Here is a 57671-nt window from a genome sequence, read left to right as displayed (position 1 = left end):
CTAAATATGTGCTTCAGAAGAAAAAACCACGGATTGTGGTTTTGGAAATGGGAGATTACTCAGGCAAGGGTTGCAGATTGGGACATGTTGCTACTGAATTAATGCATAATGTGGTTGCTAAAACCGGAACATTTGAAGTAGTGGAGCGTTCACGTGCTAATCAATTAGCAAGGGAACTTGGTTATCAAGAGGAGCATGGAGTTGATTGGGAAAAAATAGAAGAGAGATATTTTAGTTTAGGTAAGGATATTGATTATGCTATTGTAGGTGCAGTAAATGAAGTTTTAGTTAGTCAGAATCAAAAACCAGGCTATTATACTAAGGAAGGCATATATATTCCTCCTGAATGTAGTGTAAGGGCAGAGGTTACTTTAAATTTTAGAGTAATAGATTTTTCTACTGGCCGTGTTGTTAAAAGTTTTAGTGTAAAGGGAAGTGAGACAGATATTGCACGTCAAAATTGCCGTTTTAGTTGTGGATTAGCACAAAAAGCACTTTCACAAGCAATTAATAGATATGTTCCTGTCCATTTAATAGAGGCTATTCCTATCTATGGCTATATTCGTAAAATCATGACACATTCTTCTGGGGCAAAAAAAATAGCCTATATTACTTTAGGTAGGGCTGATGGAATTGTACCTGGCGATGAAGTAGAAATTATTGAGCACCTTATAGAGATAGATCCTGTAACCAATCGTCAAATAGATTCTTATATACAGATAGGTAAAGGAAAAGTCGTTCAAGAAGGGCTTACAGATAATGAGGCTATAATCCTTGTTACAGATAAAAATGTTATGAGTCGTCTTAAAATAGGTCAAATGGTTAGACTTACAGCTGCTCAGGCTAAGAAAAAAGCTCAACAAGAAGAAGTAAAAGATGTACTTAAAGATTTTTGGAAATCTATTACAAGATAAGGGGGTAAAAAATGGTTAAGAAAATAGGGATAGTATGGTTAATTTTGTTTTTGATTGTTGCTTGTGCAAAGCTTAAGCCAGTGCCTATTTCTATTGAAGATAATCCACCCCATCATTATCTACAAGGGATGGAGGCAATTGAAAGAGGTGATTTAGATGAAGCAGAAAGGCGGTTTGATCGTGCTCTTTATCTTGATAAAGATTATAGTCCTGCTTTAGCAGGTAAAGCTTTGGTCTTAGCAATTAAGGCTGGTAAACAAGGTGAGAAAGAACATATGGCTATAGATATGAAAAAAGCGATTGATTTTCTTAAAAAAGCAAGAAAGAAAGCTAATGGTGATAGTCAAAAATTCATTTATCATGTAACAGCTATCCGTGTTTATACAGAAGGGCATCCAAAGGATTGGTTAGGAGAAGCTAAAGATCATTATGAATATGCCCTTAAACTTAAAAAAGTAAATGAGGCAGATTTACCTTATTATCAAACTACTTCTGCAATGCATTATTTTATGGGAATAGCTTATTATCGTGCCTATGAATTTCGCAAAGCAGAAGAGACTTTAGCAAAGGTAATTTCTAGTAAACCTGGTAAATGGCATGATAAGGCAGATAATTTGTATAAAAAAGTTCAAAAGATTGTTAGGGCATGTGGTCAATATACATTAACCGATGTAGCCAAAAAGATTGCTGTAAAAGAGCAGGTAACAAGAGGTGATGTAGCTGCTCTTTTGATAGATGAGCTTCATTTAGACCGCTTTTTAGCAGGTCGTATTCCTGTAAAATCCAAATTACCAAAAGCAGATTTTATTCCAGCTGATGCTTTAGGTCATCCATTTGAAAATGAGATTGTTACAGTAATTAAATGGAATGTAAGAGGTTTACAAGCAAAATATGATTCAACTACACAAGCATATTTATTTAAACCGCAAGAGCCAATTAAACGTAAGGAATTGGCTTTTATCCTTGAAGATTTGTTGATTAAACTGACTGGTGATGAAAATTTAGCTACAGCTTATTTTGGTACAGAAAAATCACCTTTTCCTGATGTGCCTGTAAATGTAGCCTGGTTTAATGCAGTGATGAATGTAACTACAAGAGGGCTTATGGAGCCAGAGCTTTCAGGTGAATTCAGACCAGATGATTATGTAGATGGGGCAGAGTTGATTTTGGCATTAATGAAATTGAGAAATGTCATGAATATATATTAGGAGGGGGAAAATGAAGAAAATTTTTGGTCTTTTAGCGGGTATTCTAGTTTGTTTAATGGTTATTCAGGTTTTTGCTCAGCAAGGTTGGCAATCAGTAACTGACCCTGTAAAGGTCTTTAGCGAAGGGTATATTCAAGTAATTGGGACTTCTGAAGAAGGGCAGAGTCGTTATCGGGCAATTAGAGCAGCAACAGTAGTAGCTCAGAGAGATTTGCTTGAGGTTTTGCAAGGACTTAGTCTTTATGGCACTACTACAGTAAGAGATGGTATGTTGCAAAGTGATGTCATTCGTACAACAGTAGAAGGTTTCTTAAAAGGTGCTGTTAAATGCGGTGAAAAATATGATCCTAATCGGGGTTATGCTGAAGTTTGTTTAAGACTTTATATTAGAGGGAAAGGGGGTCTTTATGATATCATTTTGCCTTTGATGAGAGATGAAAAACTTTTGCCTCCTCCTGCTCCTTCTTATCAACCAAAGTTGATTCCTGAAGCGGAGAAATCAGTTGTTCCTGAAACACCTGAAGTTGCAAAACCTTCAGAGATTACCCACCCACATGATGGTCTTATTGTGGATGTAAGAGAATATAATTTTAGACCAGCCTTAATTAATCGTATACTTACGGATAAAAATGAAATAATTTTTGACCCTTCAAAGATTGTCAGTTCTGTTTTGGTAGAAAGGGGTTGTGGTGGTTTTACAAATGATGAGGCTAAAGCAAAGGCATTGCTTCAGACTTGGGGTTCTAATAATCCAATGGTTGTAAAGGCAAAAGGTGTAATAAAGATGACAGATGTAAAAGTAGGTTCTGATGATGCAGCAGCTATATTTACACATAATCAAAAGACCAATTTCCTTGCTCAGGCAAAAGTAGTATTTGTATTAAAATAAAAATAAAGGGGCGATTTTCGCCCCTTTTTTAAAAATATGATTCGTAGATTTCTTTTTCTCTATTTTTTAATCTTTCTATTTGTTTCTTTCTCTGCTGTTTCTTCAAAGGAATTTAAAATAAAAACTTTATTAAATATTCCTGAGTTGCAATTTAAAGGAGAATTCAATTTTCATCTTATTTCTACTAAGCCTTTGATTTGGGAGATTGAAAGCCCTTTATGTGAAATAGAAACAAGTAGTTTATTAATTTATTTGCAAAAAATTGGATATTTACCAAAAGAATTTAATTTATCAGTTAAAGGCAAAGCTATTTTAAAACAGATTTTTCTTAAAGCAGAAAACAATAATTATCTTTTGAATATAAAAGAAAGTATTTTCCCATCTTTATATAGTCTTTATCCTATTGCTATTAAGGACATTCAAATTAATATTATTGGAAATAATATTAATTGGAAAATAGGAATCTTAAATTTAGGTTCATCTTTATTTACTAATTTAACAGGTAATTATATTAAAACAAACATAAATGTAAATTGTGAAAAGATTATTTTGGATTTGGCTTCAATTTCTAAAGCATTTTTTAATTTTAATCCTCAGTATAAAAAGAAAATTTTAGATGAATTAAATTTTTATAAGGATTTAGAGCTAAAAGGAGAAATATTATTGACAAATCTAAATATCAATTTGATTCAAGAAGAAAATAAATTTCTTTTAAATACCTCTAAAGCAAATATAAAGACAATCAAGCCTTTAAATATCTTTCTCTTACCTAATTTGCCAAAAGCTTTACCTTCAAATTTTGTTATTTCTATACCAGAAATGACATTTTTGTGGCAGAATAAAATTGCATCAATAAAATCAAACAATATAGGAATAAATGCTTCTAATTTTATATACACTTTAAATGATGAATTTATTAATCTCAATGGAGGCATAGTTTTTCAAGACATTCAGACAAATTTTTCTAAAAATAAATATTTTGCTAAATTTAATTTTAAAGCCAAACCAATAAATATTGCTTGGCGTAAAAAGATATTTAATATTGAAAAATTAAATGGCTATATTTCTTATTCACCTGAAAAAATAGAAATATCAAATCTAGAAAGCAATATAGCTGTTCCACCAAAAGGATTTATAAAATTAAAAACAGATTTTGATTGGCCACTTTCATTTAAACCAGCACAGATAGATCTTTTGGTTAAAGATATTGATTTTTCATCTATTTTTTTAAAAGAAATAGATTTAAAAAAACTTCCTGATAAAGAGCTGATTGCTCATTACAATTTGGGAATAACAAATTTGCTCATAAATGGTAAATCTCGTCTTGATCAAAGAGAAAATAAAATAATTGTTATTTCACCTTTAGTTAAATTAAAAGAAAAAAAGAAAAAAACAGTTTCTTCAAAAGTTGAATCTAAACCAAAACCATTTGATTTTTCTTGGAGTAAAAAAGTTTCAAAAATATCACCACAATGGCATTTAGAATTTGACCAAATTGTATATGAAGATTATCCTCCTATTGAATCTCTAAAAATAGATGCTATGTTTGATTCAAATAATCAATTGGCTCTTAATACAAGATTTTGTAATGTAAATTTAAATCTTGGATGTGAATTTACTGATAATTTCCTCAATTGCTTTAGCGAAGCAAAGGTTAGTTCTGTGAATTTAGAACATCTTTTAGGATGTTTTATTCATGAAGCACCTATTTATGTTACAGGAAAAACAGGTTTCCAATTAACTATAAGTGCGCAAGGGAAGACAGATAAAGAATTTATAGACAATGCTAAAATAGATGGGTTATTAAATATTGAAGCAGGTCAAATTATGAAACTTTCTAATTTACATAAATCATTAGGATTTATTTTAGATATTATGAGAATAATCAAGTTAAATCCTGCCAAACTTGAAGATACTTTACCTTTTGATAATGTTATTTGTGTAATTAAAGGTACACCAAAAATTATTAATTTTAAAAATATACGCTTTATCTCACCTTTGATGCGTTTCTTTGCTGAAGGAAGTTTTAATGTGGATAAAAAAATTTTTTCTTTGAAAGGTAAAGTAGAAAAAGGTATTTTTAAGAAAAATTTTTTTATTCAAAAAAATTTAAAGGAATGAGCTATGGTAAAAAGAGGAATTTTTATCTTTATCTTAATTTTATTGCCTATTATTGCTTTAGCTCAAGAAGATACACTTTCTGCAGAAAGATTAGCACAATGGAACATTAATTATGCTAGTTATTTGATAGATGTAGGTAAATATTTAGAAGCACTTGATGCATATAACACAGCCTATGAAGTAACAACCTATCGTCAAACAAAACTAAGGGCTCTTTTATATAAAGCAAATTTACTAGCTACTTTTTTAGATGCCGAAGAAGAGGCATTAAATATTTATGAGAAGATCATAAAAGAATATCCTGAAGGGGAAGAGATTGCCCTTTATCGTAAAGGGCTTTTACTTTTTGAGACAAGGAGATTTAAAGATGCTGTAATGACATTAGAATTATATCTTAAAAAATATCCTCAAGGGCGATTTAGATTTCAAACAGAGGTGCTTTTAGAAAAAGCAAAAAAAGCCATTGCTCCACCAATACCAAAGATAAAAAGACCAGAAGTAAGAGTATTGATTCACCGTAAAGCAAAAGAAGTAAAAATAAGAGGTAAAAATTTATCTATTAATAATCATCCCTTTTTAAAAAATGAAATTATATGTTATTTAAAAAATGGAAAAATATATATTAAAAACACAAACTTTTTTTCAAAATCTATAAATATTAATGCTGAAACTCCATTAGAAGTAATAGTTAAAGGAAAAAGGAAAAAATTAAGAGGACGAATTTTTATTAAAATAAAAGAAAATAATTTAATGGTTTTAAACATTGTTGATATAGAAAGTTATTTATTAAGTGTTGTACCATCTGAATCTTGGTCTTCATGGCCGTTAGAGACATTAAAGGCACAAGCAGTGGCAGCTCGAACATATGCCCTTTATCAAGTACTTCACCGCAAAAACTGGGATTATGATTTAGTGGATTATGAAGGGGATCAAGCATATGGAGGAGTAGATAGGGAAACAGATAGGACTACACAAGCAGTAAGAGAGACAGAGGGTCTTGTTTTAGTGGAGAAAGGAAGGCCTATTTTGGCTATGTATACTGCTAATAGTGGAGGTTATACTGCTTCAGCAAAAAGCATATTTAAATTATATAAATCTTACCTTATTGCTCATCCTGATCCACCTAGTCTTAAAGGGAAAATGGCTTATTGGGAAAAGGAATTCAAAGTAGATCAAGTGGAAAATGCATTGAGAAGGATTGGTTTGAAAATAAAGGGACTAAGAGATATTGTTCCAGTAGAAAAAGGCCCTTCAGGGAGGATCATAAAAATAAAAATTATTGCTGATAAAGGTAATGGCATCTTTCGCACTCGTACTACTTTAAGAAGGGCTTTAAAGTTACCAGAAATTCTTTTTTCTATTAAAAAATTTGGTAATACATTTATTTTTGAAGGACATGGTTGGGGTCATGGTGTAGGTTATTCTCAATGGGGTGCTGCAGAATTGGGTAAAGAAGGGAAATCATTTAAAGAAATTCTTCTTTTTTATTATCCTAATACCTTATTAAAAAAGTTATGGTAAATTATTCTTCTAATGTATTTTTTACAATTTTAAGTAATTCAGATAATGAATATGGTTTTTGAATATATCTATATCCTTGAATAACTTCCCAATCTATTTTTTCATTACTATAGCCACTTGCAAATACAATTTTAATTTTTGGTTTTAATCTAAAACATCTTTCTGCTAGTTCAAGTCCATTTCCATCTGGTAATACAACATCACTAAAAATAAGAGCAAAATTTTTTCTATTTTTTTCAAAAATATCAAATGCCTCTTTCGCATTTCTTGCAGTAAAAACTATATAGCCATTTTCAGAAAGTCCTTTTTTAGCAAATTCTCTTACAGATTCATCATCCTCTACTAACAAAATCCATTCACCCTTCCCCTTTAAAGAGCTTAATGAAGTTATAGTTTTTTCTTCTTCTATTGGACCTATAAAAACTGCTGGTAAATATATTTTGAAAGTTGTTCCTTTTCCTTTTAAGGTTTCTACTTCAATCCATCCCTCATGTTGCTTGACAATACCATAGACTACTGCTAGTCCCAATCCTGTGCCTATTCCAGGCTCCTTAGTAGTAAAGAAAGGTTCAAAAATATGTGCTAATGTGTTTTTATCCATTCCAATCCCTTGATCTTTAACAGAAAGGCAAATGAAATTTCCAATCCTAGCTTCAGTATGAGTTTTTACATATTCTTTATCTATATGAACATTTTCAGTTTTTATCAAAATTTCTCCTCCTTTTGGCATTGCATCTCTTGCATTAACAACCAAATTCATAATTACTTGTTCAATACTTCCGGCATCTGCCTTAACAGTCCAAAGTGAATCTGCAAGTTCAGTCTTTAAAGTAATATCTTCACCTATAAGACGGTTTAACATTTTCATCATATCTTTAATTATTGTATTTATACAAATTGGTCTTAACTCCATGGGTTGTTTACGACTGAAAAGAAGCAATTGGCGCGTTAAATTGGCTGCCCGCATAGCATTTCGTTGAATCTCTTTTATATGATAATAAACAGGATGATCCTCTTTGAGTTTAATTAAAGCAAGTTCTGCAAATCCTTGAATACTTGTAAGCAGATTATTAAAATCATGAGCTATTCCTCCTGCTAACCTTCCTATAGCTTCCATCTTTTGAGCTTGAATAAGTTGTTCTTGTGTAGCTTTTAGCTCTTCATAAGCCTTTTGAGTTTCTTTAAATAATCTGGCGTTCTCAAGTGTAGTTGAAACATAGCCTACAAATGTATCAGCCAAAGCACGTTGTTCTGGTGAAAATGCATCTATTTGTTTTGAAAGAAAAATATATACACCAAAAAGATGTTCACGATATACAAGAGGTACAATATAAGCTGAACCATTTTCTAAAAATTCTAAGCTAGGCTCTTTGCTTATATTTGGTACATAAATAGATCTTCTTGTAGAGGCTACAAGTCCAAGTAATCCTGCCCTTGGTTCTACAGGAAGTGGTTGCATTTCTTTTAAATGATTTATTACTTTATCGGGAATACCTATTCCAGCAAGTAATTCAAGACTATTTTCATTTTCTTTATACCAAAATAAAGCCCCCATTTCAGCACCAGTAGTTTCACAGGCAGAAACCAATATTTGTTCAGCTAATTGTTTTTCATGACTAACTTGTGTAAAATTGAATGTTACTTTAGCAAGAGCTTCCATATTTTCAGCTCGTCTTGTTGCTTCTTCATATAAACGGGCATTTTGTACAGATATAGCTGCCTGTCCAGCCATAGTAACAAAAAAATCCAAATCTTCATGAGAGAATTTTTTAGGTTCTACAGTGAATAAATGAAGTACACCAATAGCTTTGTCCTGAACAACTAAAGGCACTCCTACATAAGAAGAAAGATTATATTTTCGCGCAATATCTCGGTGGTTTTGTACACGTGGATCAGATTTAATATCATAAATGATTACAGGTTTCTTCTCAATACCTAATTGGGCTAATAGACTTTCTGATAGACGAAATGCCTCTCCTTCTATATTTACATCACCAGGTAAATGTAATCGTGCTAATATAGTTCGTTTTCTCTCCCAATCAATTAAACTTATTCCTACAGCATCAACCCAAATATGAGGGCTGACTTTACGTAAGACAATTTCAATTATTCCTTCCATAGAAAGATTAGCTGAAATGGCACTATCAATCTCCCTTAATGTAGTTAAACGGGCAAGCCTTTCTTGTGCTATGCGATATAAATTTGCCTGTTCTAACATTAAAGTGAATCTATTTGCTAATGCAGAAAGAATATTGATTTGTTCCTTTAAAAATGCCTCAGGTTTTTCAGAGGCAAGGATAAGAATACCAAAGAAACCTTGTTCTGACCTAAGAGGAACGGTTGCCCAGCTTTTTACTCTTTCTTTTTTAAGTGCCACTTCAAGCTTTGAAGAGGGATCAGGTATATTATTCCATCCCACAGTAATTTCATTAAGTGAAGTAACATCCTCAATAGCTAAATCACCTGCCCAGGCTGTGAAAACTTCAGAAAAGCCAAATTGTTTTCGTATAACCAAACGATCATTTTCCTTAATACTTACTCCAGCCTTTTCTGCTCCTGTGAGATTCATAAGTTCTTTAAGTCCAATTTCAAGCCTTTTGTCTAAATCAAGGGTACGGAGCATAGCATCTATAACTCGCTCATAGGCAGCTAATTCTTTCATTTGTTGTTCAAGCATGGATTCTTTAACACGTCCATGATTTTCAAGCCCTTTTATTTTCAAATGTAATGCTTCTTCAGCTTCTTTCCTTAATGTAATATCTTGCCCTTGCCCAATTGTAGCTATTAAAGTTTCGCCATCTGAAGCATAGACTTTAGCAAAATTCCATAAAAGAATACGTTCTTTTCCATTTTTGCATAAAATGGGAATTTCTATTCCATCTTCATACTGATTTTTTAAAGCATGTTCAATTTTTTTAAGAGATTTGTCTTTAGCATTTTGACCAAATAAAATTGTAAATGGTTTACCTATTACTTCATCGGTTTGATAACCAGTGAGACGTTCAAAGGCAGTATTAAAAAGAGTTATTTTCCCATCTTTATCCCAAACCACAATAGGAGCATTAGCACAATGTATTAAATTATTTAAATAGTCTTGTGTTTCTTTTAATTTTTTTTCTGAATGTAATGCATTTTCTCTTAAAAGACCTACTATTAATCCTATAGTAACAAACATAACAAACCTAATAGCATCTGATAGAAATGGAGTGTTTAAATTAGAAAAGAAATGAAAAACCATTAATAAAATACCTAAACATACACCTATCCAAATACCTTTTCTTCCCCACCAAAATGCGGCTAACACTATAGGTATATAAAAAATATGGGAAAAAATAAAATCAGTATGTGATAAAAAATAAAAATAATAGGTTATACCTCCACATAGAAGTAGGAGGATAGTTAAGATTATTTTTTTGTACATATACCCCCCTTATTTTTGGATTTAGTGTTTCATTGGTACAAAAAGTACATCAGTGATATATTGTTTTATAATTTTACCCTTTTTTTTATGCAAGACTAATAATTTTTGTGCCCATCCCTCTCCTACTGGAATGACCATGCGTCCCCCTTCTTTTAATTGTTCAATTAAAGGTTGAGGTATCTTTTCAGGGCTACATGTGACAATGATTCCATCAAAAGGAGCTGCTTCAGGCCATCCAAAATATCCATCTCCGCATCTTACAAATACATTTTTATAACCAAGTATTTTTAGTCTTTTTTCTGCTAATTTTGCCAATTCAGGTATAATTTCAATAGTATATACTTTATCTACTAATTCTGCTAAAATAGCTGCTTGATATCCACTGCCTGTACCAATTTCAAGTATTTTGTCTGTTGGTTTTGGGCAAAGTAGTTCTGTCATCAATGCTACAATATAAGGTTGAGAGATAGTTTGACCATGTCCTATAGGTAATGGACGATCTTCATAAGCAAATTTTTGCAAAAAAGGAGGTAAAAATTTATGCCTTTCAACTTTTTCCATAACTTTTAGAATTCTTTTATTTTTTATTCCCCTAGCCTTAATTTGTTTTTCCACCATTTCTTTTCGTAACTTTGCAAAATCATTATTTTGAGCAGAACAAAAAGAAGATAAAAAAATGAGAATAAATAGCAAAAATATTCTCCAATAAAGCATTAATACTAATATGGCTGTGACAAAATGATATGTCAAGCGTTTACAAAAATATACCTTTATTCTATTCTAAATATATTATGCGAAAAACAAGACCAATTTTTTTAGGAAAAATGCAAATAGGTGGAGGTGCTCCTATAAGGGTGCAATCTATGACAACCACTCATCCAATAGATATAGAAAAGACATTAAGGCAGATTAAAAAACTTGAGGAAGTAGGATGTGAGATAATTCGTATTGCCGTGCCTGATAAAAAGGCAGTAGAGGCTATACCTTTAATAAAAAAACAAATTAATATTCCCCTTATTGCAGATATTCATTTTGATTATAAATTAGCTATAGAATCTATAAAAAAGGGAGCAGATGGTATTAGAATTAATCCTGGTAATATTGGAGGAGAAAAAAAATTAAAAAAAGTTATAGATATAGCCAAAGAATATCAAGTAGCTGTGCGTATTGGGGTTAATAGTGGTTCTTTAGAAAAGGATATTTTAAAGAAATATAAAAGCCCTACCCCAGAGGCTATGGTTGCAAGTGCTTTAAGAAGCATTTCTTTTTTAGAAAAATGGGGATTTTATAATTTTAAAGTTTCTCTTAAATCCTCAAATGTGCTTCATACTATTTCTGCTTATCGATTGTTAGCAGAAAAAGTAGACTATCCATTTCATATTGGTGTAACAGAAGCAGGACCTCCTTTGCGCAGTGCTGTCAAATCAGCTATTGCTTTAGGTATCCTTTTAATGGAAGGTATTGGAGAAACTATTAGGGTTTCTGTAACTGGTGATCCAGTAATTGAAGTCCAGATTGCTTATGAAATTTTACGTAGTTTGGGTTTAAGAAAATATGGGATTGACTTAATCAGTTGTCCTACCTGTGGAAGGTGTGAGATTGATTTAATAAGTCTTGTTTCTGAAGTAGAAAGACAACTTTCTTGGGTGAAAGAACCTATTAAAGTGGCAGTAATGGGTTGTGTTGTCAATGGGCCTGGTGAGGCAAAAGAGGCAGATATTGGCATTGCTGGAGGAAAAGGTGTAGGTATTCTTTTTAAAAAAGGTAAAGTGATTAAAAAAATAAAAGAAGAATTATTGATAACAACATTAGTGGATGAGATCAAAAAGATGTTGAAGCATTAAGGAGGGTCTATGCGTTTTTCTGAAATATTTTTGCCTACCTTAAAAGAATCTCCAAGTGAAGCAGAGATTGCTAGTCATCGATTGATGCTTAGAGCAGGTATGATTCGGAAATTGACTTCAGGCATTTATTCTTATTTACCTTTTGGTTTGCGTGCCATTCGTAAAATAGAAAATATTGTGCGTGAAGAGATGAATCGAATTGGTGCTCAAGAGCTTTTATTACCATTGGTGCAACCTGCTGAGCTATGGCAGGAGACAGGTCGTTGGGAAAGATATGGAAAGGAGCTTTTGCGTTTTAAAGACAGACATAATCGCAATTTTTGTCTTGGTCCAACACATGAAGAAGTAATTACGGATCTAGTTCGTCATGAAGTACGTTCTTATCGAGATTTACCTCTAAATCTTTATCAAATTCAAATAAAATTTAGGGATGAAATTCGCCCTAGATTTGGCATTATACGTGGAAGAGAATTTATTATGAAAGATGGCTATAGCTTTGATGTGGATGATGCCAGTGCTGAAAAGACTTATTGGCAAATGTATGAAACTTATAATCGAATCTTTTCTCGCTGTGGTTTAGTGTTTCGGGCAGTAGAGGCTGAAACAGGTGCTATTGGTGGGAGCTTTTCTCATGAATACATGGTATTAGCAGATGTGGGTGAAGATGCTATTGTTTTTTGTAAAAAATGCAAATTTGCAGCAAATGTGGAAAAAGCTGAAGTAGTTATAAATGATACTTTATCCTCTGAAACACCAAAACCTAAAGAGGAAGTATTTACTCCAGGCAAACATACAGTAAAAGAGGTAACAGCCTTTCTTGGTGTTCCTCCAAAAAAATTGGTTAAGACCATTATTTATCTTGCAGATAATAAACCAATAGCTGTGCTTGTACGTGGTGACCATGAAGTTAATGAGATTAAACTTAGCCATTTAATTGGTTGCAATGAACTTACTTTAGCACCACCAGAAATAATAAAAGAATTAACTGGAGCAGAAGTAGGATTTGCAGGTCCAATAGGGCTTAACATACCTATCTTGGCTGATCAGAGTATAAAAGGAATGGTTAATTTTGTTACTGGTGCAAATAAAACAGATTATCATTTTATCAATGTAAATTTAGATGACTTTCCTATAACTCAATTTGCTGACCTTCGTTTTATCACACCATCTGATAAATGCCCTCGCTGCGGTGGTGAATTAGAGTTTAAAAGGGGTATAGAAGTAGGTCATATTTTTAAATTAGGTACAAAATATAGCGAGGCTTTAAGGGCTACATATCTAGATGCAAAAGGAAAAGAAAGATATATTGTAATGGGATGTTATGGAATAGGAATTGGTCGCACTTTAGCCGCAGCTATTGAACAAAATCATGACAAAGATGGTATTATTTTCCCTCTTCCATTAGCTCCTTTTCAGATTTATCTTTTACCAGTAGATGTGAAAAAAACAGAAATAAGAGAAATAGCTGAAAAACTTTATAAAAGGCTTTCTGTTTCTTGGGAAGTGATTTATGATGATAGGGAAGAAAGAGCAGGAGTAAAATTTAAAGATGCTGATTTGATTGGTATTCCTTTAAGGATTACTATTGGGCAGGCATTGAAAAAAGGAAAGGTAGAGATAAGAATAAGAAAGACAAAGGAAACAATTTTTATTTCTTTATCAGAAATAGAGGAAAAGATTGAAAAACTAATAAAAAGTCTATGATTAGAATAGAAAACATTATTGACCAAATATTAAGTTATAATCCCAAAGCAGACATTGCTTTAATAAGAAAAGCTTATATTTATTCAGCCAAGGTTCATAAAGGACAAACACGTCTTTCAGGTGAACCATATCTCTCTCATCCTTTAGCAGTAGCAGCTATTTTAGCTAAGATGCGTTTAGATGTTGTTACTGTTGCTTGTGGGCTTTTACATGATACGGTTGAAGATACTGAAGCAACTATAGATGATATTAGAGAACAATTTGGAGATGAAATTGCACTTATTATTGATGGGCTAACAAAGTTAAGCAAACTTACTTTTTCTTCTAGAGAAGAAAGACAAGCAGAAAATATTCGCAAGATGATACTTGCTATGGCTCAAGATATTCGAGTTATTTTAGTAAAACTTGCTGATCGTTTACACAATCTTCGTACTTTAGGTTATATGACACCTGAAAAACAACATTTAATTGCTCAAGAAACACTTGAAATTTATGCCCCTTTAGCAGCACGTCTAGGTATAGGATGGTTAAAAACAGAATTAGAAGACCTTTCTCTTTATTATCTTGAACCACAAGTATATCAGCAGATTGCTCAAGGTATTGCTCGTAGAAAAAGTGAAGAAAAAAAATATATTCAGGAAATAAAATCTATTTTAGAAAAAAAACTTGAGGAATTTGGGATAAAAGGTCGAGTAGAGGGAAGACATAAAAGCATTTATAGCATTTATCTCAAAATGAAAAGGCAACAAATTGATTTAAATCAAATTTATGATTTGGTTGCTTTTAGGATTATTGTTACAACCGTAAAAGAATGTTATGAAGCATTAGGTATGGTACATTCTCTTTGGAAACCTATTCCTGGCAGATTTAAGGATTATATTGCTATGCCTAAACCCAATATGTATCAAAGTCTTCATACTACTGTAATTGGCCCTTATGGTGGACGTATTGAAATCCAAATTCGTACAGAAGAGATGCATCGGATTGCAGAAGAAGGTATTGCTGCTCATTGGCGGTACAAAGAAGGAAATAAAGCAGATGAAAAAGAAATAGAACGTTTTGCTTGGTTAAGGCAAATCCTTGAATGGCAAAGGGAATTAAAAGATCCCAGGGAGTTTTTACGAGCAATAAAAACTGATTTATTTCCAAATGAAATTTATGTTTTTACTCCAAAAGGGGACATAAAGGTATTGCCAGTTGGTGCAACAGCAGTTGATTTTGCTTATTGTATTCATACAGAAGTAGGTCATCACTGTGTTGGAGCTAAAGTAAATGGTCGACTTGTTCCTCTTCGTTATAGACTTAATACTGGAGATGTTGTAGAAATTATTACTTCACCTAAACAACATCCTAGAAAAGACTGGTTGAAATTTGTAAAAACACCACGAGCTAGAAGTCGTATTAATCATTATTTACGTACCTTAGAACGAGAGCAGGGATTGATTTTAGGGAAAGAAATGTGTGAAAAGGCATTTAAAAAAGCTGGTCTTGATTTTCAGACTTGTTATAATAGTCCTGAATTTACCAAGATAGCTAAACAGCTTTCTTTTAAAACACCTGAAGATCTCCTTCTTGCAATTAGTTATGGAAAGGTTTCTTTAAAACAAGTAATCAACCGTTTTCTTCCTGCTCCATCTAAAAAAGAGCAACAAAAAGAAACTGCCTCAACAGATAAAAAATCTCCTTTAGGAATAAAAGTTAAAGGAGTAGAAGATATTTTAATAAAAATAGCAAGATGTTGTTCTCCTATACCAGGAGATGAAATTATAGGTTATATTACTAGAGGTCATGGTATAACTGTTCATCGCAAAGATTGTCCTAATCTTTGGCAAATTGATCCAGAACGCTTAGTAGAAGTTGTATGGGAGGAGAAAATTAATGAAGTATATCCTGTAAGAATTCAAATATGGTGTCAAGATAGAGTAGGCATTCTTGCAGAAATTACTGCTGCTATTGCAAAAGCAGAAGCAAATATTGTAGCTTCTGAGACAAAAAGCACTTTGGATCACAGAGCTATATGTTCTTTTGTTATAGAAGTGAAAAATAATGCTCATCTCCAAGAAATAATTAGTGCACTTCAAGCCATTGATGCTGTTGAGGAAGTAAAGCGTTTGGGAGTTTAAAATACTCTAACACCTGGCTTTATCACTTTTCCTGCTTTAAGACATTTGGTGCAAACTCTGATACGTTTTACCCTACCATTTACTATTGCTCTTACTTTTTGCAAATTAGGAAGCCATCTTCTTTTTGTTCTATTATTAGCATGACTAACTTTATGTCCTACTGAAGGTTGTTTTCCACAGATTTCACATCTTCTACTCATCATTTTCCTCCTTTTTAAATTCACCTGGTTGTACACCAATAACCTTATATCCATTCTTCAATAACATAGCCGTAGTTACTCCTATACCTCTTACAAGACCTTCTTTAGTATGAATAAAATTTACTCCACAAGATGGACTTCTTTCTTTTAAATAACAAATTTTTACTTTAAACAACTCTGCCATTTCTAAGGTTTTTTTTGCTCCTTTTAAAAAATTAAAAGTCACATCCTGTCCTATTTCATTGATTACTCTTGCCTTTAATTTTAGTACATCTGCACCTGTTCCACCAACAATTATTGCTGGTTGTCTAGGTGTAGAAAGATCTCCCAATTGTTCTGGACAGACAGGCAAAAATGGTTTGTTTTTTAACATTTCTAAAAGTTCAGGACAAATAGCATTACTACCATCATATCGGCATTTTAAACCTATTAAACAAGCACTAACCAAAATCATACAAACTCCACTATTGATTCATTTTCCTTTCTTTCTAAAATTTCACCAATAATATAAGGTGTTTCTTTTAATCCTCTGAGTCTGTCCATAACTTCATCACAATATTTTGCATTTACTACTAAAATGAGTCCAATACCACAATTAAAAGTACGTATCATTTCTTCTTCTTTTATTTTACCTGTTTGTTGAATAATTTGAAAGATAGGTGGTATCTTCCAACTTCCTTTTTTAATAACAGCTTTACAGCCCTTTGGTAAAATACGACTTAAATTTTCTGGTATTCCTCCACCAGTGATATGTGCCATACCAGCAATGCGAAAATCTTTTAATATATTCAAAATTGCTGGCACATAAATTCGAGTGGGTTTTAATAATTCCTCACCCAATGTACATTGGCAACTTTCTAGATATTTATCTAATGGCCATTTTAATTGCTCAAAAAAGAGCTTACGGACCAAAGAATAACCATTACTATGTAGACCAGAGGAAGCCAATCCTATAATCTGATGACCAACAGAGATTTCTGATCCATCTATAATCTTTCCTCTATCTACTATGCCAATAACAAAACCAGCTAAGTCATATTCACCTGGTTTATAAAAATCAGGCATTTCTGCCATTTCTCCTCCAACGATTGCGCAATCAGCTTGAGCACATCCTTCAACAATGCCTTCCATTATTTGTTCAATTTTTTCTGGAGATAAATGACCAGTAGCAATGTAGTCTAAGAAAAACAGAGGTGTAGCACCATGAACAATGATATCATTAACACACATGGCTACCAAATCAATGCCAACAGTATTATGCTTATCAAGCATAAAGGCAATTTTTAACTTTGTTCCTACACCATCTGTTGAAGATACTAAAACAGGATCCTTATATCTTTCTTTATCAAATGCAAAAAAAGCAGCAAAATGACCTATGTCAGAAAGAACGCTGGTTCTATGTGTTTTTCTTACCAATTTTTTTATGCGATTTATTGCTTCACTAGCCCTTTTTAGACTAACTCCTGCTTTCTCGTAGGTGAGTTCTTCCTCCATAATCACCCTCAATCAACTTTATTGCTTCTTTTAAATTTATTTTACCTGTATAAAGGGCTCGCCCAACAATTATTCCTGCTAGCCCTTTTTTTTGCAGATGTAAAAGCCTTTTTATATCTTCAATAGATGATATGCCTCCTGCTACATACACAGGAATATCTAATTCTTTTAAGAATGATTTTAAACCTTCAAGGTTTACACCTGTTTCCATTCCATCTCTTAAAATATCAGTGTAATTTATACCTGCTATACCTAATTCTTGAGCTTTTTTTGCTAAATCAAATGGACTTTCTTTTGTAACCTTTTTCCAACCTTCAATAGCAATTTTTCCATCTTTAACATCTATGGCTAAAAGGATATGTCCAGCAAATTCTTGACAGATTTTTTTAAAATTTTCTTCATCTTTTAATGCCAAAGTACCTATAATAACCCAACTTATTCCAGCATCTAAGTAAGCTTTAATATCTTCTTTGCTACGAATACCACCACCTACTTGTATAGGAATAGAAACTGCTTTAGCAATTTTTTTAATTATTTCATAATGAATTGGATGTTTCAAAAATGCTCCATCCAAATCAATTACATGAAGTCTTTTTGCTCCTTGTTTTTCCCAATATTTAGCAATTTCTATAGGATTTTCATGAAAAATAGTTTCTGTCCCTTCTTCACCACGGCGCAATCTTACACACTTCCCATCCTTTAAATCAATTGCTGGGATAATGATCATCTATAACACTCCTTTTGAAGAGGGAATGATGTCAGGATGAAATAAGCTTACTGCCTCCTTTAATGCACGGGCAAATGCCTTAAAAATAGCTTCTATACAATGATGTTTGTTTTCACCATAAAGCAGATGAATATGCAAATTCATTTTAGCCTCATTACTCATAGCACGAAAAAATTCCTTTACTAACTCCAAATCAAATTGTCCTACTTGTCCACTAAGTGATTTTCCTTTATAAAAAAAGAAAGGGCGACCAGAAAGGTCAATAAAAACCTGTGCTAGGGCTTCATCCATAGGTATTGCAGCTTGTCCAAAACGATTAATCCCCTTTTTATCTCCTAAAGCTTTTTTTAAAGCTATACCTAAACAAAGACCTAAATCTTCAGTAGTATGATGAGCATCTACTTCTAAATCACCTTTTACTTCAAGATTTAAATCAAAAAAACCATGTGTGCAAAAAAGAGTAAGCATGTGATCAAGGAAGGCAATACCTGTTGTACCTTTTAGATTTCCTTTACCATCTATATTTAAAAAAAGAGAAATTTTTGTCTCTTTTGTTTCCCGCTTCACCTCAGCCGTTCTCATATTTTCTCCAAAAAGAAAAAATGGTGGAGATGAGGGGAATTGAACCCCTGACCTCCTGCATGCGAGGCAGGCGCTCTCCCAACTGAGCTACATCCCCACCCCCATTTTTATAGCATTTCTTTTTTTTGTGTCAAGCTACAAACTATTTTCTTGACAATCTTTTGAAATAACTTTATTCAAAGGTAAGATGCACGAAGATTTTTAGACTTATCAGATCACGATATAAGGCAAATTTTGTTGAAAGCCAGGGTTCCTAACTATAAGAATATTTCATCCATCCATATATATCATAATCACAGGAAAACTCGTGATAATTTGAAATAGACTTCTCCTCTCCACCCCTCACCACATACACCAAACATCCCACAATAGCAATAATTACACCAACGATACCGAAAATGAGCGTCGGAGTTTCAAACATTTCCGTTCTTCCTTATACCCTACTTTCTTTATGCCTTTGAGAAAGCTTTTTTATGTTTTTTTCTCCGTACCACACGAGCCAGACAAAGAAACAAGCAAGAATGATTATTTCTACTATGTCTTTAACCATTATATTTACCCCGCAGTTTTTCCAAACTTTCAATTACTGCCTTTTACTTTAAGCCATAATACAAAGTGTCAAAAAAGTCGAGAAGATGTATGTCACTTAAGGATATCTATAAACCATCTAAGGTACATTACTATTCCAATTATCAAAGTAGATGAAGGTTTAAGAGAATTATTATGCATAGAGAGAATTCCTCAAGTGATGCCTTTTATAGCTGGTTAAGACGGATGGGCGAAGGAGAAGGATTAAAGGGTTTAGGGTAGCCAAAAACTTGGAGTTTATAAAATACTGTGAAAGGCAAATCCCTAAAGGCAAAAGGATAGGATATTTAAGGGCAGATGCGGCATCATATCAAGCAGAGATATTTAATTATTGTGAACAAAAGAGGATAAAATATGCCATAGGTGCTCATATAGATAGAGCAGTCAAAGAAGCGATTTTGTCTATAAAAGAAGATGGATGGAGACCATACGAAAATAGACATATTGCCGAGACACTACATTGTGTGGAAAAGACAAAGAGAGCATTTAGGCTAATTGTGGTAAGAAGACCATATCAGCAAAGGCTATTTGGTGAAAACAAATTGATTTAAAGGAAAGATATAAAGTGATAGCAACAAACCTTGATTTTGAGCCAGAGCAAGTAGTCAAATGGTATGATGCTAGGTAGTTTTGTTATATTGAAAAAACAGTGCAATTATTTTTTCTAAGGCAGAAGAGTGTCTTAAGTGGGTCTTAAAGGAGCATTTTTTGCCTAATTTAAGGGAATTGTTATAAAACATTTACTTCGTAGGGGATAATTCTGGTGTTCTTTCTTAATTTTTTTCATTTCTTTATTAAAAATATCCTTCTCTAAAATTCAATCGCGGATTTTGGACATTTATTCATTTATGCTATTTTAATATATGCTTTATCGATTTTTTAAATTATTTTATGGCCCATTAGCTTTTTTATATCGACCTTTAATCTCTCTTATTTTTGGTAAAAAGTGGATTATTTGGCAAATTAATGCTTTAAAATTTGCTCCTAAAGGACTTAGTTTAGAGATAGGAACCGCAGGTTGGCTATCAAAAATAGATGTTGCTATAGATTTGTCTTTTTCTATGTTGAAATATGCTAAGAAAAGCAAGACATATTTTATTCAGGCTAAGGCAGAAGCATTGCCTTTTAAAGAAAATAGTTTTTCATTAATATTTTCTGGTTTTCCTACAGCTTTTATTTTCAAATCAGAATTTTGGGATGAGATAAAACGGGTATTAAAAAAAGAAGGTAAATTTATTTGTTTACCTTGGGTAAAAATGCCCTACGGCAGTTTATATTACTATATACAAAAAATTATTTATGGTAAGGAAGAATTTGATTTTACTCCTCTTATTTCTCTTGCAAAAAAAAGAGGGTTTAAAGTGGAGATAAATGCAATTACTGATTCATTTAAAAATACTATTTATGTTCTTGTTGCCCATCTTTTTACTAACTCTTCTAATTCTTCTTCTTTTAAGACTTCCTCTATCCAGATTTCTAAAAATCTGCTCCTTAAGGAAGGAGAAAGTACATTTCTTGAAGCATGAATTTTAGGTGGATTTATAGCTAAAAATAACCTAAAATTAGGATGGGCTCTGTGAATCTTTCCCTCTTCATCAATAATATAGCCAAAATCAATTAATGTATTCAAATACTCAGAAAGGGGATTTAAATTTGCTTCATCGATTAACAACCAACTTCCCTCTTCAATTGCTCTAAAAAGCAATCCTTTTTTATAATACCATTTTCCTGTTTTATCCTGCATATATCCACCTAGAAGTTCCTCCAATCCTGTATCTGAAGAAAGGTTTACATAAAAAAGATTGGTTTTCTTTTCTCTTGCAAGATAACGAATAAGTGTAGTTTTTCCAGAAGCAGGCATACCAACCAATAAAACAGGCTCAGCTTGAATTATTGCTGAAACAATTTGAGAAAGAAGAACTTTTTGTGAATATGTAGGAATAATTTCTGCCTCTTTTTTAGGAATAAATTCATCTCCATTTGTTACTTGAATCTTTTCAATTTTTAAATCAAGATTTTCTTTTTGTTCTTCTATAATTTCTTTTAATTTTAATCCTTTTGCTCTAAAGCCAAAATGGGCATCTAAAGAAGCAATAAGTGCATCTCTTTCTGTTTTATTTCTTATCCTAGCCAAATAAACAATATAGAGCTCAAGGAATAAATCTTTAAGAGAATTTAAGTCTTTATTTTTTAATCTTTTTCCAAGTCTTAAAATATCTCTTAAAGAATAAATATAAGGGTCTTTTTCTTCTTTACCAATTAAACGGGCTTGGGATTGTTTCTCTACAGTTTTATGAAATCTAGCTATTAAAAGGGAAAGAGATGCTGGGATTTGAAATAAACTGCTCAATATTTCAGCAATCTCTGATTCAGAGAGTTCTTTTTGATAATAAATCTTCCAACGAGATAAGAATACTTCTGAAAGGCGCTGTCTTTGACTATAGCTTTCTGGATTGGCTGTAGCAAAAAGACGAAAATCAGGATGAGGTATGATTTCTTTTTGCTGTCCATTTTCAGAATAAAAGAATTTACCAGTAGTAAGATAGTCATTTAATATTTCTATTACATCTGAGGAAGCAAGATTTATTTCCTCAAGAACAAGCCATTTTCCCTCTTTAACTGCCTTTAAAATGATACCATCTTGCCAAATGAATTTTCCTTCTTTATCTGGCTTTATACCTCCAATAAGTTCAAATTTAGAAGAATATGGATTTAAAGTATAAGAAATGTGTTCATAACCTAAAAGATTTGCAAGCCATTTAATAAGAAAACTTTTACCAGTAGAAGTTGGACCTAATAACAGAACAGGATGGTTTAAAAGATAGCCTAAAGAAATGGTTTTTAATATTTCAAAAGAACTTTCAGTAAATACACAGACAGGGAGTGGAAAGGAATTTTTCCTTTCTAATTCAAGACAACCTATTCTTACTTTTTCTTGAGTTATTTCTATTTCTGAAGAAAGACTTCCTTTTAAAGGAGAAGAAAGTTTTTGCTCTAAAAGCAATTCTATTTTAGCTAATGCTATATCAAGCTTTTCTTTTTTATCTTTAACTATATTTTTAATAACATTTCCTAAAACTTTTGATACTGCTTGAATTATATCTATATCTTTTGCTTCAATCATTCTTTCAAGCTCTCTTAAATATTGCCTTTCCCCTTGTGCAATAAGATGGGCATAAGTATTCACAAGAACAGTAGCTGCAGCCTTTTTTGTATACCACTCCCCACTTAGCATCTCTTCTAAATCTTCCAAATATTCTTTATGTCCTTTTAAAATTAAACTAGAATAAACACTAGCTAAGGAAGAGGCTGCGGCTATACGGATATAAAGGTCTTCATGAAATAACATATTTTCTAATTTTTCTAATTGAGGAATCCTTCCATCTTCAATAAGCTTTATATAAACTGTAGCCAAAGAAGATATAGTTACAATATTTACGTAAAAATCATCTCCTTCAAGCATCCTTTCAAGTTTTGGCAAATATTGCATTTCACCTTTTTGTATAAGAAAGGAATAAATATTTGCTAAAGAGATAGAAACAACTCTAGCAAGTAACCAATTTTCTTTATAAAGCATTTTTTCCAATCTTTTCAGACCACTCTTATCACCTTTCTCAATAAACTTCAAATATACATTAGCTATGGCTTCAGCAGCTGCTTTGCGTACCGAACCATGTCTATCTTTAAAAAGGGCTTCAAGTTTTTCAAGAGGAGGTTTTTTCCCTCTTTTTACTAATTCTCCATAAAGACGTCCAAGGACATTTGCAGTACTTAATCGTATACGCCAATCATCAGCAGAAAGCATAATTTCTAAATTAGATAATTCTGGTTCTTTCCCTATTTGAATAAGAGCTAAATAGATTTTTCCCAAAGCTCGCACAACAACATCTTTTAATCCTCCATAACGGCTTTTAAGTAATTCTTCAAGTCTTCCAAAATCAATATACTTTCCTTTTTTAATAAGGGCAGTATAAATAGGGGCTAAAGTATTAACAGCCATTATTTGCCATGTAATTTCACTATTTTCTATTATACATTCTATCTCTTTTAAATCTGGTATTTTCCCTCTATTAATTTCCTCTAAATATACTATTTCAAGCGCTTTATAAGCTGCTTGAGCAATATCTTGATTTTTATTTTTACTCATCTCTTTTAAAAGACTTATGTATTTACTTTTTCCATTAACTATTAAATGGGCATAAACAGAGGCAATAATAGGGGCAACAACAGCTTGGATATGTAAATCCTCTTTTTGCATTAATCTTTCTAGATTAGAAAGATAATTGATTTTCCCATTTTTAATAAAACTGGCATAAATCTCTGCTAATGCTAATGCTGCCATTCTACGGCTTAACCAATCTTCTCTTAAATTATCTTCAATTTCTTCTAAAATTAATTCTCTTATATCTGTGGCATTCAAAACTTCAAAAGCTATTTTTAAGGCAGGAATAGCTATTGATTTATCCTTATGGCTAATAAGTCGTGTAAGGAGATAAAATACTTCTTTTAAATCCGAATCATGAGTTGATTCAGCGATAATCTTTATTAAATCTCCAAGATTCTCAGGAATAACATTATTTGATTGAATTTTAAAATCATCTCTTTTCAAATCAATGTCTTTAATAAATGGATGATTTAAAATATTTTGTATAATTTTTTCCTCTTCAATAGTTTGTGTAAATCCATATTTTAAAGCCTCAATTAATGCCTTTTTAGGTTCAATTTTATTTAAAAGAATCCCCAGTGCTTCAGAAGCCCTTTTAAGATGCCTTAAATTAAAATTAAAATTTTCCTTTAAAGAAAGATAAACACTAGTTAAAATATTATTGACATTCAAATACAATCCTTTCCTCTAAAACTTTGGCTAAAGTTTTTGGCAATTCTTTTATTTCCTTTACTAAAATAGGTAATTGATACCTTTTTAACACACTACTAGCCCTTTCTCCTAAGCCAATGCCAACAACTGTTATATCTTTTTTAAAAGCCTCTTCTTGCAACTCTGCAAAACTTTTTCCTGTCCGATTAATATTTCCCTCTCCATCACTAATCATAATAATAAGTTTAATAATATCTTCTGGTGCTTCAAGTATAAGTTTTATAGCAAGAGCAAGGGCATCAGCATCTGCTGTAAGCCCAGATGGAATATACATAGAAACTTCTTCAAAAAGATTTTCTCTTTCAGCCCTACTAAGACCTTTCCCAAATTCCTTGTGGACAATTACTGTTTCAGAAAAACCAATAACTGCATAATCTATATTAAGTTGTTCTAAACTTTCTATAAAAAGTAAAAGACCAGCTAAAGCTGCACTTCTTTTTGGCTCTGACATAGAACCAGATTCATCTAATACCAAAGCAATTCTATGTTCTCTTTCTGTTGGTAATTTACGTCTTAAAAATACAGCCAAATCATCCTTTTCTAATGGAATCTTTTCCTGTATCTTCCTAGATTGATTCATAACCTTTCTTAAATCAGGTCTTTGACCAGATTTAAAATATCCCTGATAGCGAAGTCTTCGATTTTTTAAAAAATAATTTTCTAAAACACCTGTAAGATGCTGAATAATATTTCCTATTTGATTATAAAATTGCTCATAAGGACAAATAGATTGTCTGCATTTTTCTAATCTTTTAGTTTCTTTAATAAAATCTTTAAATGTTAATTCTGAAAAGGATTGTGGTAAAGATGTTGAAGGAATGCCTATTTGTCTTTCTATATTTCCTTCATCTGGTCTTTGGATTTTAGGAGAAAGTTTTTCTGCTAACTCCTTTGCCTTTTCTTCTATAAAACCAATTGCCTGACCATATAAATCCTTTTGAGAAATATTCCCACCTGATTCTATTTGATTTTCTTTTAATGCCTTAGATACATTTTCAATGCTTTCTTTGATAAGTTTTTTATATTCTTCAAATATATATTGCTTTATCAGTTGTACTGCTTTATATCCAGAGACAAATCTTTCCTTTTCACCAGCATCTTTTTTTGGAAGGCAATTAAAAATTTCATCAAAATAAGAAAAAGTCTTTTTTAATGCTTGTTTTGCTTTTTGATTTATAATAATTGGCAGTTTTTTAAAACGCCAATAATATATGACTCCTAAAATATATTCTAAATAAGGATATAATATATAAGGATGAAGATCAGGCACTTTAATCTCTTTTTGCAAACTTTTAAGATATTGAGATGTTGTTAAATCTTCTGGTACAAGCTCATCATAAATAATGCCTAAATAATAATTTGCACCTGGAAATAAAGAGATCATCCAATTGTTTGCTCTTGCATCTTCAAAAACACTTAAAAGCAATTTAAAAGAATTTTTAGAATAAAAAAGTTTAAATTCTTCTTTTCTTAAATCAATGCGGGTTATTTGTCTGTGTCCTGCTTCATGAATGGAAAAACCTATTACCTGTTCAGGAGAATAATTAAGTAAGAACTCTTCTGGAAAGGTAATTTCATTCTTTTCAAAATCATAAGACCACCATTTCCCAGCCTTTATTTTTAAACCTATATCATCTCCTAGGGCTGTAGAGATTATTTTTATAAGTTCAAGTAAATGTTCTTTAGACATTTTTTAAAAATTATCACGAAATATGCTTAGTAGCAAGTTGACTTCTTTTAATTGAAATGCTATTAACCGAGATATGTTAAAGTTCATGAGGCGTCATGCCAAATCTTGGATTATAAAAGCTGCCTTTGCAATTATTATCATTGTCTTTGTCTTTTGGGGTGTAGGTTCATTTCGTGCTCGTCGTGCTACTATCCTTGCCTATGTTAATGGTGAACCTATTTATTATAAAGAATTTTACAATACTTATCGTCAAGTTTTAGAAAACTATAGAGCGCGCTTTAAGGAATTTGATGAAGAATGGATTAAAAAATTAAATTTAAAACAGACTGTTCTTGAACAATTAATTGAGAGAAAACTCATCTTACAAGCTGCAAAAAAAATGGGATTGATGGTATCAGATATGGAATTATGGGAAACAATTAGCAATTATAAGATTTTCCAAAAAGATGGAAAATTTGATCTTAAACGTTATCAAATGGTGCTATCACATTATCATTATACACCTGCAGAATTTGAGCAATCATTAAGAGAAGATTTAATCATTAAAAGAATAAGAGAAATTTTTAAAGATTTAGCTCAAGTTTCTGACCTTGAAGCTTATGAGACATATCGTTGGTTAAATCAAAAAATAAATTTAGAATTTATTGCTTTTGAGCCAAATCAGTTTATTAAAGAGATTAAGCCAAAAGAAACAGATTTAAAAAAATATTTTGAAGATCATAAAGAAAGATATGAAATCCCTCGCAAATTAAAGCTTGTATATCTTAAGATTTCTTCTAAAGAATTTTTAGAAAAAATAAATTTGACTGATGAAGAAATAGAAAAATATTATGAGGCAAATAAAGATATATTCTATGAGCCTAAAAAAGTCTGTGCCAGACACATTCTTTTTCGTGTAGCATCTGATGCACCTAAAGAAAAAGTGGAAAAGGTTAAAAAGAAAGCAGAAGAAGTTTTGTCTAAGTTAAAAAAAGGAGAAGATTTTGTCAAATTAGCTAAAGAATATTCAGAGGATAAGGCAACGGCAAAAAGGGGAGGAGACCTTGGTTGTTTTCCTAAAGGAGTAATGGTTAAGTCATTTGAAGATGCTGTTTTTTCTTTAAAAAAAGGAGAAATTTCTGAGCCTATAAGAACAAAGTTGGGTTTTCATATTGTCAAAGTATATGATATTAAAGAAGAAAGAACAAAGCCTTTAAAAGAAGTTAAAAAGCATATTATTATGGTTTTGAAAAAAGAAAAGGCAAAAGAAATGGCTTTTAATACAGCAAATCGCATTTATGCTGAAGCTATCTTGGAAAATGATTTAAGAAAAGCAGCTAAAAAATATAAAAAAACTATTCAAGAAACAGATTTTTTTAGTGAAAAAGATTGGCCTTTACAGATTCCGCACAATTTAAAAGATCAAATACTTTCTCTTAAAAAGGGAGGAATATCATCTCCATTAAAATCAAAAGAAAGCTATTTTTTAATACAATTAAAAGATGAAAAACCTAAACATTTTCCTACATTTGATGAGGTTAAAGAAAAAGTAAAAGAAGATTTTATAAAAGAAGAAGCAAGAAGAAAAGCAAAGGAAAAGGCTGAAAAAACTTTAAATGCTTTAAAAAAAGGAGAAAAAATAAAATTAAAATGGACAGAAACAGGATTTTTTTCTCCTGATGAGCCTATTCCAAAAATTGGTTTTTATTTAAAACAAAAAGAATTATTTTTCCTAGATAAAAATCAACCTTATTTTAATGATATAGCTGAAATAGGGAATAAATTTTATCTTTTTAAACTTAAATCACGTAAAAAAGTCAATAAAGCAGATTATGAGAAAGAAAAGGAAGAATTTAAAAAGAGACTTTTAATTCGCCGGCAAATAGCTCTATTTCAAGCTTGGGTAAGACAGCTTCGAGAAAAAGCAGAGATAAAAATAAGGAAAGAGATGTTATAAAGCTCTTTGTCAAATTCTTTAAGTTATGGTAAAAACGAAATATGATTTATTTAAAGGATGCTTTTTTTAAAAAAGCAAAAAAAGAAGGTTATTTTGCCAGATCCATTTATAAGCTTCAAGAAATAGATAAAAAATATCATATTTTTAAAAAACAAGATAAAGTATTGGACTTAGGTTCTTCACCTGGTTCATGGTTGCAATATATTGCTAAAATAGTAGGTAAAAAAGGTATAGTATTGGGTATTGATATCAATCCTATAAAATGGAGTAATCCTCCGCCTTATGTGCATTTTTGGCAAAGAGATGTATTTAATTGGAATTTTGAAGAAGCAAAAAAATTTGGTTTATTTGATGCAGTAGTAAGTGATATGGCTCCTTCTACTACAGGTATTAAAGATGTTGATGCATATCGTTCTTTCAAATTGGCAATGCGTGCTTTAGAAATTGCCATTAATCTTTTAAAACCAGGTGGACATTTTGTTTCAAAAATATTTGAAGGTAAAGAAATGAAGGATTTTTTGATGGAGTGTAAAAGGCATTTTTCTTTTGTCAAAATATATAAGCCTAAAAGCTCTCGTCAAGAAAGTCGTGAAATTTTTCTTATTAGTTTAAAAAAGAAATAAAGGAGGGATTTATATATGGCAGGTCATTCTAAATGGGCTCAGATAAAAAGAAAAAAAGCAGCTATGGATGTAAAAAGAGGAAAGATATTTACAAAATTGATGAGAGAGATAATGACAGCTGCTAGACTAGGTGGTGGTGATCCTAACAATAATCCTCGTTTACGTGCAGCTATAGAAGCAGCCAAAGCAGAAAATATGCCTAAAGAAAATATAGAAAGGGCTATAAAGAAAGGTACTGGTGAATTAGAAGGTACATATTATGAAGAAGTAACTTATGAGGGTTATGGGCCAAGTGGAATTGCCGTATTGATCTCAGCACTTACAGATAATCGCAACAGAACAGTAAGTGAAATCAGATACTTATTTAATAAATTTGGTGGAAATCTTGGTGAGACAGGATGTGTTTCTTGGATGTTTGAAAAAAAGGGTGTGATTGCATTTGATAAGGATAAAGTAGATGAAGATAAACTAATGGAGATAGCTATAGAAGCAGGTGCTGAGGATGTAAAAAGTGAAGAAGATGAATATGAAGTTATTACTGCACCTGAAGATTTTGAAAAAGTGAAACAAGCATTTGATGAGGCTCAATTAAAATATGAGAGGGCTGAGATTACTATGGTTTGCCAAAATATTGTTAAAATTACTGATAGGCAACAAGCAGAACGTATTTTGCGATTTATGGAAACATTAGAAGAGCATGATGATGTGCAAAAAGTATACACTAACTTTGATATTCCAGAAGAAATTATGGAGGCTGAAGCTGCTTAATGAGAGTTGTAGGTATGGATTTAGGCTCTTATCAAAGCGGATATGGTATAGTTGAAAAAAATGGTCATAATATCTTTTGTATAACATTTGGTGAGATTAATTTGCCTCGATATAAACCTTTGCAAAAACGACTTTATATTTTTTATGAGAAAATGGAAGAAATAATAAAAAGTTATAATCCTGATGAAGTAGCTATTGAGGATTTATATTTATCTTTGAATGTAAAAACCGCTTTTACCTTAGGTCAAATTAGAGGAGTAGCTACACTTTTAGCAGAAAGATTTGGTTTACCTGTATTTGCTTATTCTCCTTTAGAGGTGAAAAAGGCTGTAGTAGGTTATGGTTTAGCTCAAAAAGAGCAAGTAAAAGCAATGATAAAACGTCTTTTAAATTTAAAAGAATTACCAACTCAAAATGCTGCTGATGCCCTTGCAGTAGCATTGTGTCATTTAAATTATCTACGCATATGATTGGTTATTTGGAGGGCACTTTATTATTTAAACTTCCTTATTATATTATTATCTTAGTTAATGGAGTAGGCTATCAAGTGGAAGTGCCTTTAAGTACATTTTCTGAATTACCTGAAAAAGGCGAAAATATAAAGCTTTATATTCATACTTATTCTAAAGATAATGTTTTAAAACTTTATGGTTTTTCTTCTTTAGAAGAAAAGGAGCTTTTTTCTACTTTGATTGAAATTTCAGGGATTGGGCCAAAGTTGGCATTAAATATCCTTTCTCGAATAACCCCTTCTGAATTTTCTGAAATTATAAACAATGGGGACTTAAGACGTCTTAAAGCTATTCCAGGTATTGGTCAAAAAGCAGCCCAAAGAATTTGGCTAGAATTAAAAGATAAACATAAGGTCTTGCCTAAAGTAATACCTACAGAAAAGAAAAAAGAAGAAGCTTTGAAAGAAGATGCTATTTCTGCTTTAATAAATCTTGGTTATCAAAGGCAAGAGGCTTTAAAAGCAGTAGAAAAAGCATTAAATAAGTTTTCACAATTGCCAAGGCTTGAAGATTTAATTAAAGAAACACTGAGGCAACTCTAATGACATATCGATTGCTTGACCCTTTTAATAAAGAAGAAAAAGAAGAGATTGGATTACGTCCACAATCTTTAGAAGAATTTTTGGGACAGGATAGTTTAAAGGCAAAATTAAAAATATTTATTGAAGCTGCTAAAGAAAGGGGAGAGGCTCTTGACCATGTGCTGCTTCATGGTTTACCTGGGCTTGGAAAGACTACCCTTGCCTATCTCATTTCTAAAGAATTAAATGTTAATCTTAAGGCTACATCAGGGCCTGTTCTAGAAAGACCAGGTGATTTAGCAGCTATTTTGACAAACCTCAATCCTAGAGATGTGCTTTTTATTGATGAAATTCATCGTTTACACCCTGTTGTAGAAGAAATCCTCTATCCTGCTATGGAAGACTTTAAAATTGACCTAGTTATTGGTCAAGGCCCAAATGCCAGAACAATAAAAATAGACTTACCCAAATTTACACTTATTGGTGCTACTACTCGTACAGGTCTTTTAACTTCTCCTTTAAGAGACAGATTTGGTGTTATTCTTTATATAGATTTTTATAAACCAGAAGATTTAAAGAAAATTGTTCTTCAAGCTGCTAAACGTTTAAATATAAAAATAGATCCAGAAGGTGCAGAAGAAATTGCCAGACGTGCTCGAGGCACTCCTAGAGTAGCTTTAAGGCTTTTAAAGCGAGTAAGAGATTTTGCTCAAATAAAGGCAGATGGTATTATTACAGCAGAGATTGCTGATCAAGCATTAGCTATGCTTGAAATTGATAAATGTGGTTTAGACAGCTTGGATAGAAAAATTTTATTAACTATTATTGAAAAATTTAATGGAGGCCCTGTTGGTATTGAAGCATTAGCAGCCGCTATTGGTGAGGGAAAAGATACTATTGTTGAAGTCTATGAACCTTATTTAGTACAAAATGGTTATCTCCAACGCACACCTAGAGGACGTATAGCCACTCCTTTAGCCTATAAACATCTCGGTAAAGAAATAAGAACACAATCAAGGTTATTTTAGGTTGATCTTTATGAATTAGATTTTTTTATTTCATTAATTTCCTTTTTCTTTTATTCCCTGCTTTTTCAAATTTTTTAAAATATTTTTTGTCTTCTACTGGCAAGTCAGCTGTTTTAACAAAATGGTAACTTATCATCCAAACCTGCAATAATCTTTAAAGTAAGACTTTTTCCTGCCCCACTTGACCCTAAGATAAAACTATAACTATGTTTTGGTATCTCAAAAGCTATATCTAAGCAAAAATTAGGTAATGTTTTTTTAAAATTAACGGAAAGCATGGCGTTTTGAAAAATATAAAAGTACAAAGAAAATTATTAATGAAAAAAATACTACTAAAACAGTAACAGGATGTGCAGCTTTAAGGCCATATTGTTCAAACCTTTCATACATAATAATTGGTGCTGTTTTAGGAAAATAGGCAAGAATAAGCAGTGCCCCTACTTCACTTATTGCCCTTGCAAAGGCAAGGATAGCTCCTTTAATTATAGCAGGCAATGCTAAGGGAAAAGTGATATGCCAGAATGTGTAAAATGCAGTTGCTCCTAAAGTTCTTGAGACCATTTCTAACTCTCTATCAACACTTTCAAAGCCTATTAAGGCAGAGGTAATGATATAAGAAATGCTTACAAAAGCCATTGCTATAACAATTCCATAAATTGTATCTATAAAGCTTAAATTAAAATAAGAAAAAAAATGTCCCCAAAAACTTTTCTCACTAAGTAAAGAGATTAAGATAATACCTACAGCAACATGAGGGATTACAACTGGCAAACTGGCTATACTTTCTAAGATTTTTTTCCCCTTAAAATCATATCGACTTAAAATATAAGCAAAGGGAATGCCAGTTAAGCATCCAAAAAATGTAGATAAACTTGCTCCAATAAAAGAGGTAAAAATAGCCTGCCATACTTCACGATCATAAATCGCCTTTATAAATTCATTAACTGTAAGAGAAATAAAAAGATGCATAATGGGAAAGACAATAAAAATCACACAGAAAATAGCTAAAAAGAAATAAAAGAGCCTTATCATTTATATCTGATTTCTTTAGTTGGGAATATAGGTATCTGAAAACACTCTTTTAAAATCTTTATTCCATCATTTCCTGTAACAAACATCTCCCATAATCTTGCCTCTTCAGGATGAATGGCATTTTTTAAAACAGTTATGCCATAGATAATAGGTTTTGCCTTTATAATAATACCTGTTTTTAATTTTATCCTTACTTTTGCATAGAAATCTTTATAAGAGAAATCACCAAGATTAATTTCCTTTGGTAAATCTATATAAAAAAGTTTATGTTGCTTTGCTACACTTTTATACTCAAATGCATAATCAATTGCTCCACTTTCAAGAAGGCCAATTAATTCTACTGACTTAGAGCGAATAAAAATGCCTTTTTTTGTCTGTAAATCCTTTTTTAATTCAATAAAAATATTATTTTGGTCACTTTTATAAATAATAGGAAAATTTTTTAATAAAGAAATAAATAAATCTGGTTTTTTATAATAAATGGAGGCCAAGGCTATAGTCATAAGGGTACGATAGCCACAGGGATCGTCATTAGGGTTAGAAAAACCCCATTTTACATCTGGTTTAGATAAAATTTTATACCAGTTTTTGCTATTTATCTTTTCCTTACACCGAGACTTTCCTGTATAACAGAGAACAATCTCATTTCTTGCAAAAAGCTTAACATAATCAGCATAATAGGGAAACATCATTTTAGGAATAATTTCATAATCAGCCACCGCTATCACATCACATGCTTTGCCTAAATCTGTTACTTTTCTTACTGCCTGCACACTACCACTTGCTTCACGCCTTACATCAATTTGAGGATATTTATTTTCAAAAACAGACTCTAATTTGGCAAAAGGTACAGATAAGCTTCCTGCATGAAATACTTTTAACTTAATCTTTCCGCCAGCATATAGCACATTAGAAAAGCAAAAAATTAAAAAAACAACCAAAATACATTTTTGACGCATAGCCATTTCCTTCAATTTGATTATTCTGCAAAACAATTATTTTTTTGTCAATTAATGTTGGCTCTGATCTTTCAAAAATTGGGTTACGGTGTGATAATAAACCGCTCAAAGTAGAAATCGAATAGAGAAAGATCAATAAATTTGATTTTCACAACTGAACTAATTTATAAAAAACTTCCCCATTTTAAAGCATTTACAGGAATGGCCAAATTAATATCTTTATTAGCTAAGATTAATTCAATACCTTTTTTAACAAAAGGCAAAAAGAGTAAGATAATTTGAGTAACTTTAGGTTCTATTTCTTTCAGTCGAGGGAAAAAATATCGCTTTGGTACAGCTATATCTGCCATTACCAATTTTATCGCTTCTAATGCCTCTGTTGGTGGTAAAATTACAGGATGGGCATTAGGAACAGGTTGAGAAAAATAAACATAGTCTGGTTGGTTTAGTGTAAGAGTTTTGGCTATTTTTAAAAATTGATGAGGATTAAGTTTAAAGGCAGGGATATAAAAATAAAAAGGAATTTTTCGGTGTTTACTTTTTATCACTTTCGACAAATTTGCAAAACGAATCAAGTCTGCATAGGTATGTAAAGAAAGAGCAGAAGCAGTAGCACGAATTTGCCAAAAAGGTAGGTAAAATATATCTTTTCCTTCAGTTTTAGCCACCTTATAGTGCAAAGGAACAAATTTGTTTTTTAAAACTCCCCAACCTCGGTTACAATTGGGGCAGAATACTGCCCACGCTTCTTTATCGCAAGGGATGTCCCAGCCACAATGGGGACAAATAAGGGGCAGAAATTGCCATGCAGGCAATCTAGTAACCTTCTTTTTTTTGAATTGTTCCCATTCTTTTAAGGTTAAATCCCCAATATTTTGCCTAGACAGTCCATCTTTTAAAATAATTTTTTGTCTGCTTTCCTCAATAAAAATAGGGAAATAAATAAGACTCCATACCTCACCAATAAAAGAGTGAAAAATAACTGTAACAGAAGGATGTTCTTCATTCCCCAAAATTGCTAGAATGTTTTGTTTATAATTACAAGACATTTTGCTATGAGAAAGACGAAATGCATTACTTTTTGAGCGTGTTTTTATTTTTTGTAATGCTTCTTTAAAACTAAGCTGAGGTGATAAAAAAATTCCTCTTTTTACATCTGCAAATTCGAGGTTTATTGCCTGAGGACGTATACCTAAAGAAGTAAAACCTAGAGGGAAATCCAGAGCAATAGTGGTTTTGTCAATTACTTTGGCTTCTATTTTAGAAGGCATTTTACAAACAAAGCTCATTCCTTTGATGCGCCAGAAGGGAATAAAAAGAATTTCATCTTTATGCTTTTTTGGTGGTAAAAGATAACACTGAAAACCCTTAGGTAGTAAATAAAGTCTTGTCTTACAATACTCACAATGAAGCACTCGTTGCGTTTCAGTAAGAGAGACCGGAGCTCCACATTGAGGACAGCGTGTTTGAATATGCCATGTTTGCATTACTTTAATTTTTCACCACAGAAATTACAAAAGATGGCTTCTGGTAAATTTTCAGCTCCACAATGAGGACACTTAATGGAATGAGGTTTTGAAGCAACAGGAGCACCACAACGGGGGCAGAAAACAGCTTTAGGAGGTAAATTTTTACCACAATGTTGACATTTATGAATAATAACTAACTGATGTCCACAAAAAGGGCAAAACCTAGCATCCTGAGGTACAGGCTGATGACATTCAGGGCAATTAGGTGAAGTGGTCTGTGTTTTACCCTGTATTGCTCCCATCAAAAAACCCGGAAGCATTAATCCCAACCCTAGCCCAAGACCTCCTTCTGCGGTTCCTCCAGCTTCAGCAGCGGCTTCCATTGCCATTCCTGCTTTCATTTTTATAAATCTATCCAAATCTCCCAATACAGCCAAACGTCCTCTGTCATCAATGGCTTGTTGTACTTCAGGAGGTGGGGTAATAGAATTGATATAAAGCCCAGCTAGGCGGATTCCATAACGTGAGAAATCCTCTTTTAATCTTTCCTGCAATCCTTGTGACAATTCGTCATACCTGCTTGGTAAATTTAGAATTGTATCTAGTTTTTCACCTAAATAGTCATTAAAGCGAGAAACAATTACTCGACTGAGATAATTTTCTATTTCCTCGGTAGTGTAGACTCCTTGAGTGCCTACTAAACTATTGATAAACAAGACTGGTTGGGATATCTGAATGTTGAATATACCAAAGGTACGAAGACGCACAAGCCCAAGTTCTGTGTCTTTGAAAGCAACAGGTTCTCTTGTTCCCCATTTCAGGTTAGTAAAAACTTTCATATTGACAAAATAAACTTCTGCCCGAAAGGGACTTGTAAACCCCCAGGGCAGGCTTAACACTTTAGTTAAGATAGGGATATTCTTTGTGGATAAAGTATGACGCCCAGGACCGATGGCGTCATAAGCACGCCCATTATAGTAAAAGACAGCAACTTGATTGTCTCGCACAATTAACTGAGCGCCAAGCTTAATTTCCCCTGATCCTTCTTCTGGAATCCGGTGAACAATTTCTTTGCCTGTAGGATCAAACCACTCAATTACCTCTAAGAAAAATACGTTGTTTTTCCCCATAGTTATCCTCTGAAAACTTTTCTAAAAAATAGCATGTCAAATATTTAAAATCAAGAAAAATTAACCAAGAGGTCTAGTTTTATACGTCCTTAACTTTTTAGCTACCCGTTTTTAAACCTTTATCCAACAGCAAGCTAAGACAATAAATGATTTAACATATAGATTGACCATCTAAATATCCAAATAGCTCACATGAGGTAAAATAATATCATATCTAATTCTTGTCTCCAATTATTTTAGAATAGCAACAGTAAATTGTCGCAATCTCCTCAAATTAGCTCAAATGCATATTAACTAAAAATTGACAAATTCTTTCTGTCCATTTATTCTAACTAGAGGAGGTGATCATGTTAAAAGTAAACATTACCGAAGGTAAAAGAGATTTTACTAAAATTATTCAATCTTTAAAAAAGGATAAAGAAGTTATCATAACCAAACGGGGAAAACCTGTAGCAGTAATTATTACTTATGAGCAATTTAAAAATTTAAAAAGACTTTCTGACTGGGTAAATATGCTTAAAATTGCGGAAAAAATGCAAAAAAAAGGTGTAAAAGCAAAAGAGTTATACGAAGCATCTAGGAAAGAATTAGAAGAAAGATGCAAATTGTCATAGATGCTAGTACTTTACTTAAAGGTTATTTCCCAGATGAGGAAGGGTTTGAAAAAGCAAAGAAAATTTTATTTCTTTATTCTTTAGGTAAGTTAGATTTGTTTGCACCATCACTTATAGATTATGAGATTTCAAATGCTGTTTTTGTAGCCTATAAAAGAAAAAGAATCAATTTTGATGAAGCAAAAGATATTCAAGAAAAAATACTTAATTTGGATATAGAAAAACATGATCTAAGTTTTTTAAAGGAAGAACTGTTAGATATATCCAAGGAATTTAACATTTCTGTTTATGATGCTTCTTATTTGACTTTAGCAAATAAATTAAAAATAAATTTAATCACAGGTGATAAAAAATTTTTTAACACTGTAAAGAATAAGGCGAAAAATGTCATTTGGATAGAGAATTTTTAATAAGAAAACTTTTGTATCAAGTTAGCAGAACTACCAATCAGGCAATTTTATGATAGATGTTGTAAAAACAAGTGATTAGAAGCTCAAAGCATGATTGATCGCATAGTGGTAAAGGAAGATATATTACATCTAAAAAGTCTTAGGTTTGAAGCAGTCCATGTAAGGGACGTAAATTTAAGAGGCACATTTCCTTCCCACGTTTGATAAAATTGTTGAAGCAGTTTACAATTTGTTTATCTATACTTTCATCAGCTATAAATTCCATTATACGGCTTTTTGACAACATCTGCTTTGAGACTTCGGCGGCAAAGGCTAGAGCAGCCCGGATTGCTTCCACAATGCATATCTTAATGTCATAATCCCCTCAAATCGGTTTTTACCTTTTATAGAATTGTTAAAAATGAAGAGCAGTATTGTGAGTTAGGTGATTTTATAATAAATGTTTTGTAAGAATGAGTGTCAGGAGCTCAAAAATATGATTGACCGTATAGTAGTAAACCAGGAAATATTACATGGTACACCTTGTATAAAAGGTACAAGGATTCCAGTTTATTTGATTCTTGACCTTTTAGCAGTGGAGCGACCATTGATGAGATTCTTGATGATTATCCTGATTTAACCAAAGAAGATATTCAGGCTTGTGTAAAATATGCTGCCATGCTTGCCAGAGAAGAAGTGGGTGAATTAGAAAAGGTAGCATAAGTGAAATTCCTCCTTGATGAAAACATTTCTCCTAAAATTTGGGTTTGAAGCAGATTATTTTTAAAAAATTATCTTGACATATTTTCTCCACTAGATTAGGTTATAAATGGGTTAATAGAAAAATAGAGGGATGAATATGTGGGTTTTAGGGATTGTTGTTAATTTTGATATAAGGGGTTTTTCTAATTGGGCTAAACAAAATGAGGCTTATGCGCCTGTTTTAATTGAACTTCTTTATAAATTTCTTAGTGAAAAAGCGAAAGAAATGGGAAGTAGTAATAAGCCCTTTGTTTATAAAAGGTTGGGTGATGGTGGGCTATTTATAAAAAGTATTGTAGAGATAAAAGGAAAAGTTTCTTCAAATGAAGAAGTAGAAAAATTTGTTCCTTTACTAAAAGAAAATCATAAAAATGAAATAAGAAATATAATCACAAAAATAGTTTCATATTGGAGAAAAGAATTTAAAGAAAAAGTTATTATTCCCATAACTGAAGCAGGAGGTAAAGCAGAAAAGTTAGATTCAGGTATAGGTATTTCTTTTGGTATTTTAAAAGCTTTTATAACCCCTTCTGAATATGATTTTTTTGGTAACCCTATAAATCTTGCTTCACGCCTTTGCGATGCAGCTAGGCCTAAAGGAATAGTTATTGACATTGAAGCTATGCCTTTTTTAGAGAAAGATTTAAAAAACATGGGTTTTGAAAAAGACCAAATTGTGGTTAAAGGTTTGCCTACTGTTACGGTGCTTTATAATAGTGATGTCCATCCTCCTTTGTTACATCCTCGCCGCAGAGAAGAATACCAACATAAAATAGAGGTTCATGTGGCTGGAATAGTTTTCAAAAAAGAACAGAATAAATTTTTTGTACTAGCTGGTAAAAGGAAAGGAGATAGGGAAATTTATCCCTTATTCTGGGAATGTGGTGGAGGGCAGGTTCATATAGGAGAAAGTTTTGAGGAAGCAGTGAGAAGACAGATGTGGGAAGAATTCGGGATAAAAGTAAAAGTGCTCAAACCTTTTACTTCTTATGTTATACTTTCTTCTAACGGTAGACCCGCAATACCGGGTGTACGCTTTCTGTGTGTTACCACTGATGAAAGTTGTCTTAAAGAAGAAAGTGAAGAATTTGATGTAATAAAATGGATAGATGTAGATAATCTTGCTTCTTACAAATTTATCCCGGGTCTTAAAGAAGATATTAAACAGGCTCTTAATTGCTATCAGAAATTGTAATCTAAATGTTATATTTCATTTCTTTCTGTAACAAGATAATCATGTAAAAAATGCTAAGTTCATTTTACAATTTCCTTTGTAATTTTTTAGCTTTTATTTCTTTTACTACAGCGTAAACATTCTTAATTATAAACATATACAACTTTTAAATAACTTTAACTTTCAAGCCAATTTCATAGACATAGAAAAAATAAGTATAAGTTTTCCAATCCCTCAAATCGGGTCAAGGTTTTCAATGAAAACATTCAAACGTGTAAACGTTGAAACGTTCAAACGAATTGTCTATCGCAATCCCCTCAAATCGGGTCAAGGTTTCTAACATGGTAATTTGTTTGTTGATGATACTACACAGATTCTTATTGCAGTCGCAATCCCCTCAAATCGGGTCAAGGTTTCTAACAGAATGGGTAGAGATTCTTTATGTTAAGCTTCCTACTTTTCTTTCTGTCGCAATCCCCTCAAATCGGGTCAAGGTTTCTAACTTATTTCATTGTTTTTAAACATGGGCAAAGGACATTGTCGCAATCCCCTCAAATCGGGTCAAGGTTTCTAACCTGAAAAAAGAATGGAAGAGAAAGAAAAAGAAATAAGAAAAAAGTCGCAATCCCCTCAAATCGGGTCAAGGTTTCTAACTTTGATTATGTTTTAGATAAAACGCCATACTGGCGCTATCAAATTGGTCGCAATCCCCTCAAATCGGGTCAAGGTTTCTAACTTTTAGAGTTGTTTGATACGGGTGATGTGGTTCTGGATGCGATTATGTCGCAATCCCCTCAAATCGGGTCAAGGTTTCTAACACTTGTGAGCCGCCCACCGATGACGATAATGACGGCATTCCTAGTCGCAATCCCCTCAAATCGGGTCAAGGTTTCTAACCGCACCGTTTTTTGCGTTTGAAATATTGGGTAGTTAGAAACCCATTTTCGGAAACCTCTTTATTGATTGCCCAAAATTAACTTTTCTTAAGCAGGTAATTTTAATAATCTCCCTTAAAAAGGGAAAAATTCTTTTTCGGGAACCACTTTAAAAAATTGGGCACTTAGAACAATAGGGAAGGTTTCCGCAAAATTGGAGATCCTATTCAGTTTTCAAAAGAGCTTAATTTTTTCAAATTGATAGCATAATTTTTATTTTAAGGCAAGAAAAAATCTTTTAAATATTTTCTTGACATTTTAACGGCACTTAGGTAAATTGAGGATGGATGAAAAAGGAGTTTCATTTAATTACTGTAGGCAATAGTCTTATTGCAAATTATCAAAAAAACATAGATGATTCAAAGGTAAAAAATGCAGGAATGGGTGATGAAATATGGTTAGAAGTTATAAATGATTCATCTTTTTTTAAAAAGATTTATGATTTTCTTTCTGAAAAACCTAGAGAAAGATCTGCTGAATTGAATTCTTTTTTAAAATATTGTGAAAAGCACAGTATCAATCCTGCAACTTGTGAAATCTATTTATCTGGTACACAAACTGCCTCTAATGAAATTGCCTTAAGAACAATTGAAAAGTATTTTAAAGAAGGGTTAAATTGCGCAATGTATAGCTCACCTCAATTTCCTGGCTATTTTGATAGACCTTTAGAAACAGCAGCAGATGAATTTATTAAAGGACTAACTGACATTCTTGATCGTTTCATTTATCTTGCTAGTAAAAAGAAAAAAGAAGGATATAAAGTTGTCTTTAATCCTACAGGTGGATTTAAGGCACATGTAATTACTAGTGCCCTTGCTGGTTTTCTTACAGGTTGTGAGGTTTATTATATGCATGAAGAATTTAAAGACATAATCAAATTTCCTCCACTTTTTTACCTACCAAGGGGAAATGAATTAAAGGTTTTAGAGATGCTTTCTGACAAAAAAACAAAAAGCAATAAGGAATTTGAAGAATTAATAAACAAATACGCAGACGAAATTAACCGCCTTGAGCATTATGGATTAGTGGAGGTTGAAAGGGGCGGAATTAGAATTACAAATAAAGGCATTTGGACGTGTGGGTGTTTGAAGGAAGGAAAATGAAAATGGATAAAAATGAAAGGATTATTTTATTAGCAAGTCTTTTACATGATATTGGAAAATTGTCCCAAAGGGCAAGTAAAGAGTTTTTAGGAACGCATGCGGAGGTAGGAGAGCATTTTATTAAAGCTCTTAAAAGTTTCTGGGAAGAAACAGTATGGATAGAAATAAAGAAGTTAGTAAGAAACCACCATGAAATTCCTACTACTAAAGATGAGTTAATTTTGCAAATAGCAGATAAGCTTTCATCAATTGAGAGAAGGCAGGAAGTGAGAGAAAGGATTTCTTCTAAACAGGCTGCTTTAGTTGCTATTACTTCAAAAATTAAACTTCATGCCAACCCACCTACTGAAAAATATTATCAGCCCTATCCTTTGCAGATTAAAAAAGAAATTTTATTTCCTACAGAGAAAGAAAAAGTAGAAGAAGATGCTTATAAAACTACTTGGGAAGAATTTTTCGGGAGTGTTAAGCGACTTAGTAAATATCAAGATTGTGATTTTGTGACTTTATATTACCTTTTAAAAAAGTTTGTTTTATTTGTTCCTTCAGCTACTCCATGGGAAAAAGACGCTCAAACTATTCCTGATATTTCTTTGTTTGACCATTCCAAAATCACATGTGCAATTGCCGCTTGTTTAAATAAGCTTTCTAAGAATGACCTATCTTTACAGGAAATGAAAGAATTAGTGAAAATTCTTAAAAGTTATAAAGAGGAAGATTTTGAAAGGAGGTTTAATTCATTAGATATAACTAAAAAACCTTTATTTTTGTTATTAAGAGGAGATATAGCAGGTATCCAAAAATTTATTTATTCTATTACCCGCCCTGAACCTGAGAAAGATACTAGAAAAACAGCAAAAAGGCTTAGAGGAAGGTCATTTTTTGTAACCCTTCTTACAGAGGTTATTGCTGATTGGATTATAAGGGAAATTGAACTTCCTGTTGCCAATATTCTTTTTTGTGGTGGAGGAAGATTTGATTTGCTTTTGCCTATTACCGCAGAAGAGAAAATTCCCAATTTATTGTCTCAACTAAATAAGTGGCTTCTTGAGGAGTTTAATGGAGAGTTAAGTCTTCAAATAGCAGCTGTGGAAATATGTCCAAAAGATTTTCTGGATCTTTCTTTTGTTTATCAGAAACTTGAAGATACATTGGCAAAACAAAAATATAAGAAATTTTTAGAGATATTAAAAACCAGTGACTTTTTTACACCCGAAAAAAGTGTTCCTTTAAATGTGTGTAGAGTGTGTTTGGTTTCTCAAATAAAAGATAATGAAATATGTTGTATTCAATGTAAAAAACAAGAGGAAATTGGAAATAAGTTGCCTAAAACAAAATATATCGTTTTTCTTTATGGAAAACCTATTCTAATTAAAGAAATTTTTAAGGAAAATTTGAAACATCTCGTAAAGGTTGCTTTTAAAAAATTAGGTGTTTATGTGTATTTGATTTCTGAGGAGGAGATAAAGGCATTTTGTTCATGTATAGATAATGAGCAAAAAGCAGTTATTTATGTACTAAATCCTGAAAGTGATTTTATCCCTGAAAATCTATTAGACTTCAAAAAGAAGGGTAAATCTACCTCTTTTGGGTTTAAGTTTATCGCAAATGCTGTGCCCAAAGTATTGAAGGAAGGAATAAATGTAAAAGATGAAGAAGTAAAAAAGGGAGATATTTTAAGTTTTGAAGAAATAGCTGAGTTAAACAAAGGAGCAAAATATTTAGGTGTATTAAAAATGGATGTTGATTATTTGGGAGCAATATTTGCGTTAGGGTTAAAAAAAGAAGAAATGTCCTTTTCAAGGATTTCCACTTTAAGCACAATTTTAGACTTGTTTTTTGGTGGATGGCTAAATGTAATTTGTAGAGAGCTAACAGAAAAATGGGTAAAAGAAAATAAAAACTGGCAAGGTGCTTTTGAAAGTCTTTATTATATCCTTTATGCAGGTGGAGATGATTTGTTAATCATAGGCCCTTGGGATGCTATTATTGAGCTAAGTTACAAGATTCAACAAGATTTTACAGCTTATACTTCTTTTAACGAAAACTTTCATCTTTCAGGTGGGATATGTTTTGTAAAACCTCTTTTTCCTATTCAGAGATTTGTGCATTTAGCAGGTCAAGCATTAGAAAGATCTAAAACTTGTGAAGTTAAAGGGTTCAATGAGAAAAACAGATTAACTTTATTTAATAGAACTATAAAGTGGAATGAATTTAAAGAAGTGTTTAATTTTGCTGAAAAGATGATTTCTTGGATAAAAGAAGAAAAAATGCCGCGTGGATTTATATATTTTCTGCATAATTTAGAAAAAGAAACCACTTTAATGTGGGTGCCATATTTTTTTTATAATGTGGTAAGAAGAATAAAAGATGAAGAGGTTAAGGCTGAATTGGTTGAGAAAATATCTAAGTTTTTTAATAATAGTTTGAGAATAATTACTTCTTATGTAAGCTTGAAGATAAGGGGGAGTTAGTATGAAAGAAGAATCTAAAAAAAAGAAGGGTTTTAAAGAAATAGAAGAACGTTTACGCGAGCTTCATTCTTTTAAAGAATTAGACTACAAAGAATTTTGTGACGAAGGTGGACTTGCAGATAAAATTGTCCAAAATGCAAAAGAGTTAAAAATGACTCAATTGCGGAAATTTTTCAACGAAATTAAAGCAATTTCTAGAAAGATAAGCCGTAAACCTAATGATCCATTTGATTTTGCACAGGTAGCTAAGCTTTTGCCTGTTTTAGTATATTCAGTAGGAAGAGGACTTATACCAAAAGAATTCTATCAGAAAGTATTAAAAATATGCTTACGTAAGGAAATTCTCCAAACAAATGAAGATTTTCTTCGCTTAGCTGATTTCTTGGAAGCAATTATAGCATATCATAAATATCATTATCCTCGTGGAGGGTAAAAATGCAACAAGAACTTAGCTTTTTAGGAAAATACTTAATTAAGGGTATTGTCAGACTTGAAACAGGTCTTCATATCGGCGGTACTCAAGAAGGAATAGAAATAGGTGGAGTTGATAATGTGGTTATAAAAGACCCCTTAACTGGTTATCCATACATTCCTGGTTCTTCTCTAAAGGGAAAGATGCGGTGTCTTTTAGAGTGGAAATTGGGAAAAGTATATTCAGATGATAAAAATAAATTTCCTGCCCATTCTTGTGAAAACCATCCTGAAATTAAGCAACTGAAGGCAGAGCTTAGAAAATATCAACAAGCAAAAAATAAGGAAAAAGAAGAAGAAAAAAAGCAAGAAATTGAAAAAAAATTAAAAGAATTAATAAACGAATGCGAAATTTGTTTAATTTTTGGAACATCTGCAACTGCATCAGGGGCACAGCCTACTAGAATCACAATAAGAGATGCTTTTCCTGTAGATGACACTATAAATTTATGGCAAACACTTTTAGGTGAAGCAACATATACAGAGATTAAGACAGAAAATACCATTGATCGGATTACCTCTCAAGCTACTCCCCGTCCAATGGAAAGAGTGCCTGCAGGATCAGAGTTTCAGTTAGAAATAATTTTTGACATTTATCGTAATGAAGATAAAAAGCTTTTAAAGGATGTTTTCACTGCTATGCTTCTTCTAGAAGATAGCAGCCTTGGGGGATCTGGAAGCAGAGGATATGGGAAGATAAAATTTATATTTGAAAATAAAAAAAATAAAAACTTTATAGAGTTTCATTCTAAAGAATATTACCAAACAGGAAAAACAGATGGTAAGGATGAAATTGTAGAAAGTCTGAATAAGATACAGCCTATAAAAGAAAAATTTGTTCATCCAATTAAAGGTGAGATAGAGAGGGAAATAATTACTGTTAAACAAATTATTGAGAATTTTCCTAATGTGGAGTAATTTCTATGCAAACTTATGCAGTTTATTTATACCCAAAGTCTTCTTTTACTACATGGCCTGCTTCTGATACCTTATTTGGTGCCTTTTGCTGGGCAATTTTCCATCTCTACGGCAAAAAAAGACTTAAAGAGACCCTTTCGGCCTTTATAGAAAACTCTCCTCCATTTATTTTAAGTTCTAGTTTTCCTTGCGTATTTAATAGCGATAGGAAAATTCATTTTTTTCCTAAACCACTTCTGCCTGATCCAGATTATGAAGAAAGAAAAAAACTAATAGAAAAACAGAAGAGAATAGGAGAAATTATCACACAGGATGAAGTTTTAAACTTTAACTTGGCTTTTTTGAGAATCAGTGAAAGATTAAAAGATTTTAAAAGAATTAGATATGTCTCAGAAAACATCTTTTGGGGAATGATAAAGGGTAACTTTGGGTATTCTAAAATATGTTTTTGGTTAAAAAAGAGAGGGAGCATAAAAACAGATATAGAAAAATACGGTTTTTGTTTGATTACTACTGAAGAAAGGAGGCAAATAGACCCTGAGGGCGAGCTAATAGATAAATACCTTTTTAAGGAAATAGATATTCAAAAAAATCAAATTGACAGGATTTCCTTTTCTACAGGTGAAGGATTTTTATTTTTCAGAAAAGAGATATTTTTTCATACCTGTTGTGGTTTGTGGTTTCTTATAAAAACAAAAGACAAAGAGTTTATACATTCTCTTTTACGATTTTTAGCCGATACAGGCATAGGTGGAGAGAGAACTGCAGGAAAAGGACACTTCAGGTTTCAAATAGAAAAATATGAGCCGCCTGCTGTTCAAAATCCTAATGTTTTTATAACACTTTCAAGATATGTGCCTGTAAAAGATGAGATAGATTTATCTCTTTCTTTATGGAATATTTTAAACTTGAGAGCAAAATTAGATACCTTGTATTCCTATGATAACCGAGGGATTTTTAAAAAACTAATACGCTGCTTTGAAGAGGGATCTTTATTTACATTTTTATCTAAAAAAGAAAGTTACGGAAAACTCATAGCTATAGGAAAAATCGGACAAGATGATACATTTTATGATGGTATTGCCTTTCCTATATTTGCCAAAATAGAGGTAAGTAAAAAATGCGTATAAAACTTATCACCCTTACCCCTGTACATATTGGAGATGGAAATAGCTTAAAACCTCTTTCTTATATTATTGATAAAGGATGGGTTTATGTGCTTGATATAGAAAGGTTGCTTGCAGATTTTTCTGAAAAAGAAAGAGAAAGCTTTTTAAACTGGATGGAAAACCTATTAGCTCAAATAGATGATATAGAAGAAAAGATAAAATCAGCAGGGGATAACTTTGAATTTTTGCGAAGATTAAAAAAACAAAAAAGAGAAATAGAGCAAAGGCTTGATATCCATTGGTTTCTTAAGAATAGATTAGAGACAAATATTTCTTCTATTGTTAAAAAATTTTGCCTCTATAGAATTCCATTTGAAGTACAACCTACACAGGATGGGTTTAAAACTTGTCTTAAAACTCCATCGTTTAATCCGTACATACCTGGAACAGAAATAAAAGGAGCTTTACGAACGGCTTTTCTTTCCTTTTTTCTTACGCAAGATAAAAGTTTTTTTAAGGAAGTTGAGATAAAAATAAAAGAATATTATCAAAAAATCCATAAAAGTGGTCTTTCTCCACAAAATAAAAGAAAAAAACTGGAGCAAATAGCAAAAGAATTAGAATCTAAAATACTTTGTTATGGAAGATCTGATGCAAAATATGATTTTTTTAAATTTATCTCTATTGCTGACACTCAACCTTTACCTTTAAGTTATCTTAAGATTTATCTTACTCAAAGTCTTGCTACAAAATGTTATACTAAAACCTGGCTTGAAGCTATATCTGCTGGTGTGGAAGTTATTGCAACTCTAAACATAGAAAAGAAATCTTTATTTTTAGAAAAATTAGGGCATAAAAAATTTGAAAAATACTTATCTTTAGATGGACTTTTTAATATCTGTTTTTATAAAGCTAAAACTCTTTTAGAACATGAAGAGAAATACTTTCGGAATTATCCTGAGATCTTTAAAAAAATACAATTTTTAAAAACGCAAAATAGACCTGACACACCCTTATTGCGATTAGGAGCAGGGCAGGGATTTTTAAGTATAACGGTTGATTTGAAATTAAAACAAGACAGTCCGCAAGTTTATAAAATGTTAAGACAAGCTATTTCCTTCATCAGACGCTGGCGGACAAAAGAAGAGTTTCCTAAAACAAGGCGGGTAATTACAAATGCAATGGGAGAACCTAAAAATCTTTTAGGATGGGTAAAGTTGGAAAAAATTTAAGATGCTTTCTAAAAAAGAACTTTTAGAAATCATCAAGATACACAGAGAAATAGAAAAAATAGATTTTAAGGAAAGGTTAGATTTAAGTAATAAGCCCAATAAGGCAAAATTTGCTAAGCTTGTAGCTGCTATAGCAAATACTTTGTCCCAAGAAATAGGTTATATAATCGTTGGTATAAAAGATGAAAAACACTCATCTTCTGAAGAGTCTCCTATTGTAGGTTGTTCTAAAATCTCAATAGACCAATTAAGTCAGATGATTTATCAAATTTTATCAGAATGGATAGAGCCTGTGCCTAGGGTAAATTGTGAAGAGTTTGAGATTGAAGGTAAAAAAATAATAGTTATAGAAATTTACTCAGACAATCCTCCTTATATGTTTAAACGAAACTTGCAACATTCGGAGGTAAATATAGACTCAAAAGAAATTCCCATAAGAAGAGGTTCACACATATTTTCTGCAAATAGAATGGAGATAGAATTAATGATGAAAAAATATTGTCAGGAGAAAATAGAAGAAGAAAAGCGTTTTTTTACGGAAGAATTAGATAAGGCTAAAGATTGGGAATTTATTGCTGAAATTGCTTGTAAAAAACTTTATCACAAATTGTCTAAAAACCAGAGAGGAAAAGTGCTACGAAGTATTTTAGAGAGGAAGCCAGAATATTTCAATCAATGGTTTGGAGGTGAGTGATTATGGGTGTAGTCCATTTTGCTACAGTAGGTAAAGCACCTGGAGCTGTGACTTCTGCTTTAGCTTATATTAAAGCACATCCTGAGAGATTTTCTGATTTAGTAGGAAAGGATTTTGATGAAAGGATTGAGAGTGTAGTAATTTTTGTTTCACAGGCAGTAAGTAAAGGAGAAGAGCTTGTTAAAGAGTGTGTTGACAATAAATATGGAAGTGTTCAAGGTACAACTTTAAGGAATAAGACTTTAATTGAAATTATAGAAAAATTTATAAAAAACCGTTTAAAAAACATTCTCCCTAAAAAAAAGCACTCTTTTTATTTGCACTGTAAATGAAAATGATTATGAAATTTGTTTTGAACGTATGGCAGCGGCATTTCTTAAATTTAGCGAAGGTAAAAAGCAAGGTAAACAAATATGGTGTAATATTACTGGTGGTACAAATATTATGAATGCTGCTTTGTTACAAGTAGCTTTATTGAGTGGAAGAGTAGGACGAATTTATTATACATTTTTAGGCGCCTCAGAATATACAAAATATCTTTCTCCCCCTAGTGAAGATCCCAAAAAATTTCAATTCCGTTTTATTCCATTTTTTAAGATGAATTTTGATAGAAAATATTATGACTTACTAGAATTATATAAAGACGATCCCAAAAATCAAGGATTTTATGCTAAGGATATTTTTATTAAAGCATTTCAAGAAAAAGATCTGACAGAAGAAATTTTTATAAGGAACTATCTTTTACCTATGACTACAAGAGGGGAATTGGAAAGATTAGACCAAAACAAAAATCGTATAACAAATACTGGTAGGGAAATTTTAAAGACTTTTAATAAACCTCTTATAAAAGCTTTAATTTATCCTGAAGAGAGAAGTCCAAAAATTATTGATGAAATTGTAGAAGAAATTCTTTGTGAAGAAATATGGATAGAAATAAGAATAAAATAAGAAAGGAATGTCTTAAAACAGAAGGAGATAAGTGGATAGATGGCAAAAATCCCATGGATGGGATGTTAAAACAGCCCAAAACAATTTATTATCTGTTCAAATCTCTGTTTTCCTAAAAGAATTTGTGATGTAGAAAATTTTGGATAAGCCCGCAAATTTCCTTTATTTTTCTTTTTGTCTTTTGCCTCTAAATCTGACTTTAGGATTTGTGGGAGGGTAGATTAAGCAGTCAATTAAGAATTTTATTGGAGATATTCAGAAAAAGAGCATTGATTATTACCATTTTGGAAATTTTAAACATTTACTTGATGGCTACAAATGTGGTAAAGATAATTAGTATGAAAATGATAAAATGCAAATATTCTAAAGATATTGATGCTTATTTAAAAAGGTAGAAAATGCTTTAGTTGAAGCAGGGAAGAAATTGCCGCACTTGCTAAAGAAAGGAAGATTTATCAGCAATTAGATAATTTTTTACAAAAAGCAAAATATTTTTATGCAGCAGGTAGGCTATCATTGCCTAAAATTAATCAAGCAAGAGCTTGAAAAAGGGCATGAAGGCAAAGCAATAGAATTAGCATTAAGATATTTCTCAAAAGATTTTAATGACCCAGAGCTTTATTATGAATGGGGAAAGACTTTTGAATTGCTTGGTATAGCAAAAAAGGCAATAGAAAGTTATGGATTGGCTTTAAAACTTTCTCCCAACAATCCTCGTTATTTAAAACCTTTGGCTATTCTCTTTTATGAGACAGGATTTTTAGAAAAGGCTTTTGGAGCATTTAAAAAGTTAATAAAGCTTATTCCAGATGATAAAGAAATAAATAATTATTGGGTTAATCTTTTAGAGGAGCTTGATTTAAAAGGGGCAAGTGAAAGTTTAAAAGGGATTGAGAAAAAGGATTCATTAATTAGGTATTTTCCACCAAGTCTTGGCAAAGAAGAAATAGAAATCTTTTTAAGGCTTTTTTCTGGTAAAGAAAGAGGATTTGCAGAACAAATTTTGGATAAAAAGACTGCCCTTTCACAATTGATTTTTTATAATCTTCCACTTATGCCAGATTTTGCAAGAGCACATATCTTAGGACAAAAAACACTTTTCTTTTTCCCTTTAAGAAGTGATAATCATGTAAAATCTGGAATTATTGCTTTTTTTATTTCTAAAAGAGAAAAATTTCTTTATGCAAGACAGCCAGCCTATTTAATGTTAAAGAGCGAAAAATTAAGAGATTATTGTCTTGAAGCACAAAAAACACTCAATAATGTTTTTGATATACCTGCTTATTTAGAAAGGGTTAATCAATTTTTTTATCGCTTATGGATATTTTTAGAAGATTTTATTCATTTTTTGCAAGTAAAAAGATTTTTAAGAGAAATTATACAAAGATTGCCTTATCCTGAGTTTGGTATTGTGGTTGAGCCACTTTTGCCTACAAAACCAGTTGGTATAGGCTGGAAAGAAACTCCAATCTTTCTACCTCTTGGACTTAATAAAGAGACAAATGAAAGGAGTCTTTTTATTGATGAAAATGGGGAGCCTTATTTAGAGCAGATTAAATTTTTAAAAAGAATAAATGAATTTAATCCTTTGGAAATAAAGACATTTATAAGGCGTAGAGTAAAAGAGATAGAGAAAAAGGGGAGTGAAGAAATATTAAATAAACTTAGGGAAAATTGTCCAATTATTGATATGTTAGTAAAGAAAGCACAAGCAGGTCGGATACTCAATTATCAAGAAAAACTTATTTTGTTTTATACAATAGGTCTGCTTAATAATAATTTGTTGCATCAGATTCTTTATCCTACACCTGATTATAATTTTTTTAAAGTTAAACGAATATTAAAGGCTATGAAACCAAATCCTATAAGCTGTATAAAAATTAGAGAGCTTGTGCCAGAATTAAGCCTAAGTCTTGACTGTCATTGTGTGTTTGATTTAAGTGATGGACGTTATCCTTCTCCTTTATTGCATATAAATCGTTATCTTGTACCACCTGAGGAAGATAGATTTAGTTTAAAAAGAAGTTCATTAAAACATTTAATAAAGATATTTATAGAGTTTTATCAAGAAAAGGAAAGGATTGAATGGAAGCTTCAAAAACTTGAAAAAGAGTTAAAAAAGGCATTTTTAAAGAAGGGTTTAAAAGAATATGAAATTGAAGGCATAAGATTAATGCTTGAAGGAGAAAATTTGATTTTAAGAAAATAATATGTCCATTTTTTATGCAATAGAACAAGGTTTAAGCCTTCATAAGGATGGAGAAAGATTAATTGCTAAAAAAGAAGGTAAGGTCTTAAAAGTAATTCATTTTCATAATCTTGAACAATTAGTCATAATTGGAAGGATTTCCCTTTCTCCAGCAGTGATTTTTACTTTGCTTAAAAGGGGAATTGACACAGTTTTTCTTACCACATCAGGTAAATATTTAGGGAGACTTTCTCCTTTGATGAGCAAAAATATAGAACTTAGGATAAAACAATTTGAAAGATTAAAAGAGTTTGATTTTAAACTTGAGATAGCAAAGGCAGTTATAAAAGGAAAGATAGAAAATCAAAGGATGTTACTTAGGAGGATAAATAGGAAGGGACTTGGGCTTGAGGATACTATTTTGAAATTAAAAAAGTTTGTTCAAAAGGTAGATGAAGAAACAAATATAGAAAGTTTGAGAGGGATTGAAGGAAGTGCAAGTAGATTATATTTTTCTGCCTATGCAAAAGGTTTTTTAGAGGAGGTTAATTTTTTAAAACGGGAGCGCAGACCACCTAAAGATCCAGTTAATGCTCTTTTAAGCCTTGGTTATACACTGCTTTTTAGCAATATTTTTTCCATTATAAGCATGGTTGGATTAGACCCATATTTTGGTTGTTATCATACAATAGATTATGGTAGACCTTCTTTAGTGTTAGATTTGATGGAAGAATGGAGACCAGTAATTGTTGATACATTGATTTTAAGTATTTTTAATCTTAAGGTTATAAAAGAAGAGGATTTTACAAAAGATGAAGAGGGGCTTTATTTGGCTAGAGATGGATGGCGAAAGTTTATTTCTCAATTTGAAAGGAAAATGGCAGAAAAAGTAACACATCCTTTAAAAGCGGCAAAAATTAGCTATAGAAGCTATATGGAAGAACAGACAAGGCTTTTTGTGCGTGCACTTAAAGGAGAAGATAAATACAGGGCAGCGGTGTTTAGATGAGGAGTTTGTTTGTTATTTCTTATGATATATCTGATGATAAAAGACGAGATAGGATGCGTAAATTTTTAAAAGATTATGGTCATAGGGTGCAAAAGAGTGTGTTTGAATGTTTTTTGACAAAGGAGATACTTGTAGAGGTAAAAAGAGGGATAGAAAGGATTATAAGTGAAAAGGAAGATAGGGTAAGAATTTATCAAATCTGCCGAGCTTGTCGCAAGCGTGCTGAAATAAGTGGATTTGCAGAGGTGCCAGAAGAAGAGGAGTTTGTAATTGTATGAAAGAAAAACAATTTATTGTGGCAAGTTATGATATAAGGGATGAAGAAAGACTTAGAAAAGTAGCAAAGGTGATGGAAGATTATGGTTTTAGAGTGCTTTATAGTGTGTTTGAATGTTATATTGAAAGAGATTTATTTGAACAGATGAAGAGAAGGGTTGAAAAAATTATTGATCCACTTGAAGATAGCGTAATTTATTATTTTCTTTGTGAGCATTGTAGAGAAAAAATTGAGCATATTGGCAGAACACCTTTTTATTTAGAAGAAGAAAAGGTAGAAGTTGTTTAAAATGCTTAAACTACTTCATACCGCAGACTGGCATTTGGGAAAGACATTTAAAAATACTGATTTTTCTTTATTGGAAATTCAGCAAGAGATTCTTAAAGAAATTGTAGAAATAACAGAGAAAGAAGATGTGGATGTAGTACTTATCGCTGGTGATATTTTTGATAGCTACAATCCTCCTTTTAAGGCTGAGGAATTATTTTATAGCACTTTAAGAGAATTAACGGCTAATGGAAGGAGACTTGTAATTGCTATTGCTGGTAATCATGATGCTCCAGAAAAGTTTGATGTGCCAAAACCTCTGGCAGCAGGTTTTCATGCGATGGTGATTTGTGGCAGTCCGCAGGATGATTTAAGCCTTTTTTCCTTTAAAACAAATCATTTTGGGCTTAAAGGAGAAAGGAATTTTCTTCAGGCTATTTTTCCATCAAAAAATGCATCTATTTCTTTGCTTTTATTGCCATATCCTTCAGAGGCACGCCTTAAAGTTAGCACAAATTACGAAGTGCACCTTAAAAATATTTTGCAGGCCATACCTCCATATAGAGCAGACGAATATATTATTGTCTCACATCTTTTTGTCCAGGGTGGGCAAAAGTCTGGTTCAGAAAGGGATTTCACCATCGGTGGAGCACAATTAATTCCTTTAGATTTTTTCCCAAAATATGCTAATTATATTGCTTTAGGTCATTTACACCGCTATCAATGTTTAGGAAAAAACATTTTTTACTCTGGCTCTATTTTTCCTTTTGATATACAGGAAGCAAATCAAAATAAAGGAGTGCTATTAAGACAACCAGATGGAAAGATTGAATTTTATCCTTTTACTCGTCAAAAACCTGTAAAATCTCTTAATTTTAATACTATTAATGAAGCTTTAGAACAAAGTGTGAATTTCAAAAATAGTCTAGTTTTTCTGCGTTTTCCAGCAATTGCAGCAAGTCCTGAAGAAATTGCTAAGCTTAAACAGGCATACAGTCATAATCTTTTAGGTTTTCGTTTTGAAATGCCTAAGTTTTGGGTTGATAGACCAATAGCTGTAGCAGATTTAACACCAGAAGAGCTTTTTGTTGAATTTTATAAGGAAAAATACAATCAAACACCAGATGAAGCTGTAGTAAGACTTTTTTTGAAATTTGTAGAAGAATTAAAGAATGAAACCTGTTAGTTTGGAAATTGAAGGTCTTTATAGCTACAGAGAACGACAAATTATAGATTTTCGTCCTTTTTATCGGTATCGCCTTTTTGGTATTTTTGGAAAGACTGGTGATGGTAAATCTAGTATTCTTGATGCTATAACCTATGCCCTTTTTGGGAAGGTGGATCGCCTTGATAAAAAGGCTATAAAAGAAGCTATTAATCCAGGTAGCAAGCAATTGAAGGTAATATTTAACTTTGAAATTGATGGAATAGTATATGAGATAATACGAGGAATAGATAGATATGGCCATAGTTATGTAAGACTTTATAAGGTAGTTAAAGAACATAAAGAGCCTATTGCAGAAAAAATAACTGAAGTAAGCAATCGTTTGGATCATATCTTGGGACTTGAGTTTAAAGACTTTACAAAGGTAGTTATTTTACCCCAAGGGAAGTTTTCAGAGTTTTTAAAACTTTCCCCTGCAAATCGGGCTGAGATGCTAGAAAAGCTTTTTGGACTTGAGGTTTATGGTGAAGCTTTATGGAGAAAGGTTACTCAATATTTTGAGAAGTTAAATATCTTAAAGGAAGGAAAAGAAAAACAACTTTTGGCATTAAAAGATGTAAGTAAAAAAGTAATAGATGATAAAAAACAGGAAGTTGAAAAAATAAAGAAGGTTTTAAAAGAAAAGGAAGAAAGCAAAAATAAACTTGAAAAATATTACCAAAATTTAACCAAATTAGCTGATTTTTTATATCGAAAAAAGGAATTAGAAGAAAAACTTAATAAATTAAAGCTAGATGAGCCAATTATAAAAGAGAAAGAAAGGCGTTTAAAACAGGCAGAAGAAATAGCACCTTTTGCTCATATATTTAAAGAATATGAAGAATTGAAAAGCTCTATCCCTAAAATAGAAAGATTATTAAAAGATTTGCAAAATAAAGAAGCAAAATTAGAGAAAAAATGGCAACTTGCAGAAAAACAACTAAAAGAATTTGCAGAAACCCTTCCTCAAAAATTAGAAGAACTTGCCCATTTGGAAGAAAACGCCAGACAGGCGCAGAAACTAGAGAAAGATTTTATAGAAAAACAAAAACAGCTTGATAAAAATAAAAAACAGCTAGATGAAAACAAACAGGCATTAAATTATATAGCCCATATTTTAAAAAAATATAGGACACAAAAACAATTCCTGTTGCATAGACAGAAAAGGGCAAAAAAGACCTTAGAAAGAAATGCCTTCAATGAAGAAGAAAAAAGGACTTTTAATATCTTACAAAAATATGCTCCTCATTTGGGTAAATTAAAAGGCTGGAAAGAGGAAATAGCAGAACTTAAACAAAAAATAGAGATATTTAAAAAAGAAAAAAAAGACTGCGAGACAAGAATAAAAAAGATATGGCAGAAATGGCTGCCTGAAATTGAATTGCCTTCACCTGAAAATGCAGTAGATGTATTAGAAGACTTTAGGCTAAAATGTGAGGAGACATTAAAGACTTTTGATAAAGTTTTAGAAGATTTCCACCAAAGACACCTGGCAGTGAGTTTGGCCATCAGGCTTAAACATGGGCATCCTTGTCCTGTTTGTGGTTCTCCTATCCATCCTAAACCTGCACAGGATAAGGAGATTAGTGCAAAAATAAAAGACACTCAGAGGGAAAAAGAAAAGCTTGAGAAAAAAATAGAAACAATAAATCAAATTAGAAAAAATTTAAAACCTCTTGTTGAAAAATTGGTGCAAATAAATACCAAATTACAGGATAAACATCAACAATACTCAGAAAAATTTGCTGATTTTGAAAAAGAGCTAGAAAATATTTTAAGGAAATTAGGTTTAAGGCTTGATGTAAAAGGATTAAAAAATCTGTTTGATGAATTACAAAACAAATTTGAATTGCAAAATAAGGCTAGCGAAGAACTTAGAGAGATTGCAGAAAAATTGCAACAGCAAGAAGAAAAAATACAAAGAGAAAGGCGTAAAGCCGAAGGTCATAAAAAAGAAATTAAGCACTTATTGAGTTTGATAGGAAATTTAGAAAAGGAACTAGTAAATATCAAGACAGAAATAATAGAAAAAATTGGCAAAAACTCTCCTGAGCAACTCCTTAATCAAGTTAAAGAACAAAGGCAAAAATTAGATAAAAAGAGACAAAAATTGGAGGAAATAAGGCAAAAAGCACAAAATGATTACTTAAATATCAAAACAAAATTGGTTAAAACTAAAGAACAGTTAAGGATCAAAATACAGAGAAAACAAGAGTTAACAGAAATTCTTATAAAAGAAACAAAAAAGAGACATCTTGATTTAGCAGGCTTAAAAAGTCTTTTACTTTCAGAAAAAGAAATGCTTGCCTTAAAACAAACTATTGAAAAATGGAAAGAAGAAATAGAGAATATCAAAGGGCAATTAAAACAGATAGCAACTCAGATAAACGACCTGCCCATCCAGATCCTACCTCCAGGTGAACCTGAAGCTACTTTTAAAAAACTGGAAAGATTAAAAGAAGAAATAAAATACTTACAAAATCAAGAAGGGGCATTGGAAAATGAAGTAAAAAATTTAGAGCAAAAATTAAGTCAAAAACAAAAACTTGAAGCAGAAATCAAAAAAGATGAAGAGGAAATTAGGTTAACTTTCACTTTAAAAGATTGCCTTTATGGAAAGGCGTTAGTAAAATTTGCAGCCAGACATTTATTCCAAAATATTTTATATGAAGCCAATTACATTCTTAAAGATATAATTGGAGAAAAATTTATTATCCAGATGAGCAAAAAGGAATTTGATTTTTCTATTTATGACCAGTCTTTAGGTCATGTGCGCCCGATTGAGACCCTTTCTGGAGGAGAGACATTTTTGGTTTCCTTTTCTTTAGCTCTTGCCCTTTCTTCATATATTCAAAAGACAAAGGCACGTCCTATCCACTTTTTCTTCATTGATGAGGGTTTTGGAAGCCTTGATGAGGATCTATTAGATGCAGTGGCAGAAGTGCTTAATCAATTAAAACAACAGGATAGATTAGTGGGGATTATTACACATTTAGAAAAATTTAAACAACTTTTACCAGCCTACATCTTAGTAAAAAAAGATTTTACATCAACAAGCATTATTGAACTGCATATTTAAATAGTCTATTTTATCTCTCCATTATAATTCAATTTTTGGACAAATATAAAGAATTGTCCGATAAATTAAAAGGAAAGAGGTAATTAATTTTGTGGAAATTATTTATTTTCCTTGTCATTTTTTGGACAAACACTCTATTCGCCGATCCACATAAAGGAATTTTTGTTACCATTTGGAATATGGCTAGTTCTAAAAAGGTTGAAAATATAATTAATTTAGTTGAAAGAACAGAGCTAAATACATTAGTAATTGATGTAAAAGATGGTCATGGCAATTTAATCTTTGATTGGGTTAATAGACTTGATGAGATAATTAAAAATCTTCATGAAAGAAAAATCTATCTAATCGGACGCATTGTTGTATTTAAAGATTCAAAATTAGCAGTTGAGATGCCATCAATTGCTTTAAAAAAGCAAAATGGAGATTTTTGGACTGATAACCTTGGAGGGAAATGGGTTGACCCTTCTGCAAAAGAAGCTTGGAAATATAATGTAGAAATAGCAAAAAAAGCAATTAAGATTGGTTTTGATGAGATAAACTTTGATTATATCCGTTTTCCATCTGAGGGAAATTTAAATGAAATAGTTTATCCAAGATGGGATCAAAAAAAGAGCAAGTCGCAAGTTATTAAAAAATGCTTTGAATATTTTTATGAAAATTTAAAACCATTGGGCAAGCCTATTTCAATTGATTTTTTTGCCTATAGTATTTTTTGCAATCATGACTTAGGGATAGGTCAAAAATTTGTTGATATCCTTAATTATTTTGACTATATCTGCCCTATGGTTTATCCTTCTCATTATAATAGCGGTAATTTTGGTTTTTCCAATCCTGCTAAACATCCTTATGAGGTTGTCTATAAAACACTGTCTCAGGCAAAAAATATTATTTTAGAAAAAGGAGCAAAAACAAAAATTCGTCCTTGGCTTCAAGATTTTGACTTA

The 57671-nt window shown here is 31.8% G+C and carries 48 protein-coding genes, 1 tRNA gene, 2 pseudogenes and 1 CRISPR repeat array (1 of these 52 running past the window's edge); of the genes and pseudogenes, 36 read left to right on the top strand and 15 right to left on the bottom strand.

Going from position 1 to position 57671, the window contains the following annotated elements; genetic code table 11:
* The 5 genes in view from LWW95_02600 to LWW95_02580 are tightly spaced (at most 36 nt apart) and all read left to right on the top strand, a layout consistent with a single transcriptional unit that may run on beyond the window.
* On the top strand, nucleotides 1–914 hold the 3' portion of the coding sequence (locus LWW95_02600) for a CsgG/HfaB family protein (protein ID MDL1955932.1). Its footprint begins 127 nt before the window's first position; 914 of the gene's 1041 nt are visible here — the last part of the coding sequence; the start codon falls outside the window, past its left edge; its stop codon occupies nucleotides 912–914.
* Nucleotides 915–925: 11 nt separating this feature from the next.
* The gene (locus tag LWW95_02595; protein MDL1955931.1) at nucleotides 926–2122 is read left to right on the top strand and encodes an S-layer homology domain-containing protein; all 1197 of its coding nucleotides are present in this window, start codon (nucleotides 926–928) and stop codon (nucleotides 2120–2122) included.
* A 10-nt stretch (nucleotides 2123–2132) separates the two neighbouring features.
* Nucleotides 2133–3011, top strand: coding sequence for a hypothetical protein (locus tag LWW95_02590; protein ID MDL1955930.1), 879 nt, complete (start codon nucleotides 2133–2135; stop codon nucleotides 3009–3011).
* Nucleotides 3012–3047: 36 nt separating this feature from the next.
* Nucleotides 3048–5132 (top strand): hypothetical protein, encoded by a 2085-nt coding sequence (locus tag LWW95_02585; GenBank protein ID MDL1955929.1) that lies wholly within the window; start codon nucleotides 3048–3050, stop codon nucleotides 5130–5132.
* A 3-nt stretch (nucleotides 5133–5135) separates the two neighbouring features.
* On the top strand, nucleotides 5136–6653 hold the full coding sequence (locus LWW95_02580; GenBank protein ID MDL1955928.1) for a SpoIID/LytB domain-containing protein: 1518 nt from the start codon (nucleotides 5136–5138) through the stop codon (nucleotides 6651–6653).
* A gap of 1 nt (nucleotide 6654) precedes the next feature.
* Here the strand turns inward: LWW95_02580 and LWW95_02575 are convergent, their stop codons facing one another.
* A complete protein-coding gene (locus LWW95_02575; protein ID MDL1955927.1) occupies nucleotides 6655–9957 on the bottom strand; it encodes a GAF domain-containing protein in 3303 nt (1100 codons plus the stop codon).
* Between the two features lie 138 nt (nucleotides 9958–10095).
* Complete coding sequence (locus tag LWW95_02570; protein MDL1955926.1) at nucleotides 10096–10788, bottom strand: protein-L-isoaspartate(D-aspartate) O-methyltransferase; 693 nt, start codon at nucleotides 10786–10788, stop codon at nucleotides 10096–10098.
* A 77-nt stretch (nucleotides 10789–10865) separates the two neighbouring features.
* Between LWW95_02570 and ispG the strand changes: the two genes are divergently transcribed.
* The 3 genes from ispG to LWW95_02555 are packed head-to-tail and all read left to right on the top strand — an operon-like array spanning nucleotide 10866 to nucleotide 15745.
* Entirely contained in the window at nucleotides 10866–11918 is a 1053-nt protein-coding gene (gene ispG, locus LWW95_02565; protein MDL1955925.1) for a flavodoxin-dependent (E)-4-hydroxy-3-methylbut-2-enyl-diphosphate synthase, read from the top strand.
* Between the two features lie 9 nt (nucleotides 11919–11927).
* Nucleotides 11928–13622 carry a proline--tRNA ligase gene (locus LWW95_02560; protein ID MDL1955924.1) on the top strand — a complete coding sequence of 565 codons (1695 nt, stop codon included), beginning with the start codon at nucleotides 11928–11930 and terminating at the stop codon, nucleotides 13620–13622.
* Nucleotides 13619–15745 (top strand): bifunctional (p)ppGpp synthetase/guanosine-3',5'-bis(diphosphate) 3'-pyrophosphohydrolase, encoded by a 2127-nt coding sequence (locus LWW95_02555; protein ID MDL1955923.1) that lies wholly within the window; start codon nucleotides 13619–13621, stop codon nucleotides 15743–15745. Before LWW95_02560 ends, LWW95_02555 begins: the two co-directional genes overlap by 4 nt.
* On the opposite strand, the gene rpmB is transcribed toward LWW95_02555, so the two are convergent.
* The 6 genes from rpmB to LWW95_02525 form a co-directional block, all read right to left on the bottom strand.
* Nucleotides 15742–15945 (bottom strand): 50S ribosomal protein L28, encoded by a 204-nt coding sequence (rpmB, locus tag LWW95_02550; GenBank protein MDL1955922.1) that lies wholly within the window; start codon nucleotides 15943–15945, stop codon nucleotides 15742–15744. The genes LWW95_02555 and rpmB overlap by 4 nt on opposite strands.
* The gene (locus LWW95_02545; protein MDL1955921.1) at nucleotides 15938–16399 is read right to left on the bottom strand and encodes a DUF523 domain-containing protein; all 462 of its coding nucleotides are present in this window, start codon (nucleotides 16397–16399) and stop codon (nucleotides 15938–15940) included. Before LWW95_02545 ends, rpmB begins: the two co-directional genes overlap by 8 nt.
* A complete protein-coding gene (gene purM, locus LWW95_02540) occupies nucleotides 16396–17442 on the bottom strand; it encodes a phosphoribosylformylglycinamidine cyclo-ligase (GenBank protein ID MDL1955920.1) in 1047 nt (348 codons plus the stop codon). The genes LWW95_02545 and purM overlap by 4 nt, the downstream gene beginning before the upstream one ends.
* Nucleotides 17402–18166, bottom strand: coding sequence for a 1-(5-phosphoribosyl)-5-[(5-phosphoribosylamino)methylideneamino]imidazole-4-carboxamide isomerase (hisA, locus tag LWW95_02535; protein MDL1955919.1), 765 nt, complete (start codon nucleotides 18164–18166; stop codon nucleotides 17402–17404). Before hisA ends, purM begins: the two co-directional genes overlap by 41 nt.
* On the bottom strand, nucleotides 18167–18748 hold the full coding sequence (gene hisB, locus LWW95_02530; protein MDL1955918.1) for an imidazoleglycerol-phosphate dehydratase HisB: 582 nt from the start codon (nucleotides 18746–18748) through the stop codon (nucleotides 18167–18169).
* Nucleotides 18749–18769: 21 nt separating this feature from the next.
* A tRNA-Ala gene (locus tag LWW95_02525) sits at nucleotides 18770–18845 on the bottom strand.
* A 721-nt stretch (nucleotides 18846–19566) separates the two neighbouring features.
* Here LWW95_02525 and LWW95_02520 point away from each other — a divergent pair.
* Entirely contained in the window at nucleotides 19567–19887 is a 321-nt protein-coding gene (locus LWW95_02520; GenBank protein MDL1955917.1) for a hypothetical protein, read from the top strand.
* Nucleotides 19888–20199: 312 nt separating this feature from the next.
* Complete coding sequence (locus tag LWW95_02515; GenBank protein ID MDL1955916.1) at nucleotides 20200–20862, top strand: class I SAM-dependent methyltransferase; 663 nt, start codon at nucleotides 20200–20202, stop codon at nucleotides 20860–20862.
* Nucleotides 20863–20876: 14 nt separating this feature from the next.
* Here LWW95_02515 and LWW95_02510 read toward each other — a convergent pair.
* A pseudogene (locus LWW95_02510) lies at nucleotides 20877–22460 on the bottom strand (AAA family ATPase).
* Between the two features lie 1699 nt (nucleotides 22461–24159).
* Nucleotides 24160–25902 (bottom strand): VWA domain-containing protein, encoded by a 1743-nt coding sequence (locus tag LWW95_02505; protein ID MDL1955915.1) that lies wholly within the window; start codon nucleotides 25900–25902, stop codon nucleotides 24160–24162.
* A gap of 73 nt (nucleotides 25903–25975) precedes the next feature.
* On the opposite strand from LWW95_02505, the gene LWW95_02500 reads away from it, so the two are divergent.
* The 6 genes from LWW95_02500 to ruvB are packed head-to-tail and all read left to right on the top strand — an operon-like array spanning nucleotide 25976 to nucleotide 31290.
* On the top strand, nucleotides 25976–27838 hold the full coding sequence (locus LWW95_02500) for a SurA N-terminal domain-containing protein (GenBank protein ID MDL1955914.1): 1863 nt from the start codon (nucleotides 25976–25978) through the stop codon (nucleotides 27836–27838).
* Between the two features lie 41 nt (nucleotides 27839–27879).
* Nucleotides 27880–28461, top strand: coding sequence for an RlmE family RNA methyltransferase (locus LWW95_02495; protein MDL1955913.1), 582 nt, complete (start codon nucleotides 27880–27882; stop codon nucleotides 28459–28461).
* Nucleotides 28462–28476: 15 nt separating this feature from the next.
* Nucleotides 28477–29229 carry a YebC/PmpR family DNA-binding transcriptional regulator gene (locus tag LWW95_02490; GenBank protein ID MDL1955912.1) on the top strand — a complete coding sequence of 251 codons (753 nt, stop codon included), beginning with the start codon at nucleotides 28477–28479 and terminating at the stop codon, nucleotides 29227–29229.
* The gene (gene ruvC, locus LWW95_02485) at nucleotides 29229–29699 is read left to right on the top strand and encodes a crossover junction endodeoxyribonuclease RuvC (GenBank protein MDL1955911.1); all 471 of its coding nucleotides are present in this window, start codon (nucleotides 29229–29231) and stop codon (nucleotides 29697–29699) included. The genes LWW95_02490 and ruvC overlap by 1 nt, the downstream gene beginning before the upstream one ends.
* The gene (gene ruvA / locus LWW95_02480) at nucleotides 29696–30283 is read left to right on the top strand and encodes a Holliday junction branch migration protein RuvA (GenBank protein ID MDL1955910.1); all 588 of its coding nucleotides are present in this window, start codon (nucleotides 29696–29698) and stop codon (nucleotides 30281–30283) included. Before ruvC ends, ruvA begins: the two co-directional genes overlap by 4 nt.
* Nucleotides 30283–31290, top strand: a complete 1008-nt coding sequence (gene ruvB, locus LWW95_02475; GenBank protein ID MDL1955909.1) for a Holliday junction branch migration DNA helicase RuvB — start codon at nucleotides 30283–30285, stop codon at nucleotides 31288–31290. The genes ruvA and ruvB overlap by 1 nt, the downstream gene beginning before the upstream one ends.
* Before the next feature lie 113 nt (nucleotides 31291–31403).
* On the opposite strand, the gene LWW95_02470 is transcribed toward ruvB, so the two are convergent.
* From LWW95_02470 to LWW95_02450, 5 genes are all read right to left on the bottom strand, one after another.
* The gene (locus tag LWW95_02470; GenBank protein ID MDL1955908.1) at nucleotides 31404–31568 is read right to left on the bottom strand and encodes an ATP-binding cassette domain-containing protein; all 165 of its coding nucleotides are present in this window, start codon (nucleotides 31566–31568) and stop codon (nucleotides 31404–31406) included.
* A complete protein-coding gene (locus tag LWW95_02465; GenBank protein ID MDL1955907.1) occupies nucleotides 31555–32322 on the bottom strand; it encodes an ABC transporter permease in 768 nt (255 codons plus the stop codon). The genes LWW95_02470 and LWW95_02465 overlap by 14 nt, the downstream gene beginning before the upstream one ends.
* Entirely contained in the window at nucleotides 32319–33287 is a 969-nt protein-coding gene (gene wtpA / locus LWW95_02460) for a tungstate ABC transporter substrate-binding protein WtpA (protein ID MDL1955906.1), read from the bottom strand. Before wtpA ends, LWW95_02465 begins: the two co-directional genes overlap by 4 nt.
* Nucleotides 33288–33445: 158 nt before the next feature.
* Complete coding sequence (locus tag LWW95_02455; GenBank protein MDL1955905.1) at nucleotides 33446–34768, bottom strand: hypothetical protein; 1323 nt, start codon at nucleotides 34766–34768, stop codon at nucleotides 33446–33448.
* Nucleotides 34768–35880, bottom strand: a complete 1113-nt coding sequence (locus LWW95_02450; GenBank protein ID MDL1955904.1) for an SPFH domain-containing protein — start codon at nucleotides 35878–35880, stop codon at nucleotides 34768–34770. The genes LWW95_02455 and LWW95_02450 overlap by 1 nt, the downstream gene beginning before the upstream one ends.
* 347 nt (nucleotides 35881–36227) lie before the next feature.
* Between LWW95_02450 and LWW95_02445 the strand changes: the two genes are divergently transcribed.
* The 20 genes and pseudogenes from LWW95_02445 to LWW95_02350 all read left to right on the top strand — a co-directional run.
* Nucleotides 36228–36494, top strand: a complete 267-nt coding sequence (locus LWW95_02445; GenBank protein MDL1955903.1) for a type II toxin-antitoxin system prevent-host-death family antitoxin — start codon at nucleotides 36228–36230, stop codon at nucleotides 36492–36494.
* Nucleotides 36479–36904 (top strand): type II toxin-antitoxin system VapC family toxin, encoded by a 426-nt coding sequence (locus tag LWW95_02440; protein ID MDL1955902.1) that lies wholly within the window; start codon nucleotides 36479–36481, stop codon nucleotides 36902–36904. Before LWW95_02445 ends, LWW95_02440 begins: the two co-directional genes overlap by 16 nt.
* Nucleotides 36905–37379: 475 nt before the next feature.
* Nucleotides 37380–37606: pseudogene (locus tag LWW95_02435) on the top strand (DUF433 domain-containing protein).
* A gap of 136 nt (nucleotides 37607–37742) precedes the next feature.
* Entirely contained in the window at nucleotides 37743–38840 is a 1098-nt protein-coding gene (locus LWW95_02430) for an NUDIX domain-containing protein (protein ID MDL1955901.1), read from the top strand.
* Nucleotides 38841–39041: 201 nt separating this feature from the next.
* Nucleotides 39042–39716: a CRISPR direct-repeat array (repeat unit 36 nt; unit sequence GTCGCAATCCCCTCAAATCGGGTCAAGGTTTCTAAC).
* Between the two features lie 325 nt (nucleotides 39717–40041).
* The gene (locus tag LWW95_02425) at nucleotides 40042–40857 is read left to right on the top strand and encodes a putative CRISPR-associated protein (GenBank protein MDL1955900.1); all 816 of its coding nucleotides are present in this window, start codon (nucleotides 40042–40044) and stop codon (nucleotides 40855–40857) included.
* 2 nt (nucleotides 40858–40859) lie between these two features.
* Nucleotides 40860–43331 carry a type III-A CRISPR-associated protein Cas10/Csm1 gene (gene cas10, locus LWW95_02420; GenBank protein MDL1955899.1) on the top strand — a complete coding sequence of 824 codons (2472 nt, stop codon included), beginning with the start codon at nucleotides 40860–40862 and terminating at the stop codon, nucleotides 43329–43331.
* A 1-nt stretch (nucleotide 43332) separates the two neighbouring features.
* A complete protein-coding gene (gene csm2, locus LWW95_02415; protein MDL1955898.1) occupies nucleotides 43333–43764 on the top strand; it encodes a type III-A CRISPR-associated protein Csm2 in 432 nt (143 codons plus the stop codon).
* A gap of 2 nt (nucleotides 43765–43766) precedes the next feature.
* Complete coding sequence (gene csm3, locus LWW95_02410; protein MDL1955897.1) at nucleotides 43767–44720, top strand: type III-A CRISPR-associated RAMP protein Csm3; 954 nt, start codon at nucleotides 43767–43769, stop codon at nucleotides 44718–44720.
* Between the two features lie 5 nt (nucleotides 44721–44725).
* Nucleotides 44726–45850: a type III-A CRISPR-associated RAMP protein Csm4 gene (csm4, locus tag LWW95_02405; GenBank protein MDL1955896.1), complete on the top strand. Its 1125-nt coding sequence runs from the start codon at nucleotides 44726–44728 to the stop codon at nucleotides 45848–45850.
* Nucleotides 45841–47061, top strand: a complete 1221-nt coding sequence (csm5, locus tag LWW95_02400) for a type III-A CRISPR-associated RAMP protein Csm5 (GenBank protein ID MDL1955895.1) — start codon at nucleotides 45841–45843, stop codon at nucleotides 47059–47061. The genes csm4 and csm5 overlap by 10 nt, the downstream gene beginning before the upstream one ends.
* A gap of 1 nt (nucleotide 47062) precedes the next feature.
* Entirely contained in the window at nucleotides 47063–47755 is a 693-nt protein-coding gene (locus LWW95_02395) for an ATP-binding protein (GenBank protein MDL1955894.1), read from the top strand.
* 2 nt (nucleotides 47756–47757) lie between these two features.
* Entirely contained in the window at nucleotides 47758–48087 is a 330-nt protein-coding gene (locus LWW95_02390; GenBank protein ID MDL1955893.1) for a hypothetical protein, read from the top strand.
* Nucleotides 48088–48115: 28 nt separating this feature from the next.
* On the top strand, nucleotides 48116–48703 hold the full coding sequence (locus LWW95_02385; protein ID MDL1955892.1) for a hypothetical protein: 588 nt from the start codon (nucleotides 48116–48118) through the stop codon (nucleotides 48701–48703).
* 496 nt (nucleotides 48704–49199) lie between these two features.
* Nucleotides 49200–50912 carry a CRISPR-associated primase-polymerase type A1 gene (locus LWW95_02380; GenBank protein ID MDL1955891.1) on the top strand — a complete coding sequence of 571 codons (1713 nt, stop codon included), beginning with the start codon at nucleotides 49200–49202 and terminating at the stop codon, nucleotides 50910–50912.
* Between the two features lies 1 nt (nucleotide 50913).
* On the top strand, nucleotides 50914–51900 hold the full coding sequence (gene cas1, locus LWW95_02375) for a CRISPR-associated endonuclease Cas1 (protein ID MDL1955890.1): 987 nt from the start codon (nucleotides 50914–50916) through the stop codon (nucleotides 51898–51900).
* Nucleotides 51897–52178 (top strand): CRISPR-associated endonuclease Cas2, encoded by a 282-nt coding sequence (gene cas2, locus LWW95_02370; GenBank protein MDL1955889.1) that lies wholly within the window; start codon nucleotides 51897–51899, stop codon nucleotides 52176–52178. The genes cas1 and cas2 (LWW95_02370) overlap by 4 nt, the downstream gene beginning before the upstream one ends.
* Nucleotides 52175–52465, top strand: coding sequence for a CRISPR-associated endonuclease Cas2 (gene cas2 / locus LWW95_02365; protein ID MDL1955888.1), 291 nt, complete (start codon nucleotides 52175–52177; stop codon nucleotides 52463–52465). Before cas2 (LWW95_02370) ends, cas2 (LWW95_02365) begins: the two co-directional genes overlap by 4 nt.
* Nucleotide 52466: 1 nt before the next feature.
* Nucleotides 52467–53630, top strand: coding sequence for an exonuclease subunit SbcD (gene sbcD, locus LWW95_02360; GenBank protein MDL1955887.1), 1164 nt, complete (start codon nucleotides 52467–52469; stop codon nucleotides 53628–53630).
* Entirely contained in the window at nucleotides 53617–56727 is a 3111-nt protein-coding gene (locus LWW95_02355; protein ID MDL1955886.1) for an SMC family ATPase, read from the top strand. The genes sbcD and LWW95_02355 overlap by 14 nt, the downstream gene beginning before the upstream one ends.
* Nucleotides 56728–56816: 89 nt before the next feature.
* Nucleotides 56817–57671, top strand: an 855-nt coding sequence (locus tag LWW95_02350; GenBank protein MDL1955885.1) for a putative glycoside hydrolase, incomplete at its 3' end; no start/stop codon positions are given.

The organism is Candidatus Desulfofervidus auxilii (assembly GCA_030262725.1).
GTDB lineage: Bacteria > Desulfobacterota > Desulfofervidia > Desulfofervidales > Desulfofervidaceae > JAJSZS01.
The sequence above is the reverse complement of the archived record's forward strand: the minus strand, read 5'-3'. Positions and strand labels throughout refer to the sequence as shown.

Bases quoted from the DNA above. Each gene is read 5' to 3' on its own strand.
- LWW95_02570 (MDL1955926.1), bottom strand. From the start codon at position 10,788: ATGCTTTATTGGAGAATATTTTTGCTATTTATTCTCATTTTTTTATCT.
- LWW95_02545 (MDL1955921.1), bottom strand. From the start codon at position 16,399: ATGATTTTGGTTAGTGCTTGTTTAATAGGTTTAAAATGCCGATATGAT.
- cas2 (MDL1955889.1), top strand. From the start codon at position 51,897: ATGAGGAGTTTGTTTGTTATTTCTTATGATATATCTGATGATAAAAGA.
- wtpA (MDL1955906.1), bottom strand. From the start codon at position 33,287: ATGGCTATGCGTCAAAAATGTATTTTGGTTGTTTTTTTAATTTTTTGC.
- LWW95_02385 (MDL1955892.1), top strand. From the start codon at position 48,116: ATGGCAGCGGCATTTCTTAAATTTAGCGAAGGTAAAAAGCAAGGTAAA.
- ispG (MDL1955925.1), top strand. From the start codon at position 10,866: ATGCGAAAAACAAGACCAATTTTTTTAGGAAAAATGCAAATAGGTGGA.
- ruvC (MDL1955911.1), top strand. From the start codon at position 29,229: ATGAGAGTTGTAGGTATGGATTTAGGCTCTTATCAAAGCGGATATGGT.
- LWW95_02465 (MDL1955907.1), bottom strand. From the start codon at position 32,322: ATGATAAGGCTCTTTTATTTCTTTTTAGCTATTTTCTGTGTGATTTTT.
- LWW95_02505 (MDL1955915.1), bottom strand. From the start codon at position 25,902: ATGTCTAAAGAACATTTACTTGAACTTATAAAAATAATCTCTACAGCC.
- cas1 (MDL1955890.1), top strand. From the start codon at position 50,914: ATGTCCATTTTTTATGCAATAGAACAAGGTTTAAGCCTTCATAAGGAT.
- LWW95_02590 (MDL1955930.1), top strand. From the start codon at position 2,133: ATGAAGAAAATTTTTGGTCTTTTAGCGGGTATTCTAGTTTGTTTAATG.
- LWW95_02390 (MDL1955893.1), top strand. From the start codon at position 47,758: ATGGGTGTAGTCCATTTTGCTACAGTAGGTAAAGCACCTGGAGCTGTG.
- LWW95_02450 (MDL1955904.1), bottom strand. From the start codon at position 35,880: ATGGGGAAAAACAACGTATTTTTCTTAGAGGTAATTGAGTGGTTTGAT.
- LWW95_02380 (MDL1955891.1), top strand. From the start codon at position 49,200: ATGCAGCAGGTAGGCTATCATTGCCTAAAATTAATCAAGCAAGAGCTT.
- hisA (MDL1955919.1), bottom strand. From the start codon at position 18,166: ATGATCATTATCCCAGCAATTGATTTAAAGGATGGGAAGTGTGTAAGA.
- sbcD (MDL1955887.1), top strand. From the start codon at position 52,467: ATGCTTAAACTACTTCATACCGCAGACTGGCATTTGGGAAAGACATTT.
- LWW95_02440 (MDL1955902.1), top strand. From the start codon at position 36,479: ATGCAAATTGTCATAGATGCTAGTACTTTACTTAAAGGTTATTTCCCA.
- LWW95_02595 (MDL1955931.1), top strand. From the start codon at position 926: ATGGTTAAGAAAATAGGGATAGTATGGTTAATTTTGTTTTTGATTGTT.
- LWW95_02455 (MDL1955905.1), bottom strand. From the start codon at position 34,768: ATGCAAACATGGCATATTCAAACACGCTGTCCTCAATGTGGAGCTCCG.
- LWW95_02445 (MDL1955903.1), top strand. From the start codon at position 36,228: ATGTTAAAAGTAAACATTACCGAAGGTAAAAGAGATTTTACTAAAATT.
- LWW95_02425 (MDL1955900.1), top strand. From the start codon at position 40,042: ATGAAAAAGGAGTTTCATTTAATTACTGTAGGCAATAGTCTTATTGCA.
- cas10 (MDL1955899.1), top strand. From the start codon at position 40,860: ATGGATAAAAATGAAAGGATTATTTTATTAGCAAGTCTTTTACATGAT.
- ruvA (MDL1955910.1), top strand. From the start codon at position 29,696: ATGATTGGTTATTTGGAGGGCACTTTATTATTTAAACTTCCTTATTAT.
- LWW95_02580 (MDL1955928.1), top strand. From the start codon at position 5,136: ATGGTAAAAAGAGGAATTTTTATCTTTATCTTAATTTTATTGCCTATT.
- ruvB (MDL1955909.1), top strand. From the start codon at position 30,283: ATGACATATCGATTGCTTGACCCTTTTAATAAAGAAGAAAAAGAAGAG.
- csm3 (MDL1955897.1), top strand. From the start codon at position 43,767: ATGCAACAAGAACTTAGCTTTTTAGGAAAATACTTAATTAAGGGTATT.
- LWW95_02515 (MDL1955916.1), top strand. From the start codon at position 20,200: ATGCTTTATCGATTTTTTAAATTATTTTATGGCCCATTAGCTTTTTTA.
- LWW95_02395 (MDL1955894.1), top strand. From the start codon at position 47,063: ATGCTTTCTAAAAAAGAACTTTTAGAAATCATCAAGATACACAGAGAA.
- rpmB (MDL1955922.1), bottom strand. From the start codon at position 15,945: ATGAGTAGAAGATGTGAAATCTGTGGAAAACAACCTTCAGTAGGACAT.
- csm4 (MDL1955896.1), top strand. From the start codon at position 44,726: ATGCAAACTTATGCAGTTTATTTATACCCAAAGTCTTCTTTTACTACA.
- hisB (MDL1955918.1), bottom strand. From the start codon at position 18,748: ATGAGAACGGCTGAGGTGAAGCGGGAAACAAAAGAGACAAAAATTTCT.
- LWW95_02585 (MDL1955929.1), top strand. From the start codon at position 3,048: ATGATTCGTAGATTTCTTTTTCTCTATTTTTTAATCTTTCTATTTGTT.
- LWW95_02560 (MDL1955924.1), top strand. From the start codon at position 11,928: ATGCGTTTTTCTGAAATATTTTTGCCTACCTTAAAAGAATCTCCAAGT.
- cas2 (MDL1955888.1), top strand. From the start codon at position 52,175: ATGAAAGAAAAACAATTTATTGTGGCAAGTTATGATATAAGGGATGAA.
- LWW95_02490 (MDL1955912.1), top strand. From the start codon at position 28,477: ATGGCAGGTCATTCTAAATGGGCTCAGATAAAAAGAAAAAAAGCAGCT.
- LWW95_02430 (MDL1955901.1), top strand. From the start codon at position 37,743: ATGTGGGTTTTAGGGATTGTTGTTAATTTTGATATAAGGGGTTTTTCT.
- csm2 (MDL1955898.1), top strand. From the start codon at position 43,333: ATGAAAGAAGAATCTAAAAAAAAGAAGGGTTTTAAAGAAATAGAAGAA.
- csm5 (MDL1955895.1), top strand. From the start codon at position 45,841: ATGCGTATAAAACTTATCACCCTTACCCCTGTACATATTGGAGATGGA.
- LWW95_02495 (MDL1955913.1), top strand. From the start codon at position 27,880: ATGATTTATTTAAAGGATGCTTTTTTTAAAAAAGCAAAAAAAGAAGGT.
- LWW95_02470 (MDL1955908.1), bottom strand. From the start codon at position 31,568: ATGCTTTCCGTTAATTTTAAAAAAACATTACCTAATTTTTGCTTAGAT.
- LWW95_02555 (MDL1955923.1), top strand. From the start codon at position 13,619: ATGATTAGAATAGAAAACATTATTGACCAAATATTAAGTTATAATCCC.
- LWW95_02500 (MDL1955914.1), top strand. From the start codon at position 25,976: ATGTTAAAGTTCATGAGGCGTCATGCCAAATCTTGGATTATAAAAGCT.
- LWW95_02355 (MDL1955886.1), top strand. From the start codon at position 53,617: ATGAAACCTGTTAGTTTGGAAATTGAAGGTCTTTATAGCTACAGAGAA.